The 57671-nt window shown below is 59.9% G+C and carries 50 protein-coding genes and 1 pseudogene; 13 read left to right on the top strand and 38 right to left on the bottom strand.

All coding sequences use genetic code 11. From position 1 onward, the window contains the following. The 3 genes and pseudogenes from E0D86_RS18445 to E0D86_RS18455 form a co-directional block, all read right to left on the bottom strand. Positions 1-366: pseudogene (locus E0D86_RS18445) on the bottom strand (hypothetical protein); the annotation flags it as partial. A gap of 67 nt (positions 367-433) precedes the next feature. Then, positions 434-715, bottom strand: coding sequence for a hypothetical protein (locus E0D86_RS18450; RefSeq protein ID WP_131651507.1), 282 nt, complete (start codon positions 713-715; stop codon positions 434-436). Between the two features lie 44 nt (positions 716-759). Continuing rightward, positions 760-1365: an arylesterase gene (locus tag E0D86_RS18455; RefSeq protein ID WP_131651508.1), complete on the bottom strand. Its 606-nt coding sequence runs from the start codon at positions 1363-1365 to the stop codon at positions 760-762. A gap of 10 nt (positions 1366-1375) precedes the next feature. On the opposite strand from E0D86_RS18455, the gene E0D86_RS18460 reads away from it, so the two are divergent. The 5 genes from E0D86_RS18460 (at position 1376) to E0D86_RS18480 (ending at position 7415) form a co-directional block, all read left to right on the top strand. Continuing rightward, entirely contained in the window at positions 1376-2062 is a 687-nt protein-coding gene (locus tag E0D86_RS18460; protein WP_131651509.1) for an ABC transporter ATP-binding protein, read from the top strand. Continuing rightward, a complete protein-coding gene (locus E0D86_RS18465) occupies positions 2059-4560 on the top strand; it encodes an ABC transporter permease (protein ID WP_131651510.1) in 2502 nt (833 codons plus the stop codon). The genes E0D86_RS18460 and E0D86_RS18465 overlap by 4 nt, the downstream gene beginning before the upstream one ends. A gap of 58 nt (positions 4561-4618) precedes the next feature. Next, positions 4619-5116 carry a transcription elongation factor GreB gene (gene greB, locus E0D86_RS18470; protein ID WP_131651511.1) on the top strand — a complete coding sequence of 166 codons (498 nt, stop codon included), beginning with the start codon at positions 4619-4621 and terminating at the stop codon, positions 5114-5116. A gap of 302 nt (positions 5117-5418) precedes the next feature. Beyond that, positions 5419-6357: a triacylglycerol lipase gene (locus E0D86_RS18475; protein ID WP_131651512.1), complete on the top strand. Its 939-nt coding sequence runs from the start codon at positions 5419-5421 to the stop codon at positions 6355-6357. A 47-nt stretch (positions 6358-6404) separates the two neighbouring features. After that, positions 6405-7415 (top strand): lipase secretion chaperone, encoded by a 1011-nt coding sequence (locus tag E0D86_RS18480; protein ID WP_131651513.1) that lies wholly within the window; start codon positions 6405-6407, stop codon positions 7413-7415. A gap of 31 nt (positions 7416-7446) precedes the next feature. On the opposite strand, the gene E0D86_RS18485 is transcribed toward E0D86_RS18480, so the two are convergent. Further along, entirely contained in the window at positions 7447-8853 is a 1407-nt protein-coding gene (locus E0D86_RS18485) for a transglycosylase SLT domain-containing protein (protein WP_131651514.1), read from the bottom strand. A gap of 178 nt (positions 8854-9031) precedes the next feature. Between E0D86_RS18485 and E0D86_RS18490 the strand changes: the two genes are divergently transcribed. After that, positions 9032-9853 (top strand): TatD family hydrolase, encoded by an 822-nt coding sequence (locus E0D86_RS18490; protein ID WP_131651515.1) that lies wholly within the window; start codon positions 9032-9034, stop codon positions 9851-9853. An 82-nt stretch (positions 9854-9935) separates the two neighbouring features. Continuing rightward, positions 9936-11408: a methyl-accepting chemotaxis protein gene (locus E0D86_RS18495; protein WP_131651516.1), complete on the top strand. Its 1473-nt coding sequence runs from the start codon at positions 9936-9938 to the stop codon at positions 11406-11408. Positions 11409-11523: 115 nt separating this feature from the next. Here E0D86_RS18495 and E0D86_RS18500 read toward each other — a convergent pair whose 3' ends face one another. The 7 genes from E0D86_RS18500 to selD form a co-directional block, all read right to left on the bottom strand. Next, on the bottom strand, positions 11524-12321 hold the full coding sequence (locus tag E0D86_RS18500) for an acyl-CoA thioesterase II (protein ID WP_131651517.1): 798 nt from the start codon (positions 12319-12321) through the stop codon (positions 11524-11526). Positions 12322-12420: 99 nt separating this feature from the next. Next, complete coding sequence (locus E0D86_RS18505) at positions 12421-14439, bottom strand: DUF3488 and transglutaminase-like domain-containing protein (protein ID WP_131651518.1); 2019 nt, start codon at positions 14437-14439, stop codon at positions 12421-12423. Continuing rightward, the gene (locus E0D86_RS18510; RefSeq protein WP_131651519.1) at positions 14436-15398 is read right to left on the bottom strand and encodes a DUF58 domain-containing protein; all 963 of its coding nucleotides are present in this window, start codon (positions 15396-15398) and stop codon (positions 14436-14438) included. Before E0D86_RS18510 ends, E0D86_RS18505 begins: the two co-directional genes overlap by 4 nt. A 33-nt stretch (positions 15399-15431) precedes the next feature. After that, positions 15432-16349 (bottom strand): MoxR family ATPase, encoded by a 918-nt coding sequence (locus E0D86_RS18515; RefSeq protein ID WP_131651520.1) that lies wholly within the window; start codon positions 16347-16349, stop codon positions 15432-15434. Between the two features lie 234 nt (positions 16350-16583). After that, a complete protein-coding gene (locus E0D86_RS18520; RefSeq protein WP_131651521.1) occupies positions 16584-16862 on the bottom strand; it encodes a hypothetical protein in 279 nt (92 codons plus the stop codon). Between the two features lie 21 nt (positions 16863-16883). Continuing rightward, on the bottom strand, positions 16884-17978 hold the full coding sequence (mnmH, locus tag E0D86_RS18525) for a tRNA 2-selenouridine(34) synthase MnmH (protein WP_131651522.1): 1095 nt from the start codon (positions 17976-17978) through the stop codon (positions 16884-16886). Next, a complete protein-coding gene (selD, locus tag E0D86_RS18530) occupies positions 17978-19012 on the bottom strand; it encodes a selenide, water dikinase SelD (protein ID WP_131651523.1) in 1035 nt (344 codons plus the stop codon). Before selD ends, mnmH begins: the two co-directional genes overlap by 1 nt. A 165-nt stretch (positions 19013-19177) precedes the next feature. Here selD and E0D86_RS18535 point away from each other — a divergent pair, with 165 nt between their 5' ends. Further along, on the top strand, positions 19178-20164 hold the full coding sequence (locus tag E0D86_RS18535) for a patatin-like phospholipase family protein (RefSeq protein WP_131651524.1): 987 nt from the start codon (positions 19178-19180) through the stop codon (positions 20162-20164). Positions 20165-20182: 18 nt separating this feature from the next. On the opposite strand, the gene E0D86_RS18540 is transcribed toward E0D86_RS18535, so the two are convergent. From E0D86_RS18540 to E0D86_RS18575, 8 genes are all read right to left on the bottom strand, one after another. Further along, positions 20183-21274: an AI-2E family transporter gene (locus E0D86_RS18540; protein WP_131651525.1), complete on the bottom strand. Its 1092-nt coding sequence runs from the start codon at positions 21272-21274 to the stop codon at positions 20183-20185. Positions 21275-21349: 75 nt separating this feature from the next. Continuing rightward, complete coding sequence (locus E0D86_RS18545; RefSeq protein ID WP_131651526.1) at positions 21350-22153, bottom strand: DUF4892 domain-containing protein; 804 nt, start codon at positions 22151-22153, stop codon at positions 21350-21352. A 245-nt stretch (positions 22154-22398) separates the two neighbouring features. After that, the gene (locus E0D86_RS18550; RefSeq protein ID WP_131651527.1) at positions 22399-23256 is read right to left on the bottom strand and encodes an alpha/beta hydrolase; all 858 of its coding nucleotides are present in this window, start codon (positions 23254-23256) and stop codon (positions 22399-22401) included. Next, positions 23253-24059, bottom strand: a complete 807-nt coding sequence (locus E0D86_RS18555; RefSeq protein ID WP_131651528.1) for an alpha/beta fold hydrolase — start codon at positions 24057-24059, stop codon at positions 23253-23255. Before E0D86_RS18555 ends, E0D86_RS18550 begins: the two co-directional genes overlap by 4 nt. A 104-nt stretch (positions 24060-24163) precedes the next feature. Continuing rightward, positions 24164-24619 carry a hotdog fold thioesterase gene (locus E0D86_RS18560; RefSeq protein WP_131651529.1) on the bottom strand — a complete coding sequence of 152 codons (456 nt, stop codon included), beginning with the start codon at positions 24617-24619 and terminating at the stop codon, positions 24164-24166. A gap of 65 nt (positions 24620-24684) precedes the next feature. Then, positions 24685-25143: a phosphohistidine phosphatase SixA gene (gene sixA / locus E0D86_RS18565; RefSeq protein ID WP_131651530.1), complete on the bottom strand. Its 459-nt coding sequence runs from the start codon at positions 25141-25143 to the stop codon at positions 24685-24687. Continuing rightward, positions 25140-25478: a DUF4389 domain-containing protein gene (locus tag E0D86_RS18570; RefSeq protein ID WP_131651531.1), complete on the bottom strand. Its 339-nt coding sequence runs from the start codon at positions 25476-25478 to the stop codon at positions 25140-25142. Before E0D86_RS18570 ends, sixA begins: the two co-directional genes overlap by 4 nt. A 20-nt stretch (positions 25479-25498) precedes the next feature. After that, complete coding sequence (locus tag E0D86_RS18575; protein ID WP_131651532.1) at positions 25499-26521, bottom strand: NAD(P)H-dependent glycerol-3-phosphate dehydrogenase; 1023 nt, start codon at positions 26519-26521, stop codon at positions 25499-25501. Positions 26522-26935: 414 nt separating this feature from the next. Between E0D86_RS18575 and fabA the strand changes: the two genes are divergently transcribed. Next, complete coding sequence (fabA, locus tag E0D86_RS18580; protein WP_045161538.1) at positions 26936-27451, top strand: 3-hydroxyacyl-[acyl-carrier-protein] dehydratase FabA; 516 nt, start codon at positions 26936-26938, stop codon at positions 27449-27451. Between the two features lie 11 nt (positions 27452-27462). Further along, positions 27463-28680 (top strand): beta-ketoacyl-ACP synthase I, encoded by a 1218-nt coding sequence (gene fabB, locus E0D86_RS18585; protein ID WP_131651533.1) that lies wholly within the window; start codon positions 27463-27465, stop codon positions 28678-28680. A 104-nt stretch (positions 28681-28784) separates the two neighbouring features. Here the strand turns inward: fabB and sstT are convergent, their stop codons facing one another. The 18 genes from sstT to sdhC form a co-directional block, all read right to left on the bottom strand. Next, positions 28785-30029: a serine/threonine transporter SstT gene (gene sstT, locus E0D86_RS18590; RefSeq protein ID WP_131651534.1), complete on the bottom strand. Its 1245-nt coding sequence runs from the start codon at positions 30027-30029 to the stop codon at positions 28785-28787. Between the two features lie 192 nt (positions 30030-30221). Continuing rightward, positions 30222-31847, bottom strand: a complete 1626-nt coding sequence (locus tag E0D86_RS18595) for a methyl-accepting chemotaxis protein (RefSeq protein ID WP_131651535.1) — start codon at positions 31845-31847, stop codon at positions 30222-30224. 180 nt (positions 31848-32027) lie between these two features. Next, the gene (locus E0D86_RS18600; RefSeq protein ID WP_131651704.1) at positions 32028-33020 is read right to left on the bottom strand and encodes an amidohydrolase family protein; all 993 of its coding nucleotides are present in this window, start codon (positions 33018-33020) and stop codon (positions 32028-32030) included. A gap of 232 nt (positions 33021-33252) precedes the next feature. Continuing rightward, the gene (gene htpG, locus E0D86_RS18605) at positions 33253-35160 is read right to left on the bottom strand and encodes a molecular chaperone HtpG (protein WP_131651536.1); all 1908 of its coding nucleotides are present in this window, start codon (positions 35158-35160) and stop codon (positions 33253-33255) included. A 153-nt stretch (positions 35161-35313) separates the two neighbouring features. Then, positions 35314-36564, bottom strand: coding sequence for an MFS transporter (locus E0D86_RS18610; protein WP_131651537.1), 1251 nt, complete (start codon positions 36562-36564; stop codon positions 35314-35316). Between the two features lie 42 nt (positions 36565-36606). Then, positions 36607-37053, bottom strand: a complete 447-nt coding sequence (locus E0D86_RS18615) for a PaaI family thioesterase (protein ID WP_131651538.1) — start codon at positions 37051-37053, stop codon at positions 36607-36609. Continuing rightward, positions 37050-37508, bottom strand: coding sequence for a PaaI family thioesterase (locus E0D86_RS18620; RefSeq protein WP_131651539.1), 459 nt, complete (start codon positions 37506-37508; stop codon positions 37050-37052). The genes E0D86_RS18615 and E0D86_RS18620 overlap by 4 nt, the downstream gene beginning before the upstream one ends. Positions 37509-37563: 55 nt before the next feature. Beyond that, positions 37564-38289, bottom strand: coding sequence for a DUF599 domain-containing protein (locus E0D86_RS18625; protein ID WP_131651540.1), 726 nt, complete (start codon positions 38287-38289; stop codon positions 37564-37566). Positions 38290-38372: 83 nt separating this feature from the next. Then, a complete protein-coding gene (gene brnQ / locus E0D86_RS18630; protein ID WP_131651541.1) occupies positions 38373-39686 on the bottom strand; it encodes a branched-chain amino acid transport system II carrier protein in 1314 nt (437 codons plus the stop codon). A gap of 474 nt (positions 39687-40160) precedes the next feature. Further along, on the bottom strand, positions 40161-41048 hold the full coding sequence (sucD, locus tag E0D86_RS18635) for a succinate--CoA ligase subunit alpha (protein WP_131651542.1): 888 nt from the start codon (positions 41046-41048) through the stop codon (positions 40161-40163). Next, positions 41048-42214 (bottom strand): ADP-forming succinate--CoA ligase subunit beta, encoded by a 1167-nt coding sequence (gene sucC, locus E0D86_RS18640; RefSeq protein ID WP_131651543.1) that lies wholly within the window; start codon positions 42212-42214, stop codon positions 41048-41050. The genes sucD and sucC overlap by 1 nt, the downstream gene beginning before the upstream one ends. A gap of 175 nt (positions 42215-42389) precedes the next feature. Then, the gene (gene lpdA / locus E0D86_RS18645; protein ID WP_131651544.1) at positions 42390-43826 is read right to left on the bottom strand and encodes a dihydrolipoyl dehydrogenase; all 1437 of its coding nucleotides are present in this window, start codon (positions 43824-43826) and stop codon (positions 42390-42392) included. 95 nt (positions 43827-43921) lie between these two features. Continuing rightward, on the bottom strand, positions 43922-45148 hold the full coding sequence (gene odhB / locus E0D86_RS18650; RefSeq protein WP_131651545.1) for a 2-oxoglutarate dehydrogenase complex dihydrolipoyllysine-residue succinyltransferase: 1227 nt from the start codon (positions 45146-45148) through the stop codon (positions 43922-43924). Positions 45149-45217: 69 nt separating this feature from the next. Further along, positions 45218-48049, bottom strand: a complete 2832-nt coding sequence (locus E0D86_RS18655; RefSeq protein ID WP_131651546.1) for a 2-oxoglutarate dehydrogenase E1 component — start codon at positions 48047-48049, stop codon at positions 45218-45220. Positions 48050-48340: 291 nt separating this feature from the next. After that, positions 48341-49045 (bottom strand): succinate dehydrogenase iron-sulfur subunit, encoded by a 705-nt coding sequence (locus E0D86_RS18660; protein WP_131651547.1) that lies wholly within the window; start codon positions 49043-49045, stop codon positions 48341-48343. A gap of 10 nt (positions 49046-49055) precedes the next feature. Further along, positions 49056-50828 (bottom strand): succinate dehydrogenase flavoprotein subunit, encoded by a 1773-nt coding sequence (gene sdhA, locus E0D86_RS18665; RefSeq protein ID WP_131651548.1) that lies wholly within the window; start codon positions 50826-50828, stop codon positions 49056-49058. A 3-nt stretch (positions 50829-50831) separates the two neighbouring features. Beyond that, positions 50832-51200, bottom strand: a complete 369-nt coding sequence (sdhD, locus tag E0D86_RS18670) for a succinate dehydrogenase, hydrophobic membrane anchor protein (protein WP_131651549.1) — start codon at positions 51198-51200, stop codon at positions 50832-50834. Next, positions 51194-51568 carry a succinate dehydrogenase, cytochrome b556 subunit gene (sdhC, locus tag E0D86_RS18675; RefSeq protein WP_131651550.1) on the bottom strand — a complete coding sequence of 125 codons (375 nt, stop codon included), beginning with the start codon at positions 51566-51568 and terminating at the stop codon, positions 51194-51196. The genes sdhD and sdhC overlap by 7 nt, the downstream gene beginning before the upstream one ends. Positions 51569-51929: 361 nt before the next feature. On the opposite strand from sdhC, the gene gltA reads away from it, so the two are divergent. Continuing rightward, positions 51930-53201: a citrate synthase gene (gene gltA, locus E0D86_RS18680; protein WP_131651551.1), complete on the top strand. Its 1272-nt coding sequence runs from the start codon at positions 51930-51932 to the stop codon at positions 53199-53201. A 307-nt stretch (positions 53202-53508) separates the two neighbouring features. Here the strand turns inward: gltA and E0D86_RS21700 are convergent, their stop codons facing one another. Continuing rightward, positions 53509-53760: a YkgJ family cysteine cluster protein gene (locus E0D86_RS21700; protein ID WP_131651552.1), complete on the bottom strand. Its 252-nt coding sequence runs from the start codon at positions 53758-53760 to the stop codon at positions 53509-53511. A 463-nt stretch (positions 53761-54223) separates the two neighbouring features. Between E0D86_RS21700 and E0D86_RS18690 the strand changes: the two genes are divergently transcribed. Beyond that, on the top strand, positions 54224-55945 hold the full coding sequence (locus tag E0D86_RS18690; protein ID WP_131651553.1) for a tannase/feruloyl esterase family alpha/beta hydrolase: 1722 nt from the start codon (positions 54224-54226) through the stop codon (positions 55943-55945). A 439-nt stretch (positions 55946-56384) separates the two neighbouring features. Beyond that, on the top strand, positions 56385-57650 hold the full coding sequence (locus tag E0D86_RS18695; protein WP_131651554.1) for an OprD family porin: 1266 nt from the start codon (positions 56385-56387) through the stop codon (positions 57648-57650). The last annotated feature ends 21 nt before the right edge of the window (positions 57651-57671 follow it).

Consider the following 57671-nt stretch of genomic DNA (forward strand, 5'->3'; position numbering starts at 1 on the left):
AAAGGTGTGTACGACGTTTTCGCCCTTCGGGTAGTAGTACAGCCGATACTCAGCCAGGTTGATCACGATGCCTTCACGCGGACCGGGCGGCAGAATGAAGCGCGTCGGCAGGATGATGTCGGTACCTTCACCCGGCAGCCATGGATCGACGCCCGGATTAGCCGCAACCAGCTCCAGATAGCCCAGATCATGCGTCTCGCCCAGCGCCGCGAAGGTGTCTTCGTATTTGGCCTTGATAACCTGGATCTGCCCAACCACATCCTCGCCTTCCGGGGGCAACGGCAACTCCAGCGCAGCGGAGCGGCCGGCCAACAGCAAAGCAGCGAAGGACAAACAGGAGGCGACTACAGACGCACGCGAGAGCATCAGGGGTTCCTTGGAAAAATTGATCGTGTTGCCGGCGATTGTACTCGAAGCGATGGCGGCAGCCGAGCTACCAGGCGCTAACGGCAGACGAGAGGCCTTTGCGCTGTGCGCTCAGCGCGTCGCGGCATGCCGGACAGAGCTGGCGACTCTTGAGAGTAGAGCGCTCGACATCCTGCCAGTGCGGTCGCGCAGGCAGAAAACCGCCACAGAGCGTACGATCACCCCGGCCACTCAATTCGAGCTGACGCAACGCCAGATGCAGACGATTCTCGCGACAGGCGAAAAGGTCGAACTGCTCGTCCGGGACGATGAGGCGATAGGCAAATAGGGTCCAGGCTGGGCGCGGCATCTGAGGCTCCAATCGAGGGCCGCGACAGTAGCCGCGCGCGCACCTCAAAGCAAGGGTTCGAGCACTGGCCAGACGTTATCCAGCAGCCTCTGCTGCGCGCTGGCTGTAGGATGGATGCGATCGGGCTGCATCATGCCTTCGACCCCGCCTACGCCTTCAAGAAAAAACGGTACGTAAGGCAGTTCTTTGTCGGCGGCAAGCGAGTCGAACGCCTGGGCGAACGCCGTGGTGTATCGTTGGCCGAGATTCGGCGGCAACCGCATGCCCAGCAACAGCACCTTGGCATCTGCCTGCTGCGACATCTCGGTCATCGCCGCAAGATTCTGTTTCAATTGCGCCGGGGACTGACCACGCAGCCCATCGTTGCCGCCCAGCTCCAGAATCACCACCTCTGGCTCATGCTCATCGAGCAGCGCGGGTAGCCTGGAAAGCCCCCCGGCGCTGGTGTCGCCGCTGATCGAGGCGTTCACCACCCGATGATCCAGCGCCTCATCTTCAAGACGCTGCTGAAGCAGATGGACCCACCCCTGGCTGGTTTCCAGCCCGAAAGCAGCGCTGATACTATCCCCGACCACCAGCACCGTTCCCGCCAAGGCTCCCTGAGCCCAGCACAACAGCACCAGAACTCCACATTTAAGCCAATTTCGCATCGGAATCTCCATGAGCGCCAGCATTCTCTACGCCCGGAACCTTAGCAAAGCGGTACCCAGCGCGGAAGGCGAGCTGGCGATACTCGACGATGTGTCCCTGAGCCTGAACAAGGGCGACAGCCTGGCTATCGTCGGCACTTCAGGTTCCGGCAAGTCGACCCTGCTCGGCCTGCTCGCCGGTTTGGACCTCCCCAGTTCGGGCGAGGTGCGACTGGTTGACCATTCATTAACCGAACTGGACGAAGATCAGCGCGCTAGGGTGCGTGCTGAACATGTCGGCTTCGTTTTCCAGTCGTTTCAGCTGCTCGACAGCCTCAATGCGCTGGAAAACGTCATGCTCCCACTGGAGTTGCATGGCCGCCGCGATGCCCAGACGAAAGCGACCGAACTGCTCGAACGAGTCGGCCTCGGCGCTCGCCTGCATCACTATCCTCGCCAGCTGTCTGGTGGCGAGCAGCAACGTGTCGCGGTCGCCCGAGCCTTCGCCGCGGAACCCAAAATACTGTTTGCCGACGAGCCGACCGGCAATCTCGATAGCCACACCGGCGCGAACATCACCGAACTGCTTTTCGAACTGAATCGGGAGCGTGGCACGACACTCGTGCTGGTGACCCATGATGAGCGACTGGCACAGCGCTGCCAGCACCTGCTCCGCCTGGAAGGCGGCCGCGAACTGCGCGACGAGCAGACCCGATGAAGCGCGTGCCCGCCAGCCGACTGGCTGCCCTGGCGCTGCGCCAATTGTTACGGGACGCGCGCGCCGGGGAACTGCGCGTGCTGTTTTTCGCATTGCTGATCGCCGTCGCGGCAAGCACCGCCATCGGCTATTTCGGTGCACGCCTGAACGATGCGATGTTGCTGCGCGCCACCGAGTTTCTCGGTGCCGATCTGGTCTTGCGGGGCAGCGAACCCGCCGAGCCAGCGCAGGTAGAAGCTGGCCTGCGCCTACAGCTCGAGCACTCAGGTGTGGTGGAGTTTTCCAGCGTCGTCGCGACCGATGACAATCTGCAACTGACCAGCGTCAAGGCCGCGGACAGCCACTACCCACTACGCGGCGAACTGCGCAGCGCGGCGGCGCCTTACCAGCCGGAACAATCCGGCCCCGGCCCGCAGCCGGGCGAGGCCTGGGCCGAAGCGCGCCTGTTCGCCGCGCTCGATCTGCAGATCGGCGACTACATCGAGGTCGGCAACAAGCCACTGCAGCTGACTCGAGTGCTGACTTACGAACCGGACCGAGTCGGAGATTTCTACAGCCTGACCCCTCGCGTCTTGATGCACCTCGACGACCTGGATGCGACCGGCGTCGTGCAGCCCGGTAGCCGCGTACGTTATCGCGAACTCTGGCGCGGCTCAGCGACTCAGCTCAAAGCCTATGAAGAGGCGATTAAACCTGAGCTGCAAGCGCATCAACGCATCGAGACAGCCAAGGACGGCAATCGCCAGATCGGTGGTGCCTTGGGGCGCGCCGAGCGCTACCTGAACCTGGCCAGCCTGGCCGCAGTGCTGCTTGCCGGTGTCGCGGTAGCCTTGTCCGCCGCTCGTTTCGCCACTCGCCGCTTCGACGCCAGCGCCCTGCTGCGCTGCCTTGGGCTGTCCCGGCGCGAGGCGCTGACGCTCTACACATTGCAGCTGGGTTATCTAGGCCTGGTTGCCAGCGTAGCCGGCGCGTTGCTGGGTTGGGCGGCTCAACATGGTCTGTTTTTCCTGCTGCGCGACCTTGTGGTCAGCGAAGTGCCACCGGCCACGCTCTGGCCTGCTCTGGCAGGGATCGCCACAGGTTTGGTCGCCCTGGCTGGTTTCGCCTTGCCGCCGCTGGCTGCGTTAGGCCGCGTGCCGCCACTGCGGGTGCTGCGCCGTGACATGTTGCCGGTCCCACCTAGCTCCTGGCTGGTGTATGGAGCCGCGGTGTTAGCTCTAGGGCTGATCATGTGGCGCCTGAGCCTGGACTTGCAGATCACCCTGGCATTGCTGGGTGGCGGCTTGCTTGCCACCCTCGTACTCGGCGGGCTGCTGTTGCTGGCGTTGCGCGGATTGCGCCGCACCCTTTCGGGCGCCTCGCTGCGATGGCGTCTCGGTCTTGGACAACTGCTCCGCCACCCGCTTGCGGCCGCCGGCCAATCACTGGCCTTTGGGCTGATTTTGCTGGCCATGGCGCTGATTGCGCTGCTGCGCGGCGAATTGCTCGATACCTGGCAAGAGCAGCTACCAGACGACGCACCCAACCACTTCGTCCTTAACATTCTGCCGGCTGACCGCGATGCGTTCGCCGAACGTATCGAGAGCCTGTCGGATCACAGCGCACCCTTATATCCGGTGGTACCCGGTCGCCTGGTCGCGATCAACGGTGAGCCGGTACGTCAGCTGGTCAGCAAGGAAAGCCAAGGCGAGCGAGCGATTCGCCGGGACCTGAGCCTGACCTGGGCGGCTGAGCTCCCTTCCGACAACCATCTGACGGCAGGCCATTGGTGGGACGGTAAACGCAGCGAGCTACCGGGCGTTTCTGTCGAAGCCGAACTAGCCGAAAGTCTGCAGGTGGAGCTGGGCGATCGGCTCAGCTTCACAGTCGGCGGGCTGACCCGAGACGTCAGCGTGACAAGCTTGCGCGAGGTCAACTGGGACAGCTTCCAGCCTAACTTCTACATGATCTTCGAGCCGGGCACCTTGCAGGATGTGCCGGCCACCTACATGACCAGCTTTCACCTGCCTGAAGGCAAGGATCGCGAGCTGGTGCAGCTGGCACGGGACTTCCCATCGGCCACCATACTGCAGGTCGAAGCCCTGCTCAGTCAGCTGCGCAGCATTCTGGCGCAGGTTTCACTCGCGGTGGAATATGTGCTGATGTTCGTTCTGGCGGCGGGCCTGGCTGTACTGTTCGCGGGGCTGCAGGCGACGTTGGACGAACGCATCCGCCAGGGCGCGCTTTTGCGCGCGCTGGGCGCAGAGCGCCGATTGTTGCTCAAAGCCAGACGTGCCGAATTCGGTGTACTCGGCGCGGCCAGTGGTCTGCTTGCCGCTCTGGGTTGCGAACTGGTCAGCGCCCTGCTCTATCACTTCGCCTTCGATTTACGCTGGCAGCCCCATCCCTGGCTCCTGCTGCTGCCACTGATTGGCGCGCTGCTGGTCGGTTCAGCCGGCGTGCTTGGTACGCGCCGGGCATTGAACGCCAGCCCACTTAGTGTGCTTCGCGAAAGCTAAGCCAGCGAAGCGCAAGTGCTTTTAGAATGTGCCTTTCTTGCCTTCCCCCGGATAACCCATGAGCCGCTATCGTCCTCCCCGCCCCGCCGGCACACCACTGATCACGCCCGAGGGGGAGGCACGGCTGCGTGCCGAGCTGCACGAGCTCTGGCATGTCAGGCGTCCGCAAGTCACCCAGGCGGTTAGCGAAGCAGCGGCACAGGGCGACCGCTCCGAAAATGCTGAATACACCTACGGCAAGAAAATGCTGAGGGAGATAGACAGCCGCGTGCGCTTTCTCACCAAGCGATTGGAAAAACTCAAGACCGTCAGCCAGAAGCCGAGCGATCCGGACAAAGTGTACTTTGGCGCCTGGGTGACCATAGAAGATGAAGAGGGTGAACAGGCCCGCTACCGCATCGTCGGACCGGACGAACTGGACCTGCGCCAAGGCTTGATCAGCATTGATTCTCCGTTGGCCAGAGCATTGGTTGGCAAAGCACTGGATGCCGAGGTGCAGGTGCAAACGCCAACCGGCCCGAAACTTTGGTACATAATCGGCATCGCCTATTCATGACCGAGCAGTTTTTACATGACTAACTAGTCGACATCCTTCTCGAACTTCTTCGATATGGTCTTTAACTGTCGAGACCATCACTTTCTTACCCACATCAGCGTTCCGTCTGGTAACAGGCGAATCGGCGCATTGCGATAGCTAAACGATATCAGCGACGCTGGGGGCGCCACGCCAGAGCGGACGCTCCCGATCATTGTGGAATTGGCACGATTGCTGCGCTTGTTCGGCGGCAGTACGCGCAGCGCGCGGTGAATGGCGAGGGACTGCTCAATGCCCGATTCACCTACTGATTGAGTGCATCCATGAATAACAAGAAGACGTTGATCGCTCTATGTCTCGGTGCCGCCATGGCCAGCAGCCAAGTGCATGCAGGCCTGTTCGGCTCGAGCGGCTACACCCAGACGCGTTACCCGATCGTCCTTTCCCACGGCATGCTCGGCTTCGACAGCATTCTGGGGATCGATTATTGGTATGGCATTCCGCATGCGCTTCGGCGTGACGGCGCGCAGGTCTATGTGACTGAAGTCAGCCAGCTCAACACCTCGGAACTCCGTGGCGAAGAACTGCTGGATCAGGTTGAGGAGATTGTCGCGATCAGCGGCAAATCAAAGGTGAACCTGATTGGCCATAGTCACGGCGGCCCGACAGTGCGTTACGTCGCCGCCGTACGTCCCGACCTGGTTGCGTCGGTCACGTCCGTTGGCGCACCTCACAAGGGTTCGGATGTGGCCGATCTGATCCGCAAGATTCCGGAGGGCTCTGGCGGCGAGGCCATCGTAGCCGGCTTGGTCAATACCATGGGCGCCTTGATTCACTTCCTCTCCGGCAGCCCGAGCACCGCGCCACAGAACTCGCTCGGGTCACTCGAATCGCTCAACAGCGAGGGCGCAGCGCGCTTCAACGCGCAATACCCACAGGGCATCCCGACCAGCAAATGCGGCGAAGGAGCGTACAAGGTCAACGGCGTGCGCTACTACTCCTGGAGCGGTACCAGCCCGCTGACCAATCCGTTGGACATCAGCGACGCCATGATGGGCGCCGGTTCACTCGCGTTCGATGGGCCCAACGACGGCTTGGTCGGGCGCTGCAGCTCTCACCTCGGCATGGTGATCCGCGATAACTATCGGATGAACCATCTGGATGAGGTCAACCAGGTTCTCGGGCTGACCAGCTTGTTCGAAACCGATCCGCTGACCGTATACCGTCAGCATGCCAACCGCCTCAAGAACGCGGGTCTCTGAGCTGCGGCCGGGGCCAATCGGCCCCGGCTCTGACACAAGGCATATCGATGAAAAAACTTGCGATCTTGTTCGTTCTCGCCGTGGCCATTGGCGTCCTGATCGATTGGCGTAGTACGGCTGAGCCGGCGCCCACCTCCGTAACGCCTGAGCTACCGGTCGCTAAATTATCCGCACCGACCCAGACAAGAAGCCTCTCGCCAGCCCAACCGACGGTGCAAACCCAGGCAACCCGCCGCCTTCCGGCCTCCTTCGCCGGCACGGAAGTCGACGGTCGACTTCGAACGGATTCCCATGGCGAGCTGATAATCGACGGCGATATCCGTCGTGTCTTCGACTATTTCCTGGCCTCGATTGGCGAGGAGTCGATCGACGCCAGCGTTACCCGCCTGCGTCGACATGTCGAAGAGCAGCTTTCGCACCCCGCCGAAGGCCAGGCACTGCGCCTGCTGGGCCAGTACCTCGACTACAAACGGCAACTGCTAATACTTGAAAAGGACCATGCGCAACTGGCCGATCTGAATGCCATGCGTGAACGCCTGAGCGCGGTTCGGCTGCTGCGCGCCGGGATATTCGACGACCACGTCCATCAGGCATTTTTCGGCCTGGATGAAGCCAGCGATAGTTTCACGCTGGAAAGGCTGGCGATTCGACATGATTCAACGCTCGATGCCGCAGCGAAGGGAGCCGCCATCGACCGCCTGCGAGAAAGCTTGCCGGCCGACCTACTGGTTACGCTCGTTCCGCAGCTGCAGGCTGAGCTACGCGAGCAGACACAAGCGTTGCAAGCCAGCGGCGCTACTGGGGAGCTGCGTCAGCTGCGCCAGCAGCTTGTGGGCAATGCCGCAACAGAGCGCCTGGAACAGCTCGATCAAAAAAGACAGCAATGGCAGCAACGAGTGGCAGCCTATCTCGAAGAAAAAGCCCTTGTGGAAAATAGCCGTGGCCTTGGCGAGACAGAAAAACGCGCCGCTATCGAGCGCTTGGCCGCAGAGCGTTTCGATGAAAACGAGCGCAAGCGCCTGCTGGTTGCTGAACATTCAGTAGTCGAACGCGACTAGCAGCTTCTGGAAAAACAGGATGGCAAAGCGCTCAATTGGCGGCGCTTTGCGGCCCACCTTCGAGCAGATAGCGCTCGCGCGTATAGGCCAGGTAGTACTTGTTCACCGCGTTGACGTAGCTGACCACGCCCATACCCATGGTTTCCATGGCGATCCGTTCGACCTGAAAAAACCATTGGTCAGGGTTCAGCCCACGTCGGCGGGCCTCGGCCCGCATGCTTTGCACCCGCTGAGGCCCCATGTTGTAGGCAGCCAGGACGAACGCCATGCGTTCGCGTTCGTTCAGCCTGGGGCTGGCGAAGAATTCGCGACGGATCTTGGCCAGGTACTTCGCGCTGGCCAGCACGTTGTTGTCCAGCTTACCGATATTGCTAACGCCCATGCTTCGCGCGGTGGCCGGGGTGACCTGCATGAGCCCAGTAGCACCGGATGCGCCCCGAGCCGCCGGGTTGAGGGTCGATTCCTTGAATGCCAGGGCGGCCAGGTTGAGCCAATCCATATCCTGCTGATGAGCATGCCGCTGTAGAGTCGGACGTACCTTCTCCAGACGCTGTCGCCCGACGCGATCAAGTGGATACTGCACCCGGTAGAGACGCCGATAGACCCGAACGAAAGCAGCGTCCTGGTTATCCGGTGCACTGTAGCCCTTGAGAAAGCGGTCAACGTTTGCGCGCAACGTGCTCGCTTCCTTGCGCATGAACCAATGCATATCGGCGCGCTTACCCAGCGTCAGCTGCGATTCGATGCGCAGCTTCGGCAGCACTTTTGCCCAGCGTTCGGCGATGGTCTGCTCGACCACGGTCGCGGGGTAGACGCCGGCCTGCACCATCTCCAGCACATCCTCCACAGCAAGCGTTGGGTCGACCCACTCGACTGCAATCGGCGCACGCCCAGCCTGCATCAAGCTTTGGTTAATGGCTTCCAGCGCAGCGCCGGCAGCGCTGCCAGCCGGCAACGCCAGACTGCGCCCCGACAACTGTTCGAAGCTCTTATAGCGATGGCCGCCCTGTCGGCCCACCAGCACCATCGGAACCTCGTCGACAACAGCCCGACTGCGACTTACCCTGCGCATCGCTCCAAGATCGAGGAGCTCTCCAGGTGCAACCAGATCACCCTCGCCTCTTTGCAGCGCGCCAAGCAATTGGTCTTTGGCTTTCGGAATGATTTCCAGGGTGATCGACGAGCCCTTCGAACCGCGATTGAGAAACTGCTCGAATGCACGCAGACGCACATATTCGACACCTATGGCTTCGCCCTTGACCTCGCCCGAGCTGTTGCGGCTCTGATTGACCAGCACACGCAACGTCCCACTGCGGCGAATCTCGGCCAGATCGCGTACCGTCTCCGTCGGCTGCCATGCCTGCGGGCCAACCACGCGCGCAGCGGCTGGCCAGGATGCAAGCATCAGCAGACACAGCAGGGGCAATAGGCGGATCATTTAGGCTTATGCGCTCGAACGGAACAAAAGCAGGGATGGGCCACCCCTGCCGAGAGGTGGCGAAGGTTCTCACAGGCGTTGCTGAGCCGCCAGCGATAGCTTCCAACTAGCATTAGATAACGAATCTAATCTATTGATAGATAACGTTATATTTTCATCTTATAAGCGAGACAGTTTTATGCAACTTGTCGACATCGGCGTCAACCTGACCCACCCGAGCCTATCCCGCGACCCACGCGCCATCCTGGATCGCGCCTACGCGGCCGGCGTCGCACAGCTGATTTTGACGGGCACCAGCATCGATGAAAGCGAAGCGGCTTTGGCGCTCTGCCGCGAGCTGGATGAAAGCCGACAACGCTTGTTTTGCACGGCGGGCATTCATCCTCATGATGCAAACCAGTGGACCGCTGAAACCGCCACCCAACTAAAAGTTTTACTCGGCGAGCCGGAGGTTCGGGCAGTCGGTGAGTGCGGCCTGGATTTCAACCGCGACTTCTCCCCTCGCGCTCAACAGGAGCGGGTTTTGGAAGAGCATCTGCAGCTGGCGGTGGAGACCGGGCTTCCGGTGTTTCTTCATGAGCGCGACGCCGATCAGCGCCTGGTAGAGATCCTGCGACCTTTTCGCGATCAGCTCAGCGCTGCGGTCGTGCATTGCTTCACCGGGGAGAAACGTGCCCTTTATGCCTACCTGGATCTCGACCTGCACATCGGCATCACCGGCTGGATCTGCGACGAGCGTCGCGGCACCCACTTGCATCAACTGGTTCGCGAGATTCCTGCAGCACGACTGATGCTCGAAAGCGATGCGCCCTACCTGCTGCCCCGTACGCTGCGCCCCAAACCCAAAGGTGGTCAGAACGAACCCGCCTTTCTGCCGGAGGTTTTGCGTGAGGTTGCCCGCCATCGCCGCGTAAGCGAAGAGGAACTGGCTGCCTCCAGTACCGCGTGCGCCCAAACGTTTTTTGGTATTTCGCGTCTGGCTGAGCCTGTACAGCCCTAAAGCCAGACGTTGTCCTGCCGTTATAAGAACTGGTTCTCAACGTTTAGCAAACACCTCCTGCCACTACATAAGAAGCGCGCTCATGGTTCTTTGGATTCGCGATCTTTCCCTGAAGTACAAATTCTGGGCCCTGAATATGGTGACCTTCGTCACCACCCTGTTGCTGGTGTTGTTCGCGTTACAGCTCGAGCAGCGGGCACGCAGCCAAGATGCGCAGACCAGCGCCCTAGAAATGGCCAGCGTGCTGCAGAGCTGGCCGCAGGAAGGCGCGCTTGCGCGGCACCCTGATCTACTGGTGTTTGCGGCAGGTCAGCCGGTAGTCATCGAAGGCCAAAGCGTCGCGCCGCGCCAGGGCTGGGTGGACGTCGATCACGACCGCTTTTTCGCGACCACCCCGGTCATTGGCGCGCAGCTGATTGCCAGGCCAGGCGGCGAAAACCTTGCGGTTCTGGCTCGCACACCCAGCGTCTTGGAGCTGCTGAAGGAGCACTTCTTCAGCTACGCGCTGGCAGTCGCTGTGCTGATGTTGGCGTTGCTGGCGGCTTCGCAGGTGATGATTCGCTTCCTCCTCAGCCATCTCAACACCTTGAAAGACGTCATGCTGCATGTGGAGCGCAGCGGTGATCTTGCCGTACGAGTACCGCTGGAAAGCCGCGATGAAGTGGGACAGATGGCCGCCGCGTTCAATGCCATGCAGGCCGGCTACCAGCGCATCGTCGGTACTGTGACCCAGGCTGCGACACGCCTGGATGAAGGAGCCAGTCGCCTGGCTTCGAGCATGAGCGATGTTCGCCAAGGCATGCTCGGCCAGAAGAGCGAAACCGATCAGGCGGCTACCGCGATCAACGAAATGACCGCGACCGTCCACCACATCGCCGATCACGCTCGGGAAACACGGGACCAATCCCAGCACGCCGACCGCCTCGCAGGCGACGGGCACAGTGTCGTGACCCGCGTCGAACGCTCCATTTCCAGCCTGTCCCAAGGCGTACAGCAGACGGCCGAGACGATTGGCCAGCTTGCCGCCGACAGTCAGAAGATCAACAGTGTCGTCAGCGTCATTCACAGCATCGCCGAGCAGACCAACCTTCTCGCACTGAATGCCGCCATCGAAGCGGCTCGTGCCGGCGAGATGGGTCGCGGCTTCGCGGTGGTCGCCGATGAAGTGCGCAATCTGGCCAAACGCGTACAAGTCTCGACTGACGAAATCACCCAAATGATTGCCGGGCTGCAGGCCATGACCCGCGATGCGGTGGAATTCATGCAGGAAAGCTCGTTGAAGGCTGATGATTGCGTGAACGAAGCTCGTGAGGCAGGACTGGCGCTGGAAGCGATCACCGCGGCTGTGGCGCAGATGCGTGAGAGCAACACGCAGATCGCGGATGCCGCCGAGCAGCAGAGCGATGTGGCCGAAGAGCTCAATCGTTCGGTGACCGGCATTCGTGACGTCACCGAACAGACCGTCACACAGACCGCCGCGTCGGCTACCACCAGTTCCGAGCTGGCGGCACTCTCCGGAGAGCTGAGCAAGGCGATTCAGCAATTCAAGCTGTGACAAATCCTCGCCGGCGCAAGATCAGCTTAACCTTGCGCCGGTGATGGGCCGACAGCTGACAGCTCTCAGCAACCTCCTCGACGGCCCCTTTTTTGAGGCCGCCCCTGAAAATCGGTCAGCCAAACACCGTTACCGTCTGACGACTCAGCGCCACCAGTTCACCCTCGGCTGTCCAGAGTGCCGCAGCACAATGACCGTAGCCATCCTGGGCATGCTCGATCACCGCGCGATAGCGACACCATTCGTGGGTGTCAAACTGCGGTACCGGCTGGATGAGCTCAATGGTCCATGTCAGCGAACTGCCAGGTGCGAAGCGCTTCAAATGCGACAGTGGCGCTGGCGGCCAGGCGTCCACCAATGCCAGCAGATGCGCGACAGTTACAGGCTCGCGTTCGACTTCACCGCGCAGCCGCACCCAACCGCCCATTTCGCGTGAAGGATTGCCACTGAACGGCAGCCCACCGATACCCCAACGCATCGCCAGATAACGTGTAAATTCCGGCGCCACGCCTGGAACGTAGGGCAGCTCCTGACACTCATCAACCGGCGGCATCGCTGGTGCTGGTTCCGCAGCCACCCGAATGGCCGATGTCCGCGCCGCGCCGAAACTCCCCTGGATGATGGTCACCACCTGGCCGTCCTGCACAGCCCGCCCAAGCACCTGGCTGACAGCCTTGCCCTCGCGTAGCACTTCAGCCTCGAAACTCACCGGGGTATCAACCATCAACGGGCCGACGAAGGTAATGGCCAGCGAGCGTACCGGCCGGCCTTCCGGCACCTGCGCCTGCATGGCCTCGTAGACCAGCGCTGCAACCAGCCCGCCAAAGCCGGCACGACCCTGCCCCCATGTGGCGGGTACGATGATGTTGTTCGGGTTTTCACGCACGGCTTGTATCAATTCGGAAAGGGTCATGCCCACCTCGGCTTGTTCTTATCAGTCGGTCATCTTATCGCCGACACGCGAGTAACGGCATGCGATTGGCATTCGGTGATAGCGCACCATCGCGCATCACTATCGTTCGGGCGAGGCTGTTCTTCTGTTTCTGCCGATACCGGAGCGCCACGGCAGCTGACGTCTCACCTTTGCAAGAGCCGCTTGCATCGCGCCTCTGTCAGCCGGACGGCCGGCATAACGAGCCATCTCATAGAGCCGCGAAAAATCGAGAATCGAACCGGCGGCTACCGGAAGCTGATTTGCCGCACGCTCGGCGAAATCGCGCGCGCCCTCGCCTGCCTGCCGCTCGATACCATGACGAGCCAGCAACCGTTCGAAGCGGCGGAACAGGCGCAGCTGCGGGTCGCGCTCACGCCGCCAGGGTTTCAGCAGCATCAAGGCCAGGATCATCATCAACACAGCGGTTGTGATGACCGTCAGCAGCCCGAGCTTGCGTTCGTCGAGTTTGCCGAACAGACCTTTCAGAGCGTCCAGCTGGCGCTCGCCTTGATAGCCGAGCACCCAACGCTGCCAGCCATAGTTGAGGCTGTCCCAGCCGAATCGCAGCTGGTTCAGCCAGCCGATGTCACGATAGCGCCGCAGCGCCAGCGGGGAATCATCGAGAAGCGCGTCTTCCTCGGAGAGCGCTTGCTCCAGCCCCAGCTCGATGCGCTCGGGCGCTACCTGGAACGTCGGATCGATCGCAATCCAGCCTCGATCCGCACTCCAGTATTCGACCCAGGCGTGTGCGTCGAGCTGACGAACCGAGAGGTAATTGCCCGACGGGTTGATTTCGCCGCCCTGATAACCCGCCACGACCCGGGCCGGTATGCCAGCGGCGCGCAGGACGAAGGTCATCGCGCCAGCGTAGTGAATACAAAAGCCATTCAGCGTATCGAACAGAAAGCCGTCGACGATATCGGCGCCGACCGATGAAGGCTGCAGCGTGTAACGATAAGGCTGTCGGTTGAAATGCTGAAGGAGCGCCTGCACGACGGCTTCGGGGTCCGAATGCTCACGGCGCAACGCCGCAGCCCAGGCACGACTGCGCGGATTGCCTTGCGCGGGAAGCTGTAAGGCGCGCTCCAGCGTGGCGGGCTCGGCGGCGGGTTCGCGCAACGACTCGGGCCACGAGGTCGCCTGGTAAAGCAAAGCCTGATGAACCGGGCGCGCACGCTGCAGATGGAAATCGGCCATCAGTTGAACGTTTTCGGCATCGACCTGGGCCACGTCCAGCGCGTAGAGCCATGATCGGCCACTAGGCTGCATGACGACGGAGTAACTCACCGCAGTGCCGTCGGGCGTCCACTCAGGCGCAGGCGAAAACTGCGATGCGAGCGACTGGGACCAGCGCCGGCCATCGAAGCGCTCGAAGGTGACGGCCCGCCAGTACAGCTGGTCCCGCTCTGGAATCGGACCTTCGAAGCTGGCCCGGAATGCCAGCTCGGAGGACCGGCTCAGCTCGGCAATATCGCCTGGCGACATGCTGTCGGAAAGCCCGGTCACACCGCGATCCTTGGGCTGCGGCAATGACCAGAGCGGCCCCATGCGTGGAAACAGCACGAACAGCACAAGCATCAGCGGTATGGCTTGCAGCAGCAACGATCCGGCCAGACGCAGCGTTGGCCAGGGGTGAGTATCGGTACTGCTCTGCTGCAGGCCGATCATCGCCGCCAGCAGCGCGGTGACCGGCAGCAGACTGTAGAGCCCGGCCGGCAGGCTGTCGTTGAACAGGTAACTGGTGGTCACGGCAAAGAAGCCGAGGAAGATCAGCACCCAGGCATCGCGCCGGCTGCGCATCTCCACCAGTTTGAGTATGAATGCGGCAATCAGCAGCACGACGCCGGAGTCGAGCCCGATCAGGCTGCCGCGTGAAAGGTACACCCCGCCGCCCACGCCGATCATCATCAGCGCTTTTACCCAGCCTCGCGGGTAACGAGCGCGCATGCGGAAGATCTGCACCCGCCAACTGGCACAGGCCAGCCAGAGGCCGATGATCCACAGCGGCAAATGCCCGAGATGCGGCAGGATCACCAACACCTGCGCAACCAGCAGCCAGATCAACCCGTTTCGTGGAATGGTCTGGAGCGTGCTCATTGGCGGCCCTCCTGCTCCAGGCCGAACAGCGCCAACTCGCGCAGGCAACGATTTCGGTGATCGACTCCCGCGTCTGGACCGATGGTTGTCGCGGACATGCGCAAAGCGAAGGGTTGCTGACGTGCCGACAACTCGACGACCCAATGGCAGAGCAGCGACAGCCGCGCCTCGAGATCGCCGTCGAGCGCATCCAGATCGAGCAGCGGTTCCTCCCCGAGCAAGGCGGTGAAATCCTTGACCAGCAAGCCCTGCCCACGGGAATAGGCCTTCCAGTTGAGACGTCGCCGTGAGTCGCCCGGCTGCCACGGCTTGAGCCCCTGGTAATCGTCAATGCCAGACCCCGATGCGCGGCTTCCCTCACGCTCTTCTTCGGCCGCCCCGCCTTCTTCTGGCAGCTCGCCAACCGCAGGGCGGGGATATACCAGCGCGGCCAACTGGAGATCGACCCAGCTCCACGCCACCAGAATGCCCAGTGGAAAGCGGCTCTCGACACGCAGGCGCCCGGGCCGCAGCCAGCCACGGCGTTCGGTCGTCAGGTTCAAGTCGACCTCGCAAGTTCCACCCGCCGGCACGTCGACCACTTGCATACCGCTTTTCGGCCATCCCAGCGCGACCGCCTGATAGAGACGTCCGCGGCTTTCCAGCCTGACCTGCAGGCGCGCCTGTTCACCGAGAAAAACGGCCTGCGAGCCGCCAGCATGCAGCGTGAGCCCTGCCAGATTGCGCCAGGTATGCAGGATCGCGACCATGTAGACCGAGCCGAGCAGGAACGTCAGCGCATAGGCGAGGCTGTTCTGGTAATTGATCGCCGCAACCAGCATCAGCAGCAACGCAACCAGAAAGGTTATCCCCACCGGCGTCGGCATGATGAATATTCGCCGCTGGTCGAGGCGCATGCTCGGGCCCGGCGGAATGCGCTTCAACAGCCAGCGATCACGTAGCCGCGGTAGTAGTCGCATGCTGCTCCTTTGCGCAATTGCTGCGATTGCTCATCAGAGCGCCGGCACTTCGCGCAATAGCCACTGCACCAGCGAGCCGCCGCCATGACCGGTGGCATCGGCCCGCTCGCGCAGGCGATGGCCGACCACGGACGGCAGCACGGCCTGCACATCTTCCGGTATGGCGTAGTCGCGGCCATCGAGAAAGGCCCAGGCGCGTGCTGCGGCCAGCATCGCGAGACTGCCACGCGGCGACAGGCCCCAGGCGAACTGTGGTTGCGTGCGGGTGGCCTCGACCAGTCGCAGAACGTAATCGACCAATGCATCGCTGACTCGTACCTGCGCCACCGCATTCTGAATTTCCACCAGCGCGGCGCGGTCGAGCAGAGGCTCCAGCCGAACGAGCAGGTCGCGGCGCGAATCGCCCAGTAGCAGCGCCTTTTCTGCGGCTTTAGCCGGATACCCCAGCGACAGCCGCATGAGAAAGCGATCCAGCTGCGATTCGGGCAAAGAGAACGTACCGCCAGAACTGACCGGGTTCTGCGTAGCGACGACGAAGAAAGGATCGGGCAAAGGCCGCGTGGCGCCTTCGATGGTTACCTGTCCTTCTTCCATGGCTTCGAGCAATGCGCTCTGGCTTTTGGGCGTGGCCCGGTTGATTTCGTCGGCCAGAATGAGCTCGGAGAAGATCGGCCCCGGATGGAACGCGAATTGGCCAGTGTCCTTGTCGAATACCGAGGTGCCGAGGATATCGCCCGGCAACAAGTCCGAGGTGAACTGGATCCGCTGGAACTCCAGCCCCATTACCTTGGCGAGGGCGTGGCTGAGGGTCGTCTTGCCCATGCCCGGCAGGTCCTCGATCAACAGATGCCCTCTTGCCAGCAAACAGGCCATGGCCAACCGCACCTGTGATTGCTTGCCAAGCAGTACCTCATTCACCGCCCGCAGACAGACGTCCAATCTAGTGCGCATGCCGTTCTCCTTCTGTTCGTCCAGCGATGCTACTGACCCGGCACGCTCAGGCAAAGCCAGCTGCAATCTTTGTTGACGAAGTTGTGATCCGGCACCTGATCAGACCCAGCGGCGATAGGACGACGCCAGCCAGCAACGCGCGCATGTTGGCGTCAGATCGAGATTCGAGCCGACCGGCACGTCGGCTCAGAAGAGAATGGGTGGCAGCCATAAAAGCTGCCACCGGAAGTGCTGTCAGCGCCCCGCCCGCGATTCACGCAGGTAGAAGCGAGCCTTCTTGGCCTTTTCGACGCAGCCCTGAAACGCCTCGAATTGCTGTTGGGTCTTGGCGCCGGTCAGCAGAGCCATCGCCTTGGAATAGCTCACGGTGCCAGCGAAGCCTTCCGCTTCCGCGAGGCTCTGTTCTTCCCAGGCTGCGTTCAATTGCGAGGCGCAATTATCGCGATACGCGGTTTTCGCGGCGCAGCCTGTAAGGGCCAGCGCCAGAATGGACAAACAGATCAGATTTTTCATCGCTGCATCTCTCAATTGTGCTTACCTGCGGCGCTCACGCAGGAATTCGACCACGGCGTCCTGCTCTCCCGCGAACTCGATTCGGGACGCTTTGCTCTCGCGCTGGTAGGCATACATAGGATCGTAATATTGCCTCAGCAATGCCTCGATCCAGCCGCGATGCAGATCGACCGAGCCGCTAGTGGCCTGCTCGGCAAGCGCCTGTTCCATGATTGCAGCCAGTTGCTTGTAGCTCTCGCCACCGAGCCGCTTACTGATATTGACCAGACTTTGCCGCAAACGCTCGGCGAATGCTGTGAAGCCCTCCTCGCCCTGCTCATGGATGAATTCGGCACAGAGATCGATCACATAGTCCTTGAGGATCCGTTCGACCCGCCCCTCGATGCTGTCTTCCAGCCACACCAGAGGATAACGCTGCATGCCCTGGAACAGCGGAAGCGGGATCGAGCAGCGTCCCACCAGCCGCGCCTCGTCTTCGAGCACAAACTGCCTGGCACCGGCGTGCTGCAGCTTCAGCAAGCGAATCGCCAGTGCGTTCTCGAAATCGATCTGCGCCGGTTGCGGCGTGGCGCGCTTGCCAAAACTCGAGCCTCGGTGATTGGCGATGCTTTCCAGGTCGACGCTGTGGTCCAGGCGCGCCAGTACTTCGGTCTTGCCGGTACCGGTCATGCCACCCACCAGCACGAAATCGTCGTGCGCCGCCGCATGCTCAAGCGTATCGAGCAGAAAATGGCGCATCGCCTTGTAGCCGCCGGTCACGCGCGGATAGTCGATTCCCGCCTCGGTCTTGAGCCATTGCTGGACCAATTGCGAACGCAGCCCGCCACGGAAACAGTAGATGTAGCCCTGCGGATTGTTACGTGCGAAGTCGGCCCACGCCTGGATGCGCTCGGCCTTGAGTTTCCCACTGACCAGGCGGTGACCGAGTTCGAGCGCCGCCTGCTGGCCGTGTTGCTTGTAGCAGGTGCCGACTTTCTGCCGCTCGACGTCGTTCATCAGTGGCAGATTGACTACGCCCGGGAAAGCGCCTTTGGCAAACTCCACGGGCGCACGGGCATCTATCATCGGAACATCGTTGAGAAACAGTTCGCGAAAGTTGTTGGTATCGCTGCGCATCAACAGACCTCGACCGCAAAGGCGCCGGCATCGACCAACTCGCCGATCGGTTCCAATGCCAGACCGAGCTCGGCTGCGACCGAGAGAAATTCCGCCTCGCCTTCGGGCGCCACCGCCACCAGCAGTCCACCGCTGGTTTGCGGGTCGCAGAGCAGTTGCTTGTGCGCTTCGTCGAGCGTGGCGATGCGGTCGCCATAACTTTCGAAGTTGCGCCCGGTGCCACCGGGAACGCAGCCCTGCTCCAGGTAGTACTCGACGCCTTCCAGACGCGGCACGCGGGCGTAATCGATGCGCGCAGTCACGCCGCTGCCATCGGCCATTTCCACCAAATGCCCGAGCAGGCCGAAACCGGTGACGTCAGTCATGGCGCGAACGCCCGCGAGCTTGCCGAAGCGACTGCCTGGCCGGTTGAGCGTGCACATCAGATCACGCGCCCGGCCGACGTCTTCGCCCCGCAGCTTGGCCTTCTTTTCCGCGGTGGTGAAAATGCCGATGCCCAGCGGCTTGGTCAGATAAAGCTTGCACCCGACCGACGCCGTATCGTTGCGCTTCATCTGGGCTTTGTTCACCAGACCGGTAACCGCCAGGCCGAAGATCGGCTCGGGCGCGTCGATCGAATGGCCGCCGGCCAGCGGAATTCCTGCTGCATCACAGACGGCTCGCCCTCCAGCGATCACTTCGCGGGCCACTTCCGGCGGGAGCAGGTTGACCGGCCAGCCAAGAATCGCGATGGCCATCAGCGGATCACCGCCCATGGCATAGATGTCACTGATCGCGTTGGTAGCGGCAATGCGGCCGAAATCGAACGGATCGTCGACGATGGGCATGAAAAAATCAGTGGTCGACACCACGCCGCGCTCTTCGTCGATGCCGTACACGGCGGCATCGTCACGCGAGGCGTTGCCGACCCACAGGCGCGGATCGAGATTCTGCGCGCCACTGCCGGCAAGGATCACATCCAGCACCTTCGGGGAAATCTTGCAGCCGCAGCCGGCACCATGGCTGTACTGAGTAAGGCGGATGGGTTCGCTCATCTGGAAAGGCCCTCATGACGCTGGCAAAACGGGCGCCGATTGTAGCAAAGGCCGGAGCCGCCTTCGCTGCGCCGCGAGGGTGATGTTTTCGTTGCACGCTTGGCTTTAACTTGAAGCTTGCGGCATGAAGCTTGAAGCTATTGCCCCTGCCATAGGGAGAATCGCATGGGCAACAAGGTCGCACTGGTACTGGGGTCGGGTGGCGCGCGCGGTTATGCGCATATCGGGGTCATCGACGAACTGACGGCGCGGGGCTATGAAATCAAATGCGTCGCAGGCTGCTCGATGGGTGCGGTGGTTGGTGGAATCTACGCAGCGGGCAAACTGGACGAGTATCGCGATTGGGTCGAAAGCCTGGATTACCTGGACATGCTGCGCCTGGTCGATCCAAGTTTCAGTCTCGGGGCGATACGAGGTGAAAAGATCTTCGGACGTATTCGCGACATGCTGGGCTCGATCAACATCGAGGATCTGCCGATCCCCTTCACAGCCGTCGCGGCCGACCTGACCAACCAGCAGGAAATATGGTTTCAGGAAGGCAACCTGGAGCAGGCGATGCGCGCCTCGGCAGCCATCCCGAGCCTGTTCACGCCGGTCATGCAGGGCAACCGGATGCTGGTGGACGGTGGCATCCTCAATCCGTTGCCGATCGTGCCGGTCGTTTCCGCCCACTGCGACATCATCATCGCGGTCAACCTCAACGCCAACAACCATCGGCAGTACCCGCTGCCGGAGATAATCCGTCCGGGTCGCTTCGATGCGATGGTCAACTCGATCAGCTCGCACATTCCGTTCTGGCGCAGCAAGGGACTGGAAGAGCAACTTGCCGAGCTTCAGGCAGCGGAAGAAGGCGATGGGACCCAGCCGCCGGCAGCACCAACAGGGCAGAGCGCGCCGAAATCGGCAGAAGGATCAATGGTCGTGGATGTAGGTAGCCCAGCGTCCTTGCTGGAGCTTATCAACCAGAGCTTCGAGGTCATGCAATCCTCGTTGACGCAGTACAAGATCGCTGGTTATCCGCCGAACGTGCTGGTCAACATTCCCAAGCGCGCGTGCCGTTTCTATGAGTTCTACAAGGCGCCGGAGCTGATCAAGCTGGGCCAGATCGTCGCCCGAGACACGCTCGACAAGTACGAGGAGGAACAGCTTTAGTCACCGCTGATCGCCCTTTCAGCGAGAGTGCGTCTGATCGAATCCACTGCCCGGCAGCTTTTCCGGGCTAGCGGCTTCCGGCACTTCCTTGATCAACCAGTCACCCAACAGGCTGTAGGCAACCGCCAGCAGCGTCGGGCCTAGGAACAGGCCCATGAAACCGAACGCCAGTACGCCACCAAACACGCCAAGCAGCACGACTACCAACGGCAGATTACCGCCCCGGCTGATCAAATAGGGCTTCAGCACGTTGTCCACGCCGCTGATGATGAACATGCCCCAGACACCGAGAAACACTGCCATACCGTACTGGCCCTGCCAGGCCAGCCAGGCCACCGCCGGCCCCCACACCAGTGGCGGAACCATCAGAAAGCTGAACGCGAAGGTCAGCAGGCCGAGAATCAACGCGCCTGGTATGCCGGCAATGCTGAACCCCACATAAGCGAGAATCGCCTGGGCAGCGGCCGTACCGATCACACCGTTGACGACACGCTGTACCGTACCGGCCACCAACTCCAGATAATGATCGGCACGGTCGCCAATCAATCGATGCAGCAGGCTGTGAATGAAAGCCGCGAGTTTCGGTCCGTCCCGATAGAAGAAAAACACCAGCACCAAGCTGAGCGCCAGTTCCAGCATCCCACCGCCAATGCGTGCACTGCGCACCAGCATCCAGTTGCCGACCTGGCCGATGTAGGGCCGAATGGTGGCGAAGAAGGCCGTGCCCTGTTCGTCCAGGGTGTTCCATAGCCCTAACAAACGATCGCCTATCAGTGGCAACTCACCGAGCCACTCGGGGGGCGGCGGCAAGCCTTGCATCTGAAGGTTGTGCACCAGCACGTTGACCTCCCGAATGTGGTCGGCGATGTTGAAGCCCAGCCACACCAGCGGCACCGCTACCGACACCATCCAGCCAAACGTTAGCAGCGTTGCGGCGAGCGTAGAGTTGCCTTTCAGCCAGCGTGTCAGTACGCGCATGATCGGCCAGCTCGCGAACGCCAGCACCGCTGCCCAGAACAATGCGGAAGCAAACGGAGCCAGCACCCACACACAGGCACCGAGCAGTACCAGGAGCAGAATCTGCACCAGCAGACGATCGTTGTTGAGCATCAGGTTACCTATCGAAAAAAACGTGGCGCGAGCAAAGCGCACCGGGCAGTGCGCCATTGCAGTCTGAAACGCCCTTCAGCGCAACAGTTTGATTCGCAAGCCACTCTCTTCGGACACTTCGGCCTCCAGGCGTCGCGCCCGGATTCGCTCCTGCGTCAAGGCTTCATGCCACTCCGCCGCCCCCTCGCCCTCCAGTGCCACTCGGATAGTGCTGTCGAGCCGCAGCACATTGGCCAGCAGGGCGCCCCACTCCGCAGTGGGTTCTTGAGGCAACCGCGGCAGCCAGAGCTCGCCGGTACTCTTCAATTGGCGCAACAACGTTGCTGGATTCGGCAAAATGACGCCAAGCGTCTCATAGGGACTGAACTGTTCCACTTGCAGATAAGGGCGACCATTACCACGGGTGATGCCATAAAGCGCCATGAAGCGATCGGAATCGCCAGGCAGGCGCGCCAACAGATAAGCCTGTCGGGCATCGGGGCCATAGAGCGTCGAGCGCTCGAATATCTCATTGGCCCATAGACTGCTCGATCCACACTCGCGCCCTTCGCACCAGAAGAGCAATTCGGCACCGCTTTCCAACAGGCTCTTGCGCGCCCGCTCGAATGCTTCGATACCGGTATGGACCGCCGGTAACAGGTAAGTCACGGCCGTCAGTTGGCCGCTCGCCGTAACCTGATCGCTCATCCGCAGGCGACCGCTGATTCGCCGAATCGAATCCAACGGGTAGGTCCGCTCCAGCACCGGCTGTTCCTTGAACGCCACGATCTGCGCCTGCGGATAGCGTGGCAGCGAATCGAAATCCCGGCTACCAGGAAGGTCAGCAGCGCTCACCACACCGGCAAAAGCTCCCAATGTGAAAACCCATGCAGCTCGCATACCGGCCCTCAACGAATCACACCGCAAGCTTCTAGACATTCGGGTGCGCTTCTGAGCAGCTGCGTGCAAGAAGACAGGCCGAGTTCATCGAGCACAACGGATACCGTGTGGCCTTGGGCTTGGTGTGTATGGATGGCAATCATGGGTGGTCCCTGCTGAGGCGATTGCCCAGCCTCACCAGTTGGCAAAAGCAAGTCAAGCAAGGCTTTGCGACAGATTCTTGCGTAACTGCGCTACCGCCTGAGTCAAGACGCGAAGAAGGGATTGAAAACAGCCGAAACCGCTTCGGCACCTGCCTGATCATCCAAGTGCAGATGGTGCCCGCCGGGCAATCGATGCAACGTGAACGGCAAGGAATCGCATAACTCAAGCGTTTCGGGCCGGGTCATCAGCCCCTGCTCCGCCAGGATCAGGCTGGCCGGACAGGCCACCCGCTGAGCGAATGCCAGCGCGTGCGCACGCGTCAAGCGCATTGGGGACGGCAGCATGAGCCGGGCATCAGTACGCCAGGTATAGCCACCCGGAACCGGCATCAACCCCCGCAGGGCAAGGCGCTCGGCCGCCTCCAGGCTGACCGCTCCGACACCTTTCATGCGCGCCGCGACAGCCTGTTCGAAAGTGGCATAGACCGGTTTGCGTTTCTCATCGACGGAGAGCAGCGCCTGCAACGATTCGCCGAGCTTCTGCGGCGCGGTGTCGGCCTCACCAGTAAAGGGGATCACCCCATCGATCAATGCCAGACGCTCGATTCGATCGGGCATGGCGCCGGCCAATAGCACCGACACAATCGCCCCCATCGAATGACCCAACAGGGAGAACTGCTGCCAGCCGAATTGCTCGGCAGTCTGCAGCACGTCGTGAGCGTAATCCCAGATGTTGTAGGCGGCACCGACCGGACGATGATCGGAATGACCATGTCCCGGCAAGTCCAGCGCGACGATACGGACGCCGTTCAGCAACGGCGCCAGACGGGAAAAGGTAGCGGCATTATCCAGCCAGCCGTGCAACGCAATGACTGGCCGACCATCCTCTGGACCGTAGAGATGCGCCGCGACTTCGATATGCGGTAGGCTCAGGCGAATCTCTTCAAACACGACAGTCATGCGGCACCTCTTCTGTTCAGATTGCTCCAGCGACTGAACAATTGTTTGAGCAAAGCCGCCGTATCGCTCGGATATTCGAGCGGAAACATGTGCCCACCGGGCAAGGTATGCGACTCGCCATGCGCAACCAGCCGAAGCAGATACGCATGATGCGGCAGCACCACCCGGCTTTGGCTACCGCGCACCACGGCAAGCGGAATCTTCAGAGCATGCGGCCAGCCAGGCGTAACATGCGGCACGCTGCGGTAGATACGGATTTCTGTTTCGGGGTCGAAGCGCAAACGCAGCCCATCAGCGGTTGGCTCCAGTCCATGCTCGACGTAGGCGTCCAGGCACTCTGGATCGAATGCACGAAACAACGTCTTGCTGGCGAAATATTCCCGCGCTTCATTCACGCACCTGAACGCCTCGCGGCGGCCGATGGTACGACCCGCTGGAGTGAGCCGATCAATGAAGCCGAAACGCTTCGCCACCCAGATCAGGGTCTGATCGAACCAGGTCGTCATCGGCGAATCGAGCATGACAACCCCGCGGTAAAGCTCGGGACGTTGCAAGGCGGCGTGATAATGCAGCATGCCGCCCAGCGAATGACCCACGCCCCAGACCGGCTCGTTCAGCGCCGTGAGCTGTTCGATGAGTTCCTGCACCAGGTTCTGCCAATTGTCATCCACCGGAAAGCGCGGATCATGACCGTGCTGGTCAAGATGAGTAACGGTGTACTCCGGCGCCAAGGCGCCGAACAGCTTGCGATAGGTGCCCGAAGGAAAACCGTTGGCGTGCGCGAAGAAGATGCGTTGCGTCATGGGCTCGATGCAATAAGTGAAAGACAGCTATTTTCTGGTCGCCTTCCCCTTACGGCAAACGGCCTGAGCGGCAGAACTCAAGGCGGTCCTGCCAAACAAGGCATTTATGACGCTTCTGAGGGCCGAGGGCTCTTCTCACCCACCGGCACGACAGCTACGGTCAGCCGGGAAATGCAGCTGAGCTTGCCGTCATCGCCACTCAGACGGATATCCCAGACGTGGCTGGAACGCCCCAGGTGAACGGGACGGCAGACCGCCGTGACGCGACCGCTGCGCAGCGCGCGGATGTGGTTGGCGTTGACTTCGAGGCCAACGCAATAGAATCGGCTCGGATCGATGCACTGGAAGCTGGCCATGGAGCCCACGGTTTCGGCGAGTACTACCGAGGCGCCGCCATGCAGCAAACCAAAGGGCTGATGGGTTCGTGAATCGACCACCATGCTCGCGGTAAGGGACTGGTCGTCGACCGCTTCGAAACGAATGTCGAGCAGTTCGACGATGGTGTTCTGGCGGTTTGCATTGAATTGATCGAGGTCGGGGGGACGATGCCAAATGCTCAAGTGACGCTCTCCGTGGTTTTTTATTCGAGATATTCAGGGGTGACGTAGCGTGCAAACGCCTTGGTTCATTCGGGATGCCGTAGCCCGGCAAGGCGCATCGAGCCCGTCGCAAGATGATCACCTTCCAACTCGGCCAGACTGGCCGTGGCCATGGACAGCGGCGCATCGCGATGGCCACTGACCAGCCAACCGCCCAATACACCAACGAAGGGCTGGTGAGTCACGAGCAATAAATGCTGCTCGATACGACGGTCGAGATAGAGCATGGCATCCTTCGGGTCGGACTCCGGCGTCAGCCAGGGTACCGTTTCGACCGCTCCAGTAAAACCAAGCGTCTGACGGACAATCTCGGCAGTTTGCTGGGCTCGCTGGTACGGACTGACGAGGATGGCCTGAAGAGGTTGTCCCTGCAAATGACTGGCAGCATGCTCCACTTCAAGTTGGCCGGCCCCAGTCAGATTGCGCTCCGCATCGGTACGGGCTCTGGGCTCGGCCTCGCCGTGGCGCAGGAGCCACAGCTTCATGGCTGCGGCTCCTGCTTCGGAGCCTCGGGCGCGACAGGCGATGCCGTTTCAATGTCAGCGGGACGCGGCTTGGGCCAATCCGACATCGGCCACGGCTTGCGATCGGTGTTGAACGTGCCGAAGCGACCTATTTGTGCCACGTATTGGCTGAGACTGTCACCCAACTCTTGCAGGCTCACGTTGACCTTACCGTTTACCGCCCGCAGGACCAGCTGCGCCACCACGATAACCAGCAGCACCAGCTCGGCCACTTGCCAGACAAAAAAGAAAAGCAGCATCCAGATTGCGCGCAAGATCAGCGACTCACGCTCCGCGCTGCGTTGTGGTGTGTTCATCCATACCTCCGGTGTCGTTGTCAGAAGCCATCAGTGGAGATGAAATCCACGTCGGTCTTCGGCTCGCCGCGCATCAGCAGCTCGATTACCTGTTCCAGCGTACGCCCCTCGAACAGAATGGCATGCAGCCCCGTGACCAGCGGCATGTACACCTGCAGCTCCTCGGCCTTGGTCTTCAATACCTTGATGGTGTTGACCCCCTCGGCAACCTCACCCAGTCGTGACACCGCCTCGTCTAGGCTCAAGCCCTCACCAAGCGCATGACCCACCTGAAAATTGCGGCTTTTCGACGAGGTGCAAGTAACGATCAGATCCCCGACACCCGCCAACCCCAGAAACGTCATGGGATTGGCTCCCAGCCTGACGGCAAAGCGCGTCATCTCGGCGAGCGCACGCGTGATCAGCATGCTACGTGTGTTCTCACCCATGCCGAGCGCGGCGGCCATACCGGCCATGATCGCGTAAACATTTTTCAGCGCGCCCCCGAGCTCGACACCGAATCGATCGGCACTGGCATAGACGCGGAATGTCCGCCCGTGCAAAGCCTGCTGCACGCATCGGCAGAGGTCCTCGTCGTGGCTAGCCACCACGGTCGCGGTCAGCGCATGCTCGGCCACTTCGCGAGCGAGATTCGGACCCGAGATCACACCGATTCGGGCCTGGGGAGCGATTTCTTCCAAGATCTGGCTCATCAGCATGAAGCCATTCGTCTCGATGCCCTTGGTCGTGCTGACCAGCATCTTGCCCGACAGCTGAGCGGCGAACGGCGTTAGCGCCTGGCGTAGCGCGCTGGACGGGAGCGCCACGAAGACCAGCGAGCAATCCGCCAGCGTCTGCCCCAGATCAGTAACCGGACAGACCTGAGAAAGGATCGTCACGCCTTTGAGGTATCGAGGGTTCTGGCGCTGCGTGCGAATGCACTCGGCCTGTTCGGCATCGCGCATCCACAGGCGCACGCCGTGACCATTCTCGGCCAGTAGATTCGCAATAGCGGTACCGAAGCTACCGCCGCCAAGCACCGCAATGGGTTGCTGTTCAGTCATGGGGTATCCGTTTTGAGCCACCCGGTGGCAGTGCCGGCATTATACGTAGCCGTCAGCGCGCAGCCAGTGCAAAGCCCATCGTCATTCGAATCATCAGGTTGCAGTTTCCAGCGATATATTGAGCCGACAGAAGCCGCTTTATTCGGCTAGCTCTCGCTATCGTCATGACACTTTGTTCATCGGTCCATAACGGACAGAACGTCACATGGTCGTTGTCATAGATCAGGAGTGTTAAAGTATCGGCCCGTTTCTACCATGGTCTTCCTACGAGTTGGTCGAAACGAGCGGTATCCTTGGGCTGTGACTTTCAGCGCAGGGTGACAGTCTATGACTAGTCTTTATGATCGGACTCTTCAATCTCGAGTCAGATAAAAAGCAGCAAGCCCTCCATAAAGGGACCATTGAGGAATACGCATGACCAAACAACAGGCCTTTACTCGGGAAGATCTGCTCCGTTGCAGCCGCGGCGAGCTTTTCGGGCCCGGTAATGCGCAACTGCCCGCGCCGAACATGCTGATGGTCGATCGCATCGTTCATATCAGCGAAGTGGGCGGCAAGTACGGCAAGGGCGAGTTGGTCGCCGAGCTGGATATCAACCCTGATCTCTGGTTCTTTGCCTGTCATTTCGAAGGCGATCCGGTCATGCCTGGCTGCCTGGGCCTCGACGCCATGTGGCAGCTGGTCGGCTTTTACCTTGGATGGCAGGGCAACCCCGGCCGTGGTCGTGCGCTGGGTTCTGGCGAAGTGAAGTTCTTCGGCCAGGTCCTTCCGACCGCCAAGAAGGTCACCTATAACATTCATATCAAGCGCACCATCAGTCGCTCGCTGATCCTCGGCATCGCCGACGGCACCGTCAGCGTGGATGGTCGCGAGATCTACAGTGCCGAAGGTTTGCGCGTCGGCCTGTTTACCTCTACCGATAGCTTTTGAAGGACTTCCGCATGCGTCGCGTCGTGATCACCGGCCTGGGTATCGTTTCCTGCCTCGGCAATGACAAAGACACCGTTTCCGCCAACCTGCGCGCCAGCCGCCCTGGCATTCGTTTCAATCAGGCCTATGCGGACATGGGTCTGCGCAGCCAGGTCTCGGGTTCAGTCGATCTGAACCTTGAAGAGCTGATCGACCGCAAGGTCCTGCGCTTCATGGGCGATGCGGCGGCTTATGCCTATCTGGCCATGCAACAGGCATTGGAAGACTCCGGCCTCAGCGCCGATGACATTTCCAATCCGCGCATCGGTCTGATCGCCGGCTCTGGTGGCGCTTCGACCATCAACCAGATGGAAGCCATCGACATCCTGCGCGACAAGGGCGTCAAGCGCATCGGCCCATATCGGGTGCCACGCACCATGAGCAGCACGGTTTCCGCCTGCCTGGCTACGCCGTTCCGCATCAAGGGCATCAACTATTCCATCGCTTCGGCCTGCGCCACCAGCGCGCATTGCATCGGCCATGCCATGGAGCAGATCCAGATGGGCAAGCAGGACGTGGTCTTCGCCGGTGGCGGTGAAGAAGAGCACTACAGCCAGAGCTGCCTGTTCGACGCCATGGGCGCCCTCTCCAGCCAGTACAACGACACGCCGGAAAAGGCCTCACGCGCCTATGATTCCAAGCGCGACGGTTTCGTCATTGCCGGCGGCGGCGGCATGGTGGTGGTCGAGGAGCTGGAGCACGCGCTCAAGCGCGGCGCCAAGATCTACGCGGAAATCGTCGGCTACGGCGCCACGTCCGACGGCTATGACATGGTCGCCCCCAGTGGCGAAGGCGCGCTGCGCTGCATGCAGCAGGCGATGGCCACGGTCGACGGCCCGGTCGACTATCTCAACACCCACGGCACTTCCACCCCGGTGGGCGACGTGGCCGAGGCCAAGGCCGTGCGCAACATGTTCGGTGACAAGATCCCGGCCATCAGCTCAACCAAGAGTCTGTCCGGCCATTCGCTGGGCGCCGCCGGCGTCCACGAAGCGATCTACTGCATGCTGATGATGCAGGGCAACTTCATCGCCGGCTCGGCCAACATCGACGAGCTGGACCCGGAAGTCGCCGACCTGCCGATCGTTCGCGAAACCCGCGAGAACGCTCAGTTCGACACCGTGATGAGCAACAGCTTCGGCTTCGGTGGCACCAACGCCACCCTGGTGCTCAAGCGCTGGAAAGGCTGATCGTCCGAACAGCCGCAGTAATGAAAACGCCCCGATCAGCAAGCTGATCGGGGCGTTTTCGTTTGCACTTCAAAGTTTCAAGCTGAAGTAAATCGCAGGACGGTTCAACTCAAGCCTTCGTCCGTCACTGCGACTGTATCGCCATGAGCCATACAGGACGCCGCTGTAAACAGCACGTCAGTGGATGAATTCAGCGCAGTTTCAGCCGAATCCTGCACCACACCGATGATGAATCCGACCGCAACCACCTGCATGGCCATATCGTTGGATATTCCGAACAGACTGCAAGCTAGCGGAATCAACAACAGCGAGCCGCCAGCCACGCCGGAAGCACCGCAAGCGCAGATAGAGGCGAGCAGACTGAGCAGAATGGCGGTAGGAATATCTACAACGACACCCAGCGTATTGACTGCGGCGAGGGTCAGCACCGTGATGGTGATGGCTGCCCCACCCATGTTGATGGTCGCGCCCAGCGGAATCGACACCGAGTAGGTGTCCTTATGCAACCCGAGACGTTCGCACAGCTGCATGTTGACTGGGATATTCGCCGCCGAACTGCGCGTGAAGAACGCAGTGATGCCACTTTCACGCAGACAGGTGAAGACCAGCGGATAGGGATTCTTGCGAATCTGCCAGAACACGATCAACGGATTCACCACCAGCGCCATGAACAGCATGCTGCCAACCAGAACCAGTAGCAGTTTCAGGTAACCAGTCAGCGTCGAGAACCCGGACTCGGCAAGTGTTCCGGCTACCAGACCGAAGATGCCCAGCGGCGCAAAGCGGATCACCACCTTGACGATCAGCGTCACACCTTCCGACATATCGGTTATCAGGTCACGCGTGCTGTCACGAGCATAGCGGAAGGCGAATCCAAGGCCTATGGCCCAGGCCAGAATGCCGATGAAGTTCCCTTCGATAAGTGCCCGTACCGGGTTGTCTACTACGTTGAACATCAACGTTTGCAGCACCGCGCCAACGCCCGAGGGCGGCACCACATCGTTCGCCTGGCTGGTCAATATCAGAGTCGTTGGAAACAGTGCGCTGGCTGTCACCGCTACCACAGCGGCGCTCAAGGTACCCAAGGCATAGAGAATCAGAATCGGCCGAATATGCGTCGGCTGTCCGCGTTTATGGTTGGCCAGCGACGCTGTCACCAGCACAAACACCAGGATCGGGGCGACAGCCTTCAACCCAGACACGAACAGATCACCCAGCAAGCTGACCGACTTTGCCGCTTGCGGAAACAACCAGGCCAGCAGACAACCGGCGATAAGCCCGACAACGATCTGCGTCACCAGACTGACGCGGTTATAAGCTCTGAAAAGACGGGTTGAAAGGTTGGACATCACAGAGTCTCGGCGTAAGAGGCTGGAGCGAACCCAAGGCTTTCCCGGCACTGGAGCAGGCGAAGGTTCGAATAAAAACGCCGAATAGTACGCATCCTACGCCCATATGCCCAGCATTGAGACGAACCGAGGGCTGCCACGGAATTGGTTGCGGTACAGCGACGCCCCGGCGGGCGGGGCGTCGCGACTCCGTCAAATCCGGAAACGCGCAACCATCTCGTTCAATCGGATCGCCAAATGCGACAGCTCCTGGCTCGCTGCGCTGGTCTGATTGGCGCCCGCCGAGGACTGCAATGACAGGTCACGGATATTGACCAGATTACGGTCGACCTCACGTGCCACCTGGGCCTGCTGCTCCGAAGCGCTGGCTATGACCAGATTGCGCTCGCTGATCTGGCTGATGGCCTTGGTGATGTCCTCAAGCGCCTCACCTGCAGTGCGAGCGACGTCGAGCGTGCTGCGTGCTCGTTCGTTACTGGCCTGCATGGCTTGAACGGCCTTATCGGTGCCCTGATGCACGTCACCGATCATCTGCTCGATCTCTTGAGTGGACTGCTGAGTACGATGCGCCAGCGCCCTTACTTCATCCGCAACGACGGCAAACCCGCGCCCAGCCTCGCCAGCACGTGCCGCTTCGATGGCGGCGTTGAGCGCCAGCAAGTTGGTCTGCTCGGCGATCGAACGGATCACATCCAGCACCTTGCTGATGTCTCGAACCTGGCCTGCCAGTTGCTCGACCTGGCTGGCCGTGGTGGTGACATCAGCCGCCAGCATACCGATGGATTCAACTGTTTTGATCACCTGTCCACGGCCATGCTGCGCAGTCTTGTCCGACTCACGCGAGGCTTCTGAAGTGACCACCGCATTGCGGGCGACCTCGTCCACTGCCGCAGTCATTTCATTCACAGCAGTAGCGGCCTGCTCGATCTCGTGATTCTGCTGATGCAGACCGCGAGTTGAGTCTTCGGTCACGGTGTTGAGCTCTTCCGCCGCTGAAGCGAGCTGATTGGACGAATCGGAAATACCTTGAATGGTGTTACGCAAGCTTGCCTGCATCGCCTTGAGTGCAGCCAGCAGGCGCGCCGGCTCATCGTTGCCTTCGATAAGGAAATCTCGAGTGAGATCACCCGAGGCGACGGCTTCAGCCACCTCGACAGCTTGCCTCAAAGGCCGAACGATACTTCGGGTAAACAGAACAGCCAGCGCCACGGTGACCAGCGCAGCCATGACAATGGTGATGATCACCCAGTTGAAGGCCGTTTCGTACGCAGCAAGCGCGCGGTCTGCAGCGCGCCCCGCCTCTTTCTCATTGATCTGCTGAAGGTCGGTTAAAGCCTTGGTCATTGCATCGGCGTGGGCATTGATAGAGCCGTTCATGACCTGCAGGGCTTGTTCCCGCTCGCGCTTGCTTGCGTAATCGACCACCTTCACCTGCTCAACCATATAAAGGCTTCGAGCCGCCTTGAACCGTTGATAAGCGGATTTCTCTTCCTCTGTGGTTAACAGCCGCTCATAGTCGGCCTGCATCGAACGAACATCACCGGAGAGCTTGTCGAGTGTCTGCCGTGTCGCGCTAAGCGCTTCGCTGCTGTCTAGCGTGACCATCCGAATGGTGAGTGCACGCGTGCGTTGCATGCCGATATCAAGACCACCCAAACTGATGAGGCTCGGCAGCCAGACCTGATCCACTTGGCTGGATTCCTTGCGCATATCAGCCATCTGCTTCAATGCAAACAGGCCAAGCGCCAAAACCATGAAACCAATCAGGCCGAAGCCAATGGCCGAGCGGATGGAGATATTCAAACGTCGAATGGACATGGGGGCTCACTACTCCAAAGGAAGCGCTGCAGCATCGCAGCGGTTACCTCGGTATCGGAGCCCGACCGATAAGCTTGAAAAATTGACGTCAGAAAAACACGTTTCATGGAAAGAACGCGACCGGCGGTTGCTACCGCAGCGTTCTATTCATCAAATTCGCCTCGGCTCTTACTCCACAGCTCAGCGAACCTCAGCCTGCCGCTTGCGAGGCAGCACATCAAGGAAGTTGTCACGTGCAACCTTGTGAGCAATCGACTCGGGTAACGCATCGAGAAACGGGTCGAATGCATGCATCCCCTCACCCAGATTGTCGAACCGCCCGACCACGTCGGAACCCAGCATAAAACGCGTGGGGTGGCGCCCGACCAATTCCAGCCAGTCCCTGTCTGGCTGACCAGACTCATCCACGAGATAGGGATTGAGCATCGTCCAGGAGAGATCGATGTAAAGGTTTGGATAGTCATTCAGCAACCGCGTGACCGTCTCCAAAAGAAAATCGAGCTTTTCCTGATGACGGTGCAGCTCCATGCTCGTCCCCGCGTGCGCCCAAATGAAGCGGGTATGGGGGTGATTACGCAGCGCCTCTTCCAGCTCACCCAGATACAGCGGGTTACGCTCACGCTTGGAGGTGATGTTCGAATGCAGCATCACGGGCAGATCGTATTCGGCGGCCAGATGATAGACACGCGTCAGCGCTTCATTGTTGGCGCGAGGTGTATCGCCTTCGGTCAAGGCAGTGACGTCGTCGTGCCGCGTGAATATTTCTCCCAACCCCTGCCAGAGGCCCGGATCGAGTTCGAGCATCCGCCGGATATGCGCATCGGCATTCTTGTCGTTGGGATTGAAACCCGAGAGAAACGGATGGAAACGGCGTCGCTGCTCGTCGCTCAGCTCTTTCAGGGCCGCGGCAACTACCACATCGGTCGCGCTGTACCAATAAACCGGCGCATCGTCGCCAGCATAGTAACGAGGCCGCTTGGGTTCGTTTTCGTGCCACTTTTTGGCAACGGGGATGCCGCTGATCATCACATGGTCGATATCACCGGCGTCCATGGCCTCGAGCAACTTTGCCATGCCGTCGCTTTCCTGGAAGAAATCAACGAAATGCAGATGCGAGTCGCTGTAGCGATAGTCCCGCGCTTGAACCGGTGCGATCAAGGCGACCAGACACATCGCGACAAAACAGTTTCGTAAGTTGAACAACCAATGACCTCCTGACAGCCAAGCGGATAGACCGCCTTACCGCGTGGCGGTTCAGTAGCCGAATGCGGTTTGGCTCGGGTGTCGGTCATGCGCTGGGGATCGGCCAGCCCACTTATGGCGCGGAGAGTGTCCGAAAAAGCAGCTACAGGCCTGAACGCAAAAGGCCCGTCAATGACGGGCCTTCCAGACGCCTATATGTAACTTAGGCTGAAAGCTCAACCAGCAGCTTATTCAACCGTTGCACATAGCTGGCTGGGTCCTTGAGGCTGTCACCAGCGGCCAGCGCGGCTTGATCGAAGAGAATGTGCGACAGGTCGGCGAAGCGATCCTCGTCCGGCTCTGCGTCCAGCTTCTCGATCAATGGATGCTGCGGGTTAATCTCGAAGATCGGCTTGGACTCCGGCACCTTCTGCCCGCTGGCCTCGAGAATCTGGCGCATCTGCAGCCCCAGATCCTGCTCGCCAATCGCGAGAATCGCTGGCGAGTCGGTCAGACGGTGCGATACACGTACCTCAGCAACGGCATCACCTAGCGCGCACTTGAGACGTTCGACCAGCCCCTCCTTCGCTTTGGCGACTTCTTCCTGAGCCTTCTTGTCCTCCTCCGAGTCCAGCTTGCCCAGATCGAGATCGCCTCGAGCAACATCTACGAACTGCTTGCCATCGAATTCGGTGAGGTAGCTCGTCAGCCACTCGTCGATACGATCAGTGAGCAGCAGCACTTCGATGCCCTTCTTGCGGAAGACTTCCAGATGCGGGCTGCTCTTAACCTGAGCGTAGGATTCACCGGTCAGGAAGTAGACCTTGTCCTGCCCTTCCTTCACGCGACCCAGGTAGTCGGCCAGCGACACGCTTTGCTCACCGGAAGCATCCTGGGTCGAAGCGAAGCGCAGGAGTCCTGCAATCTTCTCCTTGTTGGCGAAGTCTTCCGCTGGACCTTCTTTGAGCACTTGGCCGAACTGTTTCCAGAAGTTCTTGTAGTCCTCCGGCTTGTCCTTGGCCAACTTATCGAGCATGTCCAGGACGCGCTTGGTCAGCGCCGATTTCATCGAGTCGATGACCGGGTCCTTCTGCAGGATTTCCCGCGAAACGTTCAGCGATAGATCGTTGGAGTCGACCACACCTTTAATGAAACGCAGGTACAGCGGCAGGAACTCATCGGCCTGATCCATGATGAACACGCGCTGTACGTAAAGCTTGAGCCCCTTGGGTGCCTCGCGCTGATACAGATCGAACGGCGCGCGGCCCGGTACGTAGAGCAACGAGGTGTATTCCAGTTTCCCCTCGACCTTGTTGTGGCTCCAGGCCAGCGGATTCTCGAAATCGTGGCCGACGTGCTTGTAGAACTCCTGGTATTCCTCGTCCTTCACCTCGGTGCGTGGACGAGTCCAGAGCGCGCTGGCGCGGTTGACGGTTTCCCACTCGGGCTCGGCCGGCTTGTCCTCCTCCTCGCCATGCAGTTCTTTGGGCAGTTCGATGGGCAGCGCAATGTGGTCGGAGTATTTCTTGATGATGTTGCGCAGGCGCCAGCCATCGGCGAACTCTTCTTCGCCCGACTTGAGGTGCAGAACGATACGGGTTCCGCGCTCGGCTTTTTCGATGGTGGCGACCTCGAAATCACCCTCCCCCTTCGACGACCAGTACACGCCTTCCTCGGCAGGCGTGCCAGCGCGGCGGCTGAACACCTCGACCTGATCGGCAACGATGAATGCAGAATAGAAACCCACCCCGAACTGACCGATCAGGTGCGAATCCTTTTTCTGATCGCCCGTGAGGTGCTTCATGAAATCTGCGGTACCGGACTTGGCAATGGTGCCCAGATGGGTGATGACGTCATCGCGATTCATGCCGATGCCGTTATCCTCGAGGGTAACGGTCTTGGCATCCTTGTCGAACGTGACGCGGATCTTCAGGTCGGCACCACCTTCGAGCAGCTCCGGCTTGGCCAGCGCTTCGAAACGCAGTTTGTCGGCGGCATCGGACGCGTTGGAAATCAGCTCGCGAAGGAAGATTTCCTTGTTCGAGTACAGCGAATGGATCATCAGGTGAAGCAGTTGCTTCACCTCGGTCTGGAAGCCCAGGGTTTCTTTGTTTTGAGTTTCCACACTCATCGTCTTGCAAACTCCACATCGTCAATGGCAGGGACCGCAATTGCGGCAATGACAAGCAGATGGGGGCTGGGTGAGGAAAATCAAGTGCGTCGAGCGGCATCCTCTACTTCAGTTCGAAGCCGGAACCGCCAGACAGATGCCGGCGATCCGATGCTACGGCTCAAGCAGTTCGAGCAGGACGATATCGTCCGGCGCAAGATTGTAGATAGCCTCTCCAGGCCCTTCCAGAATCCGCCGAATTGCCAAATTTCCGTCTCGATCGACACCGACGAAGCGCCCTTCGGCCACCCCGCCGCGTTCCGTATGTGCCCGCATCTGAAGATGTTCATAGCGCGCCGGATTACGCAGTAACCGCTCGAGGGACAACCGCTGTCGGCGATCGGTGCGAGGCAATGGTGTGCTGTCCGTAAGCACTTCCGATCGGATTGCCTCCACCTTGGGTTGTGTTTCGACTTCTAAAGGCAGAGGTGGATAATCATCGTTTTCGACCGCCCAGCCTCGTTCATCCTTACGAACATTCAGCTCGAAACGGTCGGTCGTCCCCTTCACCTCTGCTTGCACAGAGATAACCAGAGCCGAGGCCGGAAAGCTGACGGGCGCTAGCAATTCGATGGTTACGGCGGGCGTCTGGAAACGTCTCTGCAGGTAATCCTTGGCCAGATAAGTGAGCGTATCGGTCGAGTCGTGAGTCAGATCGACCTGACCCGAGCGATAACGAAGCTCATCCGTGAAAAGCTCGACATGGCCGCTGATACTGGTGCGGTAGTACGCTGGCAGAACCAGGTGAAAGCCGCCGGCCAACCTGTTCGGTGGCACCGGTTGCAGATCGAGATGCAGGGTGTAGCCGCTCTTGATCGTACGCGCTTCTGGCAACACCTGCTCCGGACGCATCCAGTTGATCTCGATTTCGGGCATCGGATTGGCATCCTGGGGCAGCACATCGACCTGCAGCGCGCCCGTCGGAGCGGCACCCAGGCGAATGATGATCTCCTGCAACGCGAATAGACCATCGCCCTCCCGCAGCGTCAGCACGCCATCCATGAGCGTGCCAGAGCGGGGATTGAACGGGCGCCCATCAAGCTGGCCACGCAGTTGGATGGCCAGGTCATGGCTCTGCGCGTGTTCGTCCGGCTCAAGCCATTTGAGGCTGGCAATCGCCGCGACTCGTTCCGGCTCATGATTGGCGAGCAGTGTGAACCCGACAACCAGAGGTATGAATCCCAGCCCTGAGAGGCCGATAGCCTTTCGAGCGACGCTCCAGTATCGAATCACGTAGAGCAGAGTAATCGGCGGAAGCAGGCTTCCAACACCCCACAGCAAGCCCGTTTCAAAGGCCAGAACGATCAACCAGACGATACCCGCTACTATCAGCAGCAGCCCGCCCAGTATCAGCAACGCATCCATTCAACACCCTTCATACATCTGTAGTGGCAACCGCCAGACGTATCAGGGCTCGTTGACCTTGAAGTGACAACGTGCAGTGGCTATTGGCTCGGCCTGATTCGTTTGCCAGGCTGTCACGGCGACGTTGGCTACCCGACGCCCCTGACGCCAGACCTGGCATGCGGCAAAGGTGTCACGATAGTGACCGGCCCGAAGATAATCTATCGAGAAGTCGATGATTTTGGGCAAATGTGGCGCGCCCATGAACATCAACAGATGGAGCATCGCTGCATGCTCCATGAAGCCTGCAATCACACCACCGTGGATAGCCGGAAGCGTGGGATTACCGATGTTGTCCAGGTTCTTTGGCAGCCGGAATACCATCTCATCGCCCAACCGCAAACACTCGATGCCGATGAGCTTGGCATACGGCACCATTTGCAGCAGCGCATCGTAATTGTTGCTGGCGTGAGCTTCGCTGACCAATGCATCAAGATCCAGACGGCTCATCGAGGCACCTCCGGCGCCGGAACCGGGGCGTTCGTACCCATGCGCATAAATGCCCCGACGACGTGTGCGATCGGCTCATTGATATTGCGCTGGTAGGCCACCCCGCGCGTGAAGATTACCGTCGGTGTGACCCGATAGCATTCCGCGAAGCCGAACACATCATGATTCGGTTCCGCCGGGTGCATGTAATCGATGCGCAGGTCGAGCGTCGGACAGATTTCCAGTTCGGGTAGCGAACACGCCGTGGAGATACCGCAGGTCGTGTCCATGAGTGTAGTGATCGCCCCGCCGTGAACACGCCCGCTTTCAGGATCGCTGACGATCTTTTCGCTGTACGGTAGGCGCAGTGTGAGCCCTTTGGCATCGGCATGTTCGACGCTCATGCCGAGGACTTGGCAGTGACGTAAAAATGAAAGGAAGCGTTGGGTGCGCTCCAGTATCAGGCTATCGCTCATGCGAACTCTCGAATGGAAAAAAGCCGAGCATATTAACCGGGTCGGTCGTGGCGCTCTATTCCTTGGGAAGCTCGGCAGGCAAGGTTGGCGTAAATACCATCACCTTCAGCACGTCGGAATGAAATTCGCGCCGATAGAGGATCAACACGACTCCAGCCGTCACACCCATGAAGAACCAGGGATGGATGAACCACGCCAGCGTGGCCATGCCGAAATAATACGCACGCAGCCCGAAGTTGAACTGGTTGGCCGCCATCGAAATAACCCGGGCGGAGCGCTCGGCAAATGATTTGCGCTCCTGGTCGCTGACGTTGCGCTCACCGGCCATGGGCGCCGAAGCGACCAGCACAGCGGCAAAATTGTACTGCCGCATGCACCAGCTGAAGGTAAAAAAGGCGTAGACGAAGACGACACCCAGTGAGAGCAGTTTGATTTCGGAAAGCCCTCGGCTCACTGGTTGCGCGAACGGCAAATCAGCCAGCAGCGAAACCGCTCTGTCCGAAGCGCCCAGCGCGGTGAGGATGCCCGCCAGGATAATCAGCGTACTGGATGCGAAGAAGCTGGCATTGCGCTCCAGATTGCCGATCACGTTCGCATCGGCGATTCGGTTGTCACGCATAAGCATGCGCTGCATCCAGTCCTGACGGTAAAGATGCAGTACCGAGGCCAGGCAAGCCGTATCCCTGGCTCGCCAACTGGCGTACCGGGTATACCCGGCCCAACAGAGGATGAACCAGACCACGGCAATCAGGTGCGGCAGCAGATGACTCGGAATAGACATAACGCCTCCAAACACTCGCGCCTGATTATAGCCAGCCAATACCGACGCCTCGGCTCCCAGGCTTGCAGTCCCAGGGGCGCTCGCTAACGCTGGGCGGTCCGAGCGGTACCGAGCAGCCGATCGATCACAAATGCTATCGCCAGAGTGACCAGCACCGGCACCAGCCAACCCATGCTCTGCGCCGCCAGCGGCAACATGGTGAACATATCGGGAACCAGATTCGTGAAGCCGGCAGCCGAAAGACCATCCGCAACGCCGAAAACAAGGGTCACGGCCATCACCGGAACGAAAACACGGCTCGGCGAGACCCAGCAACGGTCAAGCAGACTCAGCGCAACCAGCATGATCGCAAGCGGATAGAGTCCGACCAGCACCGGCACGGAAACGCTGATCAGCTGAGTCAGCCCCTGGTTCGACACCAACAGGCTAAACAGAGTGAACACGACCACCACCACCCGGTAACTGACCGGAAGGAGACCGCTGAAATATTCGCCGCAGGCAGTTGTCAGTCCGACCGCAGTGGTCAGACACGCCAGGGTTATCACCACGGCCAACAACAAGCTGCCCGTAGTACCGAATGTGTGCTGCACGTAACTAGTGAGGATCTGCACACCGTTCTGTGCGTCGCCTGCGATGCCCTGGCTAGTCGCGCCAAGATAGAAAAGCGCCAGATAAACAAGCGAGAGCCCAACCGCTGCAATGGCTCCGGCAATCACCGAGTAGCGCGTTACCAGCGCGGGCTCCGTCACACCTCGGTCGCGAATGGCGGTGGCGATAACGATGCCGAACACCAGCGCACCCAACGTATCCATCGTCAGGTACCCTTCGAGAAAGCCCTTGAGTAATGGGCCGTTGCGGTAGCTCTCAGCTGTGGTGCCGATTTCACCGGCTGGCGCGAAAAGAGCTGCCCCCCCGAGAACCAGCAAAGCCGCAAGCAGCACCGGCGTAATGAATTTACCGACCCGATCAACCAGCTGACCGGGATTCAGTACGAGAAACAGCGTCGCAGCAAAGAACAACGCGGTGTAAACGAACAGCGGTATGGCCGAGTTTCCGGTGAACGGCGCCACGCCCATTTCGAAGGACACCACCGCTGTGCGCGGCGTCGCGAACAGCGGGCCGATGGCCAGATATACGGCAACGGCTAGCAGCGTTCCGGCGCCCCGCCCCAGTGGCGCGGTTAGCCTGTCCATACCGCCGCCAACGCGCGCCAGCGCAATTACGGTGAGCAGCGGCAACCCAACACCGGTCAACAAGAAACCCATCGCGGCGGGCCAGATGGAATGCCCGGCAGCCATACCGGCGCTTGGTGGAAAGATGATATTGCCAGCGCCGAGGAAGAGCGCGAATGTCATGAATCCAAGGGCCAGCAGATCCAGGCCTTTCAATCGAGTCATCGTTTATTACCACTGCAGGAGGTTCTGGTTCGAAGGACGCACCCAGGCGCATCCGTCTCGGCAAGCGGACAGTATTCGTCGAGCCACGCGAGAAAAAAGGACGCACCTTAATGGAATTCCCGCTCTAGAGCGAGACTTTGCCAATTTTCGACGATGTTGCGCTAACAAAGCCAACCACTTCGCCCCGAGGCGACGGCACATAAAAAGCTGAGCATTACGAAATCGGGAAAGCGCCCCGGCAGTTCACGCCCTCCACATGCCACGTAATTCAGCCCTCTACGATCCGATCAGAAAACGGTTTCCGCTGAAAACCGCTAATGCCGTTCAGTTAAGCGATGCAGCTAACGCTCCATGCTGCGCTTTGTTAGCCAGCTGACTAAGAGAGTCAGCTGCACCAGCTGCAATTGCAGGACTCTGGAAACCAAAAATGCCAGTCAGACAGGCTGACTGGCATCTCGTGTCGCAGGTCAGAAATCAGCCTTGCTTGACTTCCCAACCGGTCAGTTCTGCAAGCGCCTTGCCGATATCGGCAAGCGAACGAACAGTCTTGACTCCGGCATCCTGCAGCGCAGCGAACTTCTCGTCAGCGGTACCCTTGCCACCAGAGATGATCGCACCGGCATGGCCCATGCGCTTACCGGCGGGAGCCGTCACACCGGCAATGTAGGAAACGACCGGCTTGGTGACGTTCGCCTTGATGTAGGCTGCGGCTTCTTCCTCGGCGGAGCCACCGATTTCACCGATCATCACGATCGCTTCGGTCTGCGGGTCTTCTTGGAACAGCTTGAGGATGTCGATGAAGGTCGAACCTGGAATCGGGTCGCCACCGATGCCGACGCAGGTGGACTGACCGAAACCGGCGTCAGTGGTCTGCTTGACCGCTTCGTAAGTCAGGGTGCCGGAACGTGAAACGATACCGACCTTACCAGGCAAATGAATATGACCTGGCTGGATACCGATCTTGCACTCACCCGGAGTAATTACGCCGGGGCAGTTCGGGCCAATCAGACGCACACCCAGCTCATCGCACTTGATCTTCACTTCAAGCATATCGAGGGTCGGGATGCCTTCGGTGATGCAAACGATCAGCTTGATGCCGCCAAACGCAGCCTCCAGAATCGAATCCTTGCAGAATGGCGCCGGTACATAGATGACGGACGCCTCGGCACCAGTCGCCTGCACCGCTTCCTTGACGGTATTGAATACCGGGAGGCCGAGGTGGGTAGTGCCGCCCTTGCCCGGCGTCACGCCGCCAACCATCTTGGTTCCGTACTCGATGGCCTGCTCGGAGTGGAAGGTGCCCTGCGAGCCGGTAAAGCCCTGGCAGATGACCTTGGTGTCTTTATTGATCAGGACGCTCATTATTTGCCCTCCGCGGCTTTGACGACTTGAATGGCCGCATCGGTCAGGCTGGTTGCACCGATGATGTTCAGACCACTTTCACCCAGCATCTTGGCGCCAAGTGCGGCATTGTTGCCTTCCAGGCGAACGACCACCGGCACCTTCACGCCGACTTCCTTGACCGCACCGATGATGCCTTCGGCGATCATGTCGCAGCGGACGATGCCACCGAAGATGTTGACCAGAACAGCGGCAACGTTTTCGTCGGAAAGAATGATCTTGAATGCCTCGGTAACACGCTCTTCGGTAGCGCCGCCGCCCACGTCGAGGAAGTTGGCTGGCTTGCCGCCGTGCAGGTTGACGATGTCCATGGTGCCCATCGCCAGACCTGCGCCGTTGACCATGCAGCCAATGTTACCGTCCAGCGCTACGTAGTTCAGCTCCCACTTGGCCGCGTGAGCTTCGCGCGGGTCATCCTGAGAGGGATCCTGCATGCCGCGCAGCTTCGGCTGGCGGTAGATGGCGTTGCTGTCGATGTTCAGCTTGGCATCCAGGCAGTGCAGGTTGCCGTCTTTTTTGATGACCAGCGGGTTGACTTCCAGCAGCGCCAGGTCGTAATCGACGAAAAGCTTGCCCAGGCCCACGAAGATGTGCACGAACTGCTTGACCTGATCGCCTTTCAGGCCCAGCTGGAACGCCAGCTCGCGGCCCTGGAACGGCTGAGCACCAACCAGCGGATCAATCGTGGCCTTGAGGATTTTTTCAGGGGTATCGTGAGCGACCTTTTCGATGTCCACGCCACCTTCAGTGGACGCCATGAACACGATGCGGCGGGTGGCGCGATCGACCACGGCGCCCAGATAGAGCTCCTTGTCGATGTCGGTGCAGGCTTCGACGAGAATCTTGCTGACCGGCTGGCCGTTGGCGTCGGTCTGGTAGGTCACCAGACGCTTGTCCAGCCACTGCTCGGCGAATGCACGGGCTTCGTCCTTGCTGCGTACCAGCTTGACACCACCCGCTTTGCCGCGGCCACCAGCATGTACCTGGGCCTTGACCACCCACTCGGTGCCACCGATATGGTCACAGGCTTCCGCCGCTTCCTTCGGGCTATCGACTGCGTAGCCTTTGGAAACTGGCAATCCGTACTCAGCAAACAGTTGCTTACCCTGATATTCGTGAAGATTCATCTTAGCTACCGTTCGGTTTGATGTGCATCAGACGTTGCATGTATGCCGCGTCGCCTCAAGTCGCTGAAAACTATCGAGAACACCTTTCAGAGACCTGTCATACCTTGCGTGAAGGTATCGACGGATTGCGCTGTGCCGATGGAACAATGCAATCCGTCTTTTTACCGCGGCGCTATCAGCGCTTTTTGCGGTTGGCAATGTGGATGGCGTGGCCATTCACCGCCAATGCTGCTTCGTGCAGTGCTTCGGACATGGTCGGATGCGAGAACACCATCATGCCCAGATCTTCGGCACTGGTGCCGAACTCCATACCGATTGCGCCCTGCTGAACCAGTTCCGCCGCAGCCGGACCCATCACATGCACGCCGAGTACACGGTCGGTCTTGGCATCAGCGATCACCTTGACCAGGCCAGCGGTGTCGTTGGCAGCCATTGCACGGCCGCTCGCAGCGAACGGGAAGGTACCGACGTTGATTTCCACGCCCTCGCCTTTCAGCGCCTGCTCGGTCTTGCCGACCCATGCGATTTCCGGATGGGTATAGATGACCGAGGGAACCAGGTCGTAGTTCATTTGCGACTTGTGTCCGGCGATGCGCTCGGCAACCATCACGCCCTCTTCCGAGGCCTTGTGGGCGAGCATGGCGCCACGCACCACGTCACCAATCGCATAAACGCCGGGAACGCTGGTGGCGCAATAGTCGTCGACGAAAATGAAGCCACGCTCGTCCATGTCGACGCCGGCATCGGCAGCCAGCAGATCGGTGGTGACTGGACGACGGCCAACCGCAACGATCAACTTGTCGAAGGTCTGCTGCTGCTCGCCCTCGGCATTAGTGAAGTTGACAGTGACCTGATCGCCTTTCACTTCGGAACCAGTGACGCGCGCGCCCAGCAGGATTTTCAGACCCTGCTTGCTCAGAACCTTGAAAGCTTCCTTGGAGATCTGCTCGTCAGCGGCCGGCAGGAACTTGTCCATCGCTTCCAGCACGGTGACTTCAGCGCCCAGACGAGCCCATACCGAACCCAGCTCCAGGCCGATCACGCCGGCACCGATGACGCCCAACTTGGCCGGGACACTCTGGAAGTCCAGCGCACCAGTGGAATCGACAATGGTGTTCTGGTCAACAGGTGCGGGCGGAATGTCCACCGGCTTGGAGCCCGAGGCCAAAATGACGTTCTCGGCCGCCAGCGTTTCGGTACTACCGTCGAGCTTGGTGACTTCGACCTGCTTGCCGCTGAGCAGCTTGCCATGGCCTTCAAAAACGGTGACACCATTGGCTTTCAACAGCCCCGCAACGCCGCCGGTGAGGTTCTTAACGATCTGGTCCTTGCGGGCCACCATGGTCGGAACGTCCATCTTGACGTCGCCAGTGCTGATACCGTGAACCTTGAAGCTCTCGTGGGCCTCATGGAACTTGTAGGAACTGTCCAGCAGCGCCTTGGAAGGAATGCAACCCACGTTCAGGCAGGTGCCGCCCAGTGCGGTTTTGCCTTCCTTGCCCTGATATTTTTCGATGCAGGCGGTCTTCAGACCCAACTGAGCGGCGCGAATCGCTGCTACATAACCGCCGGGGCCGGCCCCGATGACGACGACGTCGAATTTCTGGCTCATTACGAATCCTCTTTAAGCAAAGCTACAAGCTGCAAGCTACAGATCGAACGGGCTGCTATCACTAGCAGCTCGCGATCTGCAGCCTGCGGCTGCTATTAGATGTCCAGCAGCAAACGGGCCGGATCTTCCAGCAGGTTCTTGATGGTCACCAGGAAGCTGACCGCTTCCTTACCGTCGATCAGGCGATGATCGTAGGACAGCGCCAGATACATCATCGGACGGATGACTACCTGACCATTGATGGCCATCGGCCGCTGCAGGATGTTGTGCATACCCAGGATGGCGGCCTGCGGCGGATTGACGATAGGCGTCGACATCATCGAACCGAACGTACCACCGTTAGTGATGGTGAAGGTGCCGCCAGTCATTTCGTCGATCGACAGCTTGCCGTCGCGGGCCTTCTTGCCGAAGGTGGCGATGCCGCTTTCGACTTCAGCCAGGTTCATCAGTTCGGCATTACGCAGGACCGGCACGACTAGACCACGATCGCTGGAGACGGCCACGCCAATGTCTTGATAGCCGTGGTAAACGATGTCGGTGCCGTCGATCGAAGCGTTGACTGCCGGGAAGCGCTTCAGCGCCTCGACAGACGCCTTGACGAAGAAGGACATGAAGCCCAGGCGCACGCCGTTGTGGGTCTTCTCGAACAGATCCTTGTACTTCGAACGCAGGGCCATGATTTCGGTCATGTCGACTTCGTTGAAGGTGGTCAGCATCGCCATGTTCGACTGTGCTTCGACCAGACGCTCGGCAACCTTGGCGCGCAGGCGAGTCATCGGGACGCGCTTCTCGGTGCGATCACCGGCAGCAGTAACGACGGGCGCGGTAGCAGCTGCACCGGGCTTGGCGGCAGCGGCGGGTGCGGACTTCTTGGCTTCGATGGCAGCAACCAGATCTTCCTTGGTGACGCGACCGTCTTTGCCAGTGCCCTTGACGCTGTTGGGATCGATGCCATTTTCTTCGGCGAGCTTGCGCGCGGCCGGGGCGAGGATGGCATCTTCACCGCCCGCGGCAGGTGCCGGCGCAGCAGCAGGGGCAGCGGCCTGAGCCGGGGCTGCAGCAGGCGAAGACGCGGCGGCGGTAGCGCCAGCATCCAGCTTGCCGAGCAGCTCGCCGCTCAGTACGGTGTCGCCCTCATTCTTGACGATTTCGCTCAGTACGCCATCCGCTTCGGCCAGTACTTCCATCACGACCTTGTCGGTCTCGATGTCGACGATCAGTTCGTCGCGCTTGACTGCATCGCCCGGCTGCTTGTGCCAGGTAGCAACGGTGCCGTCAGCAACCGATTCAGGAAATTGAGGGGCTTTGATCTCGATAGCCATTAGCTGGGGTCCTATTTGATTCGGTTTCTACATCGAGGCCGCGGTTTTCGCGGCCTCTTGCAAGAATGATTAAACGGTGAAGGCGTCCTGCAGCAGTTTCTCCTGCTGCTCAGCGTGCATGGATGCATAGCCGACCGCAGGTGCAGCAGAAGCTTCACGACCTGCGTACTGCAGGAAGAGCTCCTTCTTGTGCGCGACGGCAACACGACGCATGTGGTGCTGGCTGCAGTACCACGCGCCCTGGTTCATCGGTTCTTCCTGACACCAGACGATGCTCTTGAGGTTCTGGTACGGCGCGAGCACTTCGGCCAGATCCTCTTCCGGGAACGGGTACAGCTGCTCGAGACGAACGATCGCGATATCTTCGCGACCTTCGTTACGACGCTTGTCCAGCAGATCGTAGTAGACCTTGCCGCTGCACATGACCAGACGTTCGACCTTGCTCGGCTCGATCTGATCAATTTCCGGAATCACGGTCAGGAACGAGCCCTGGGTCAGTTCCTCCAGCGTCGAGGTCGCCAGCTTGTGGCGCAGCAGCGACTTCGGCGTCAGGGCCACCAGCGGCTTGCGCAGCGGGCGGATCGCCTGACGACGCAGCATGTGGTAGACCTGTGCCGGCGTAGTCGGTACGCAAACCTGGATGTTGTGCTCGGCGCACAGCTGCAGATAGCGCTCCAGACGTGCTGACGAATGCTCAGGCCCCTGCCCTTCATAGCCGTGCGGCAACAACATGGTCAGGCCGCAAAGACGGCCCCATTTGTGCTCACCGCTGGTGATGAATTGGTCGATGACGACCTGCGCACCGTTGGCGAAGTCGCCGAACTGAGCTTCCCAAACCACCAGCGCGTTGGGCATGGTGGTGGCGTAACCGTATTCGAACGCAAGCACCGCTTCTTCGGACAGGAAGGAGTCGTACAGGTCGAAGCGCGGCTGTCCATCATAGAGATGCTGCAACGGAATGTAGGTGCTGCCATCCTTCTGGTTGTGCAGCGCCGCATGGCGGTGCGAGAAGGTACCGCGACCGACGTCCTGACCGCTGATGCGCACCGGATGGCCTTCGAACAACAAGGTCGCATAAGCCAGTGTCTCGGCGTAGCCCCAGTTAATCGCCAGCGCGCCAGCACCCATCTTCTGACGGTCTTCGAGAATCTTCGAAACCTGGCGCTGAACAACAAAACCTTCGGGAGTAGCCAGCATTTTGCTGGACAGTTCCTGCAGGGCTTTCAGGTCGAAACGGGTATCGTGGCGCGCGGTCCAGGCATGACCCAAATAAGGGCGCCAATCGACGAAGAGCTCCTTGTTGGGCTCTTTGACCAAGCTCTTGACCACGTGCAAGCCATTGTCCAGCGCGGTGCGATATTCATCGACCTTTGCCTGCACCTGCGCATCTTCCAGCACCTTCGACTGCATCAGCGAATCGGCATACAGCTCACGGGTGGTGCGCTGCTTGGCGATCTTCTGATACATCAGCGGCTGAGTACCGCTCGGCTCGTCGGCCTCGTTGTGACCACGACGACGGTAGCAGATCAAGTCGATGACGATGTCCCGCTTGAACTGCATGCGGTAATCGACAGCCAACTGCGTAACGAACAGAACAGCCTCCGGATCATCCGCATTCACATGGAAGATCGGCGCCTGAATCATCTTCGCAACGTCGGTCGCGTACTCGGTGGAGCGCGCGTCTTCCTGCTTGTTCGTCGTGAAGCCGACTTGGTTGTTGATCACGATGCGGATGGTGCCGCCGGTCCGATAGGCTCGGGTCTGCGACATCTGGAAGGTTTCCATGACCACGCCCTGGCCGGCGACCGCCGCATCACCATGGATGGTTACCGGGAGCACCTTGTCGCCTACCGAATCAGAACGACGGTCCTGACGCGCGCGAACGGAACCTTCGACTACCGGGGAAACGATTTCCAGGTGAGACGGGTTGAAGGCCATCGCCAGATGGATTTCGCCACCTGGCGTCATCACGTTCGAGGAAAAGCCCTGGTGGTACTTAACGTCGCCCGAGCTGAGACCTTCGACTTTCTTGCCTTCGAACTCATCGAACAGGTCGCGCGGGTTCTTGCCGAAGGTATTGACCAGCACGTTAAGACGGCCGCGGTGGGCCATGCCGATGACGATTTCCTTGGTGCCGTACGAACCGGAACGCTGAATGATCTCGTCGAGCAGTGGAATCAGACTCTCGCCGCCTTCCAGGCCGAAGCGTTTGGTACCCGGATACTTGGTGCCCAAGTACTTTTCAAGGCCCTCGGCAGCAGTCAGACGCTCGAGCAGATGGCTTTTGATTTCCGACGAGAAGACGGGACGCCCACGGACGCTTTCCAGGCGCTGGATGAACCAGTTGCGCTGATCGGAATCGACGATATGAGTAAATTCGGCACCGATGGTGCGACAATACGTCTCTTGCAACGCTTGCTGAATTTCCCGCAATGTCGCCTGATCCCTGCCCATGGCAAGGTCACCGGTGCGGAAAACCGTATCCAGGTCGGCATCGGTCAAAGCGTAGTTGTTGATGGCAAGATCAGCCGGAGCCGGGCGCTGCTGCAAACCGAGCGGATCAAGCTGTGCAGCCTGATGGCCACGCATCCGGTATGCCTGTATCAGACGCAGGACTTCGACCTGCTTCTTCTCATGCTCGCTACTGACGCTGCCTGCCGAAACAGGCTGTGCGCGACGCTGGTTCTTGGCCAGCAGGACGAAGTGATCGCGAATCGTCGAATGCGAAACATCGGCCGTAGCGCCGCCACTGATGGGCAACTTCTGGAAGTAAGTGCGCCACTCTTCGGGCACAGCGTTGGGATCGTGCAGGTAGAGCTCATAAAGCTCTTCCACATAGGCAGCGTTACCACCGGATAGATGGGCACTGTCCCACATGCGCTGCATTACGCTTTCTTGCATGTCTGGTCACCTTCGATAAGGAGACACCACCAGCGTGGAGACCGCAGCATGACTTCCCAAGTTCTGAAGCAGCGACCCAGGTAAAGCCACTACGGACCGCGCAGATAGTTTCCGAGAACCACCCCGGATGCTCCTGCTGGTCATCAAATTTTCAGAGCGAAATCCCGGCTTTGTGAGCTGAGATTCCTACTAAGACTACGGCGCCGTCGTTGGAACTTCGGCGCCGTAGGTGTCGCGGTAAAGCGTTAGGTGCCTACGGTCACTCAAGTAACCGTTGCCACCCTTGGCACGTCAGGTTGCACTCTGCAACAGCATGTTCCGCACATGACCAATCGCCTTGGTCGGGTTCAACCCTTTCGGGCAAACACTTACGCAGTTCATGATGCCGCGGCAGCGGAACACACTGAACGGATCGTCCAGCGCAGTCAGACGGTTCTCAGTCTCGGTGTCGCGGCTATCGGCCAGGAAGCGGTAGGCCTGAAGCAGCGCAGCCGGGCCAAGGAACTTGTCCGGATTCCACCAGAAGGACGGGCAGCTGGTCGAGCAACAAGCGCACAGAATGCACTCGTACAGACCGTCAAGCTTTTCCCGATCTTCCGGACTCTGCAGACGTTCGATAGCCGGAGCAGGCGTATCGTTCATCAGATAAGGACGAACCTTCTCGTACTGCTTATAGAAGATGCCCATATCGACGGCCAAGTCACGAATAACTGGCAAACCAGGCAGCGGGCGAACCACCAGCTTGTTGCCCTTGACCACGGCCGACAGCGGAGTGATGCAGGCCAGGCCATTCTTGCCGTTCATGTTCATGCCATCGGAGCCACAGACTCCTTCGCGGCAGGAACGACGATAGGAGAAACCTTCGTCCTGTTCCTTGACGAGCGCCAAGACGTCGAGAACCATCAGATCCTTACCATCGGTATTGATCTGGAAGTCCTGCATGTATGGCTTTTCGTCTTTATCCGGGTTGTAGCGATAAACGCTCACTTGCAACATATCGGCGACCTCAGTAAGTCCGGACCTTGGGTTCGAAAGTCGGAACTGTCTTCGGAGAGAAGTTCACGGCACGCTTGGCTACACGCTTCTCACCTGGGAAGTACAGGGTATGGCACAGCCAGTTTTCATCGTCACGCTCTTCGTAATCTTCACGAGCATGCGCACCGCGGGATTCTTTGCGGTTTTCAGCAGCAATGGCAGTCGCTTCGGCAACTTCCAGCAGATTCTGAAGTTCCAGCGCCTCGATACGCGCGGTATTGAACGCCTGGCTCTTGTCAGAAATCTTGACGGTAGCGATACGCTGACGCAGATCAGCCAACTGGGCGATGCCCTTCTGCATATATTCGCCAGTACGGAACACACCGAAGTAGTTCTGCATGCAGCTTTGCAGCTCTTTACGCAGCGAAGCGACATCTTCACCAGCAGTCCGCTCGTTCAGACTGGCCAGGCGATTCAGCGCCACGTCCAAATCGGTTTCCGTAGCACCGCGATGCTCGATACCGTCCTTCAGCGCTTTTTCCAAATGCAGACCAGCCGCACGGCCGAATACGACCAGATCCAGCAGCGAGTTGCCGCCCAGACGGTTGGCGCCATGCACGGATACGCACGCCACTTCGCCTACTGCAAACAAGCCATCGATAATCTTGTCATTGCCGTTGGCATCCTGGGTCATTGCCTGACCGTGGATATTGGTGGCGATGCCGCCCATCATGTAATGGCAGGTCGGAACAACAGGAACCGGAGCAGTGACCGGATCGACGTGGGCGAAGGTCTTGGACAGCTCACAGATACCCGGCAGACGGCTGTGCAGCACTTCTTCGCCGAGGTGATCGAGCTTGAGCATCACGTGATCGCCGTCCGGACCACAGCCGTTGCCAGCCAGGATTTCCTTAACCATCGAGCGAGCAACGACGTCACGACCGGCAAGATCTTTCGCGTTCGGAGCATAACGCTCCATGAAGCGCTCGCCGTGCTTGTTGATCAGGTAACCACCCTCACCACGGCAACCTTCGGTCACCAGCACGCCAGCACCTGCGATACCCGTCGGGTGGAACTGCCACATCTCGATGTCCTGAACCGGCACACCGGCACGCAGCGCCATACCGATACCGTCACCGGTATTGATCAGGGCGTTGGTGGTGGATGCATAGATACGACCGGCACCGCCGGTGGCCAAAACCACAGCCTTGGAACGGATATAAACCGTTTCGCCGTTTTCGATGCAGATCGCGATGATGCCGACGATGGCACCATCCTGGTTCTTCACCAGGTCGACGCCGTACCACTCATTAAGGAAAGAGGTGCCGGCTTTCAGGTTGGCCTGATAAAGCGTGTGCAGCAGCGCGTGACCGGTACGGTCGGCCGCAGCACAGGTGCGGGCAGCCTGACCGCCCTTGCCGTAGTCCTTGGACTGACCACCAAACGGACGCTGGTAGATACGGCCCTGCTCGGTACGAGAGAACGGCAGCCCCATGTGCTCCAGCTCGAACACCGCTTCAGGTCCAACGGAACACATGTATTCGATAGCGTCCTGGTCGCCGATGTAATCGGAACCCTTGACGGTATCGTACATATGCCAACGCCAATCATCGTTCGGATCGGCCGAAGCGATAGCGCAGGTGATGCCACCCTGAGCGGATACGGTATGCGAACGGGTCGGGAAAACCTTGGTCACCACCGCAGTTTTGTGGCCACCCTGGGCCAGCTGCAGCGCGGCGCGCATGCCCGCGCCACCGCCACCAATAATGATGGCGTCATAAGAAAGAGTACGAATGCTAGCCATGGATCAGATACCCCAAAGAATCTGCACACCCCAGACGAAGAATGTGAACATGGCGATGCCACACACTGCCTGGAAGAGGAAACGCACACCGGTAGCCCACTTACCGATTGCCATGTTGGTCAGGTAGTCAGTGGAAATGGTCCACATACCAACCCATGCATGCACACTCAGGGCGACCAGTGCCAGCAGACTGAAGATACGCATCCAGCTGGACGAAAAGAGTCCCTGCCACTGAGCGTGTTCCAGCCCCGGATTCACAAGCAGGTATCCGATCAGAAAAATGAAGTAAGCCGCGAGAACCACCGCAGAGACGCGCTGAGCCATCCAATCGTACAGACCTGAACGCGAGAAGTTCGTGACGTTAGTTACCATATCCAGACTCCCGCCAGAACGATCAGCACCGCCGAAACGGCCAGAACGATTTTCGAGCCCAGCTTGCCGCCTTCCAGCGTCTCACCATGCCCGGTGTCCATGATCAGGTGACGCACACCAGCCACCAGGTGATACAGCAATGCAGAAAGCAGCGCCCAGATCACCAGCTTGGCTAGCGGACTGCTGATATACGCTTTCACTTCTTCGAAGCCTTCGGCAGAAGAAAGCGAGACATCCAGCGCAAGCAGCAGAATGGCCACACCAACAAACAGTATCACGCCGGAAATGCGGTGAAGGATTGAGGTGTAGGCAGTGATTGGGAGCTTTATTGTCCTAAGATCTAGGTTTACAGGTCGTTGGCTTTTCACGGCTTTTTTTCACACTTGAGAGCCCCCGAAAACGCAGGGCAGTTGTTGGGAAGAGCACGCAGCGGTACCCGCCACCCACGAGTGACAACCCACAGGAAACTGCCTGTTAGGCCCCTGCCGGTCGGTCGCCGAGTATAAACAGTTAGGTGGCTAATGACAATGTGGTGAAGTGCCACTAAAGGCGCATGGCGTCCCTGATTACAAATGCCGTAAATAGCATCTTCTGGTTGCGAATTCACCCGTAAAAGCCCTCTGTAACAGGGCGCCCGCGTAAATTGACTTTGAGATTTATCTCACTATAGTGATGCGGGCCCTGCGTGGGGGGCCATGATGATTCCAAGCATAAAACAGGAGGCCATACATGGCTGACAACAAAGCGCAGTTGATCATCGAAGGCGCAGACGCCATCGAACTGCCCGTTCTAACCGGCACCGTAGGGCCTGACGTAATCGATGTTCGAGGCTTGACCTCCACGGGTCGTTTCACCTTCGATCCCGGCTTCATGTCCACCGCCTCTTGCGAATCCAAGATCACCTACATCGACGGTGACAAAGGCGTTCTGTTGCATCGCGGCTACCCGATCGAACAGCTGGCCGAAAAAGCAGATTATCTCGAGACCTGCTACCTCCTGCTGAATGGCGAATTGCCTACCGCCGAGGAAAAGGCGAAGTTCATCAGCACCGTGCAAAACCATACGATGGTTCACGAGCAGCTCAAGTCCTTCCTTAATGGCTTCCGCCGCGATGCACACCCCATGGCCATCATGTGTGGCGTTGTCGGTGCGCTGTCGGCCTTCTATCACGACTCGCTGGACATCAACGACCCGAAGCATCGCGAAATTTCAGCGGTGCGCCTGGTCGCCAAGATGCCGACACTGGCCGCCATGGTTTACAAATACTCCATGGGTCAGCCGATGATGTATCCGCGCAACGACCTGAACTACGCTGAAAACTTCCTACACATGATGTTCAACACACCTTGTGAAGTGAAGCCGATCAGCCCGGTGCTGGCCAAGGCTATGGACCGCATCTTTATTCTGCACGCCGATCACGAGCAGAACGCTTCTACCTCTACCGTCCGCCTTGCCGGCTCCACCGGCGCCAACCCATTCGCCTGTATTGCCGCTGGCATTGCAGCGCTCTGGGGGCCGGCACACGGCGGCGCCAACGAAGCCGTCCTCACCATGCTGGACGAAATCGGCGACGTATCGAACATCGAGAAGTTCCTGGCCAAGGCCAAGGACAAGAATGATCCATTCAAACTGATGGGCTTCGGCCATCGCGTCTACAAGAACTTCGACCCGCGCGCCAAGGTCATGAAGCAGACCTGCGACGAAGTGCTGGGTGAGCTGGGCATCAACGATCCGCAACTCGAGCTGGCTATGAAGCTGGAAGAGATCGCGCTGAACGATCCCTACTTCGCCGAGCGCAACCTGTACCCGAACGTCGACTTCTACTCGGGCATCATCCTCAAGGCGATCGGCATTCCGACCAGCATGTTCACGGTGATCTTCGCGCTGGCACGCACCGTCGGCTGGATTTCGCACTGGAAAGAAATGATCGCATCCGGCCAGAAGATCGGACGCCCACGTCAGCTGTACACCGGCCACCCGCAGCGCGATCTACCTCGCTGAGTTGTTAGCTGGAAATACAGTCCAGGACTGCTAACGAACCCCGCCAAATCGGCGGGGTTTCGTTTTTCTGGGCAAGTAAATTGTTGTCTCCCCAGAGAGCCTGACCCATCTTGATCGCTCCATGTTCCCGCGCGGGAGTCGTTGCTCCGACGCTCTGCGCGCTAGACACTCGCAGCTGACTCAGAGCGTCAATCAGTAGCGGCCTCACGCGGGATCAAATGGCCAACAAAACCAAGGAGAGACACTCCGAACATCGGTATCGGCGTAACCAGGCGGGAGCGCAAGAACGATCAAGCCGGTGAACAGATCAGGCAGTCGCCTGCTCCAGCCAGCCAAGCAATCGAATCGCATCATCCCGATGATCGCCACAGACACTACGATCAGCCATGAAAGCAGCACAAACAGCCGGCCGCGTAGGATGACCAAACAGCCCGCACAGATTCGAATCGGAAAGATGCAAACAACGCGCTCCAGCCGGCTTACCGAAAGGCATGCCAGGGATAGGCGAACTGATCGAAGGGGCAATACAGCAGGCACCACAACCGGGACGGCAATTCATTCCAATGTTCCGAAATGAAAAAAATGGGCGGCGATAATAATCGTTGCCTGGGCAGAAGCACCAGAGCCCGCAATAAGTGCCGGAAGCTTGCTAGGCGAACTGCATCCAATAGGGCTTTCTGTCACTCGCCAGGCGGAAACCGATTGCTCTTGGCACCGCACCGCCGAACAATCCGGACTGCAAGACAGACTGTCCATTCACGCGGACATTACAGCCCGGCATGTCGCTTCCGCTGGACAGCGATCCGCACTGACGAACACCCCAACCAAATTTCATCTTCATCGAGCTAGAGCGGCGCGACACCAGACGATCGACCGGCTATCGGGAGCCGAGCCTCAGCGCTTGCGCCTGGCACGCGTTTGGCTCCATCTGATGCGCCTGGCCGCTGCCGTATTCTTTCGCCCGGGCGCACTCGCCTCGTGGCGTCTGCCGCGGGCACGACAACAAGAAGAAGGAAGCCCCCATGAAAGCACTCCGTGCAACCCACGCACGCCGCTCGGCGTCGTCGCGTCTGCTGCTTGCCGCACCCGCTCTACTGGCAGCGGCAATTGCCCAACCCACTCTTGCCGCCAGTTGCAACGAACTCTCCGGAGCCAAGATTCCAAGCGCGGCGATCGCATTACCTACATCCGGCGCCAGGGTAACGTCCTCCACCCTGGTGGCTGGCGGTGGCAATGCGCCGCAGACCTTCGGCGCGCATTGTGACCTGAACGTGGAAATCGCCCCGGTCGACCCGAGCGCACCGACGATCAAGATGCGCATCGTTCTGCCGGAGCAGTGGAACGACAAGGCGATGATGTACGGCGGTGGCGGTTATAACGGCACCGTCCCCAACGTGGCTGGCAACGTCCCGGCCGGACCGATCGACCAACCGACGCCGCTGGGCCGTGGCTATGCCGTATTCGCCAGCGACTCGGGGCATGTCGCCAACCCGGTTAACCCCGGTGATTTCGCTTGGAACGAAGAAGCGCTGGCCAACTATGCCCACGATGCGCTGAAGAAAACCCGCGACACCGCAATGTACCTGATCGAACAGCGTTACGGTCGCCAGCCGCTGCGCAGCTATTTCGCCGGCGGCTCGACCGGTGGGCGCGAGGCGCTGGCCGTGGTGCAGCAATGGCCAAAGGACTTCCAGGGGGCAATCGTGCTCTACCCGGCCTACAACGCGGCGGCGCTGGATCTGCAATTCGGTCGCATCACCAGAGCCTTGGCGGCGCCGGGCGCCTTCCCCAGCCTGGAGAAACGCGCGGCATTGCTGGAGGCCGCGATGCAGGCCTGCGACGGACTGGACGGTGCGCGTGACCGAGTGATCAGCAATCAAAACGCCTGCAATGCCCGGTTCGATCCGGCCAAGGCCAAACTCAACGGCCGTCCGCTGCGCTGTCGTGGCGGGGCCGATACGGGCAACGACTGCCTGTCCGATGCGCAGATCAAGGCGCTCAAGGTGTTCGACACGCCCATCCGTTTCAGCCGGCCGCTGGCCAGCGGCGAGCGCGGCTATCCCGGCTTCAATACCTGGGGCACCGATCTGGGTCGTCCAGGCGACGGGTTGCAGTTGGTGGTCAATCGGCTGGGCTTGAATACATTGCAGCCGGACTATCCGATGCCCGTACACGGCACCGGTTTCGCGGAGGGAGCGCCTTATCATTCGGGGTTCTGGGATGAGTGGGTGCGCTACTTCGTCACCCGCAATCCAGTCTTCAACTCGTTGACGCTGGACCCGACCAACCTGGGGCCCTGGCAGGCCCGAGTCGATGCACTGTCGCTGCGTCAGGACGTCAACCAGACCGATCTCTCGGCGTTCGCCGACAACGGCGGCAAGATTCTCATGGCTCACGGCACCTCGGATCAGCTGGTCAGCCCCCGCGCAACGGCCGAGTACTACCAGCGCGTGCAGCGGGACATGGGCGTCGGCCAGACCCGGCGGTTCATGCGGTATTACGAAATCCCCGGCTACGCCCATGCGGCCAGCACGGTATTCAACGCCGCCTGGGACTCGTTGACGGCGCTGGAGAACTGGGTCGAACGGGGCATCGTGCCCAAGCGGCAGATCGTCACCGACACCGCCGCAGTGCCGGGTCGTACCCGTCCGCTGTGCGAATACCCGGCATGGCCGAAGTACGTAAGCAAGCGCGACGTGAATAAGGCTTCGAGCTTCGCCTGTGTCAAAAGCCGGAAAGGCTAGTAATTAAGCGTGGGATGGGTGCGAGCCCATCTCACTGAAGCAGCCGGTGTCGCGATCATTGCATGAGCATGGAGCGCGACACCGGCTGCGCGCACGATGCCCCCTGTCGGCGACATAGACTGCTCCAGTTATCCACGCTCGATCACCAGCAAGCGTCCGACTCGCTGGACATCTGCGGCCCGCCATTTCAGTACATGTCCAGTATGGCGGACAGTATGGATCGCCCCTCGCCCTCTTCGCATCTGCCGGGCCAACCGCCTGCCCCCCTCTGGCTCGCTTGTTTCAGGTTCCATTCATCTTTTTTCGCTTGGTTTTAAGGGACTGGCACGGCATTCGCTCAAGCAGTTCCATCGTTCCAGACAGGCGCAGACCTGAATCGGTACGACTTTGCCAGTGATTCATCCGCAACGCTGCACCCATAACAACAAGAGGAAACCCCATGCAACATGACCGCAAGACCATCTGCCAACTGCTATGCGCAGGCGCCGCACTGAGCGTCGCCGGACCCGCCAGCGCGGCTTTCTTCGACGACAGCAAAGCGGCCATCGAGCTGCGCAACTTCTACATGAACCGCGACTTTCGCGGCAGCGAGTCCACCCAGGCCAAGGCCGAGGAATGGGCTCAGGGCTTCATTCTGAAATTCGAATCTGGCTACACCGAAGGTCCGATCGGCTTCGGTGTCGATGCCCTCGGCCTGCTCGGCGTCAAGCTCGACTCCAGCCCGGATCGTACGGGTACCGGAATCCTGCAGCGAGACAGGGAGGCGCCTAACCGCGCTCAGGACGATTACGGCTCCGCCGGCCTGACGGCAAAGGCGAAGATGTCCAACACCACCCTGCATGTCGGCACGCTGCAGCCGGTTCTGCCGGTGATCATGCGTAACGACAGCCGCCTGCTGCCCAACACCTATCGCGGCGCCTGGCTGCAGAGCAAGGAAATCGACGGCCTCACCCTCGACGCCGGCAAGCTCACCGATGTCAGCTATCGCGACTCGTCGGACAGCGAAGACATGACCGCTTTCAACGGCGGTCTGCGCAACATCACTTTTGGCAACAAGACCACCAGCGACGAATTCCTGTTCGCTGGCGGCCGTTACCAGTTCACTCCAGAACTGACCGGCAGCTACTACTACGGCGGGCTGGATGGCATCTACGACCAGCACAACTTCAACGTCGTGCACGTGCTGCCGATCGGTGATAACCAGAGCTTCAAGACCGATCTGCGCTACGTGCGCTCCACCGACGATGGCGGCAGCAACGTCGACAACAACGCTTTCGGCGCGCTCTTCACCTACAAGATCGGTGGCCATGGCTTCACTGGCGGCTATCAGAAGATGAGTGGCGAGACCGGTTTCGCCTACATCAGCGGCGGCGATAACTCGCTGATCAATCTGTTGCAGATCAATGACTTCGGCAACGAAGACGAGAAGTCATGGCAAGTCCGTTATGACTATGACTTCGCTGCCATGGGCATCCCCGGATTGAGCCTGATGACCCGCTACGTGACCGGCGACAACGTCGATCGCGGTGCCGGGCTGAGCGAAGGCAAGGAATGGGAACGCAACACCGACGTCGCCTACGTAGTCCAGAGCGGACCGTTGAAAAACCTCGGACTGAAGGTGCGCAACGCGACCGTGCGCAGCAACTTCGGCAGCGATCTGGACGAAACCCGCTTGATCCTCAGCTACACCATGGCGCTGTGGTAACAAAGCAGCGTCACTGAGAGC

The sequence above is a fragment of the Pseudomonas sp. IC_126 genome (assembly GCF_004331835.1).
Classification (GTDB): domain Bacteria; phylum Pseudomonadota; class Gammaproteobacteria; order Pseudomonadales; family Pseudomonadaceae; genus Stutzerimonas.

Bases quoted from the DNA above. Each gene is read 5' to 3' on its own strand.
- E0D86_RS18450 (WP_131651507.1), bottom strand. From the start codon at position 715: ATGCCGCGCCCAGCCTGGACCCTATTTGCCTATCGCCTCATCGTCCCG.
- E0D86_RS18455 (WP_131651508.1), bottom strand. From the start codon at position 1,365: ATGCGAAATTGGCTTAAATGTGGAGTTCTGGTGCTGTTGTGCTGGGCT.
- E0D86_RS18460 (WP_131651509.1), top strand. From the start codon at position 1,376: ATGAGCGCCAGCATTCTCTACGCCCGGAACCTTAGCAAAGCGGTACCC.
- E0D86_RS18465 (WP_131651510.1), top strand. From the start codon at position 2,059: ATGAAGCGCGTGCCCGCCAGCCGACTGGCTGCCCTGGCGCTGCGCCAA.
- greB (WP_131651511.1), top strand. From the start codon at position 4,619: ATGAGCCGCTATCGTCCTCCCCGCCCCGCCGGCACACCACTGATCACG.
- E0D86_RS18475 (WP_131651512.1), top strand. From the start codon at position 5,419: ATGAATAACAAGAAGACGTTGATCGCTCTATGTCTCGGTGCCGCCATG.
- E0D86_RS18480 (WP_131651513.1), top strand. From the start codon at position 6,405: ATGAAAAAACTTGCGATCTTGTTCGTTCTCGCCGTGGCCATTGGCGTC.
- E0D86_RS18485 (WP_131651514.1), bottom strand. From the start codon at position 8,853: ATGATCCGCCTATTGCCCCTGCTGTGTCTGCTGATGCTTGCATCCTGG.
- E0D86_RS18490 (WP_131651515.1), top strand. From the start codon at position 9,032: ATGCAACTTGTCGACATCGGCGTCAACCTGACCCACCCGAGCCTATCC.
- E0D86_RS18495 (WP_131651516.1), top strand. From the start codon at position 9,936: ATGGTTCTTTGGATTCGCGATCTTTCCCTGAAGTACAAATTCTGGGCC.
- E0D86_RS18500 (WP_131651517.1), bottom strand. From the start codon at position 12,321: ATGACCCTTTCCGAATTGATACAAGCCGTGCGTGAAAACCCGAACAAC.
- E0D86_RS18505 (WP_131651518.1), bottom strand. From the start codon at position 14,439: ATGAGCACGCTCCAGACCATTCCACGAAACGGGTTGATCTGGCTGCTG.
- E0D86_RS18510 (WP_131651519.1), bottom strand. From the start codon at position 15,398: ATGCGACTACTACCGCGGCTACGTGATCGCTGGCTGTTGAAGCGCATT.
- E0D86_RS18515 (WP_131651520.1), bottom strand. From the start codon at position 16,349: ATGCGCACTAGATTGGACGTCTGTCTGCGGGCGGTGAATGAGGTACTG.
- E0D86_RS18520 (WP_131651521.1), bottom strand. From the start codon at position 16,862: ATGAAAAATCTGATCTGTTTGTCCATTCTGGCGCTGGCCCTTACAGGC.
- mnmH (WP_131651522.1), bottom strand. From the start codon at position 17,978: ATGCGCAGCGATACCAACAACTTTCGCGAACTGTTTCTCAACGATGTT.
- selD (WP_131651523.1), bottom strand. From the start codon at position 19,012: ATGAGCGAACCCATCCGCCTTACTCAGTACAGCCATGGTGCCGGCTGC.
- E0D86_RS18535 (WP_131651524.1), top strand. From the start codon at position 19,178: ATGGGCAACAAGGTCGCACTGGTACTGGGGTCGGGTGGCGCGCGCGGT.
- E0D86_RS18540 (WP_131651525.1), bottom strand. From the start codon at position 21,274: ATGCTCAACAACGATCGTCTGCTGGTGCAGATTCTGCTCCTGGTACTG.
- E0D86_RS18545 (WP_131651526.1), bottom strand. From the start codon at position 22,153: ATGCGAGCTGCATGGGTTTTCACATTGGGAGCTTTTGCCGGTGTGGTG.
- E0D86_RS18550 (WP_131651527.1), bottom strand. From the start codon at position 23,256: ATGACTGTCGTGTTTGAAGAGATTCGCCTGAGCCTACCGCATATCGAA.
- E0D86_RS18555 (WP_131651528.1), bottom strand. From the start codon at position 24,059: ATGACGCAACGCATCTTCTTCGCGCACGCCAACGGTTTTCCTTCGGGC.
- sixA (WP_131651530.1), bottom strand. From the start codon at position 25,143: ATGAAGCTGTGGCTCCTGCGCCACGGCGAGGCCGAGCCCAGAGCCCGT.
- E0D86_RS18570 (WP_131651531.1), bottom strand. From the start codon at position 25,478: ATGAACACACCACAACGCAGCGCGGAGCGTGAGTCGCTGATCTTGCGC.
- E0D86_RS18575 (WP_131651532.1), bottom strand. From the start codon at position 26,521: ATGACTGAACAGCAACCCATTGCGGTGCTTGGCGGCGGTAGCTTCGGT.
- fabA (WP_045161538.1), top strand. From the start codon at position 26,936: ATGACCAAACAACAGGCCTTTACTCGGGAAGATCTGCTCCGTTGCAGC.
- fabB (WP_131651533.1), top strand. From the start codon at position 27,463: ATGCGTCGCGTCGTGATCACCGGCCTGGGTATCGTTTCCTGCCTCGGC.
- sstT (WP_131651534.1), bottom strand. From the start codon at position 30,029: ATGTCCAACCTTTCAACCCGTCTTTTCAGAGCTTATAACCGCGTCAGT.
- E0D86_RS18595 (WP_131651535.1), bottom strand. From the start codon at position 31,847: ATGTCCATTCGACGTTTGAATATCTCCATCCGCTCGGCCATTGGCTTC.
- E0D86_RS18600 (WP_131651704.1), bottom strand. From the start codon at position 33,020: ATGTGTCTGGTCGCCTTGATCGCACCGGTTCAAGCGCGGGACTATCGC.
- htpG (WP_131651536.1), bottom strand. From the start codon at position 35,160: ATGAGTGTGGAAACTCAAAACAAAGAAACCCTGGGCTTCCAGACCGAG.
- E0D86_RS18610 (WP_131651537.1), bottom strand. From the start codon at position 36,564: ATGGATGCGTTGCTGATACTGGGCGGGCTGCTGCTGATAGTAGCGGGT.
- E0D86_RS18615 (WP_131651538.1), bottom strand. From the start codon at position 37,053: ATGAGCCGTCTGGATCTTGATGCATTGGTCAGCGAAGCTCACGCCAGC.
- E0D86_RS18620 (WP_131651539.1), bottom strand. From the start codon at position 37,508: ATGAGCGATAGCCTGATACTGGAGCGCACCCAACGCTTCCTTTCATTT.
- E0D86_RS18625 (WP_131651540.1), bottom strand. From the start codon at position 38,289: ATGTCTATTCCGAGTCATCTGCTGCCGCACCTGATTGCCGTGGTCTGG.
- brnQ (WP_131651541.1), bottom strand. From the start codon at position 39,686: ATGACTCGATTGAAAGGCCTGGATCTGCTGGCCCTTGGATTCATGACA.
- sucD (WP_131651542.1), bottom strand. From the start codon at position 41,048: ATGAGCGTCCTGATCAATAAAGACACCAAGGTCATCTGCCAGGGCTTT.
- sucC (WP_131651543.1), bottom strand. From the start codon at position 42,214: ATGAATCTTCACGAATATCAGGGTAAGCAACTGTTTGCTGAGTACGGA.
- lpdA (WP_131651544.1), bottom strand. From the start codon at position 43,826: ATGAGCCAGAAATTCGACGTCGTCGTCATCGGGGCCGGCCCCGGCGGT.
- odhB (WP_131651545.1), bottom strand. From the start codon at position 45,148: ATGGCTATCGAGATCAAAGCCCCTCAATTTCCTGAATCGGTTGCTGAC.
- E0D86_RS18655 (WP_131651546.1), bottom strand. From the start codon at position 48,049: ATGCAAGAAAGCGTAATGCAGCGCATGTGGGACAGTGCCCATCTATCC.
- E0D86_RS18660 (WP_131651547.1), bottom strand. From the start codon at position 49,045: ATGTTGCAAGTGAGCGTTTATCGCTACAACCCGGATAAAGACGAAAAG.
- sdhA (WP_131651548.1), bottom strand. From the start codon at position 50,828: ATGGCTAGCATTCGTACTCTTTCTTATGACGCCATCATTATTGGTGGC.
- sdhD (WP_131651549.1), bottom strand. From the start codon at position 51,200: ATGGTAACTAACGTCACGAACTTCTCGCGTTCAGGTCTGTACGATTGG.
- gltA (WP_131651551.1), top strand. From the start codon at position 51,930: ATGGCTGACAACAAAGCGCAGTTGATCATCGAAGGCGCAGACGCCATC.
- E0D86_RS21700 (WP_131651552.1), bottom strand. From the start codon at position 53,760: ATGAATTGCCGTCCCGGTTGTGGTGCCTGCTGTATTGCCCCTTCGATC.
- E0D86_RS18690 (WP_131651553.1), top strand. From the start codon at position 54,224: ATGAAAGCACTCCGTGCAACCCACGCACGCCGCTCGGCGTCGTCGCGT.
- E0D86_RS18695 (WP_131651554.1), top strand. From the start codon at position 56,385: ATGCAACATGACCGCAAGACCATCTGCCAACTGCTATGCGCAGGCGCC.